The 53118-nt window shown below is 54.1% G+C and carries 50 protein-coding genes and 1 pseudogene (1 of these 51 running past the window's edge); 18 read left to right on the top strand and 33 right to left on the bottom strand.

What is annotated here, in order from left to right; all coding sequences use genetic code 11:
• The first annotated feature begins 111 nt into the window (after positions 1-111).
• Complete coding sequence (locus ACNKIB_RS06790; RefSeq protein WP_417909792.1) at positions 112-342, top strand: hypothetical protein; 231 nt, start codon at positions 112-114, stop codon at positions 340-342.
• Positions 343-464: 122 nt separating this feature from the next.
• On the opposite strand, the gene ACNKIB_RS06785 is transcribed toward ACNKIB_RS06790, so the two are convergent.
• Together ACNKIB_RS06785 and ACNKIB_RS06780 are read right to left on the bottom strand one after the other, a co-directional pair.
• Positions 465-1655 (bottom strand): type III PLP-dependent enzyme, encoded by a 1191-nt coding sequence (locus ACNKIB_RS06785; RefSeq protein WP_417909791.1) that lies wholly within the window; start codon positions 1653-1655, stop codon positions 465-467.
• A gap of 178 nt (positions 1656-1833) precedes the next feature.
• Positions 1834-4731: an EAL domain-containing protein gene (locus ACNKIB_RS06780; protein ID WP_417909790.1), complete on the bottom strand. Its 2898-nt coding sequence runs from the start codon at positions 4729-4731 to the stop codon at positions 1834-1836.
• 144 nt (positions 4732-4875) lie between these two features.
• On the opposite strand from ACNKIB_RS06780, the gene ACNKIB_RS06775 reads away from it, so the two are divergent.
• The gene (locus ACNKIB_RS06775; protein WP_417909789.1) at positions 4876-5025 is read left to right on the top strand and encodes a hypothetical protein; all 150 of its coding nucleotides are present in this window, start codon (positions 4876-4878) and stop codon (positions 5023-5025) included.
• A 282-nt stretch (positions 5026-5307) separates the two neighbouring features.
• Here the strand turns inward: ACNKIB_RS06775 and ACNKIB_RS06770 are convergent, their stop codons facing one another.
• Genes ACNKIB_RS06770 through ACNKIB_RS06750 form a run of 5 tightly spaced genes read right to left on the bottom strand, consistent with a single transcriptional unit; the run spans position 5308 to position 9193 of the window.
• Complete coding sequence (locus ACNKIB_RS06770) at positions 5308-5715, bottom strand: c(7)-type cytochrome triheme domain-containing protein (RefSeq protein ID WP_417909788.1); 408 nt, start codon at positions 5713-5715, stop codon at positions 5308-5310.
• Between the two features lie 10 nt (positions 5716-5725).
• Positions 5726-6520, bottom strand: coding sequence for a hypothetical protein (locus ACNKIB_RS06765; protein ID WP_417909787.1), 795 nt, complete (start codon positions 6518-6520; stop codon positions 5726-5728).
• 8 nt (positions 6521-6528) lie between these two features.
• Positions 6529-7791 carry an NrfD/PsrC family molybdoenzyme membrane anchor subunit gene (gene nrfD / locus ACNKIB_RS06760; RefSeq protein ID WP_417909786.1) on the bottom strand — a complete coding sequence of 421 codons (1263 nt, stop codon included), beginning with the start codon at positions 7789-7791 and terminating at the stop codon, positions 6529-6531.
• Positions 7792-7810: 19 nt separating this feature from the next.
• Positions 7811-8845, bottom strand: coding sequence for a 4Fe-4S dicluster domain-containing protein (locus tag ACNKIB_RS06755; protein WP_417909785.1), 1035 nt, complete (start codon positions 8843-8845; stop codon positions 7811-7813).
• A gap of 39 nt (positions 8846-8884) precedes the next feature.
• Positions 8885-9193 (bottom strand): hypothetical protein, encoded by a 309-nt coding sequence (locus tag ACNKIB_RS06750; protein WP_417909784.1) that lies wholly within the window; start codon positions 9191-9193, stop codon positions 8885-8887.
• Positions 9194-9565: 372 nt separating this feature from the next.
• On the opposite strand from ACNKIB_RS06750, the gene ACNKIB_RS06745 reads away from it, so the two are divergent.
• Positions 9566-9994, top strand: coding sequence for a hypothetical protein (locus ACNKIB_RS06745; RefSeq protein WP_417909783.1), 429 nt, complete (start codon positions 9566-9568; stop codon positions 9992-9994).
• On the opposite strand, the gene ACNKIB_RS06740 is transcribed toward ACNKIB_RS06745, so the two are convergent.
• The 5 genes from ACNKIB_RS06740 to pssA are packed head-to-tail and all read right to left on the bottom strand — an operon-like array spanning position 9887 to position 13027.
• The gene (locus ACNKIB_RS06740; RefSeq protein ID WP_417909782.1) at positions 9887-10738 is read right to left on the bottom strand and encodes a hypothetical protein; all 852 of its coding nucleotides are present in this window, start codon (positions 10736-10738) and stop codon (positions 9887-9889) included. The genes ACNKIB_RS06745 and ACNKIB_RS06740 overlap by 108 nt on opposite strands.
• Complete coding sequence (locus ACNKIB_RS06735) at positions 10738-11181, bottom strand: ubiquinol-cytochrome c reductase iron-sulfur subunit (RefSeq protein ID WP_417909781.1); 444 nt, start codon at positions 11179-11181, stop codon at positions 10738-10740. The genes ACNKIB_RS06740 and ACNKIB_RS06735 overlap by 1 nt, the downstream gene beginning before the upstream one ends.
• A complete protein-coding gene (coaD, locus tag ACNKIB_RS06730) occupies positions 11178-11681 on the bottom strand; it encodes a pantetheine-phosphate adenylyltransferase (protein ID WP_417909780.1) in 504 nt (167 codons plus the stop codon). The genes ACNKIB_RS06735 and coaD overlap by 4 nt, the downstream gene beginning before the upstream one ends.
• Complete coding sequence (rsmD, locus tag ACNKIB_RS06725) at positions 11678-12265, bottom strand: 16S rRNA (guanine(966)-N(2))-methyltransferase RsmD (RefSeq protein WP_417909779.1); 588 nt, start codon at positions 12263-12265, stop codon at positions 11678-11680. The genes coaD and rsmD overlap by 4 nt, the downstream gene beginning before the upstream one ends.
• A gap of 3 nt (positions 12266-12268) precedes the next feature.
• Positions 12269-13027: a CDP-diacylglycerol--serine O-phosphatidyltransferase gene (gene pssA / locus ACNKIB_RS06720; RefSeq protein WP_417909778.1), complete on the bottom strand. Its 759-nt coding sequence runs from the start codon at positions 13025-13027 to the stop codon at positions 12269-12271.
• A gap of 582 nt (positions 13028-13609) precedes the next feature.
• Here pssA and ACNKIB_RS06715 point away from each other — a divergent pair.
• Positions 13610-14065 (top strand): annotated as a pseudogene (locus ACNKIB_RS06715) (M23 family metallopeptidase); the annotation flags it as partial.
• A gap of 373 nt (positions 14066-14438) precedes the next feature.
• Here ACNKIB_RS06715 and tmk read toward each other — a convergent pair.
• The 5 genes from tmk to ACNKIB_RS06690 all read right to left on the bottom strand — a co-directional run bounded on the left by tmk (position 14439) and on the right by ACNKIB_RS06690 (position 18011).
• Positions 14439-15041 carry a dTMP kinase gene (gene tmk / locus ACNKIB_RS06710; RefSeq protein WP_417909777.1) on the bottom strand — a complete coding sequence of 201 codons (603 nt, stop codon included), beginning with the start codon at positions 15039-15041 and terminating at the stop codon, positions 14439-14441.
• Positions 15038-16027, bottom strand: coding sequence for a 4-hydroxythreonine-4-phosphate dehydrogenase PdxA (gene pdxA, locus ACNKIB_RS06705; protein WP_417909776.1), 990 nt, complete (start codon positions 16025-16027; stop codon positions 15038-15040). The genes tmk and pdxA overlap by 4 nt, the downstream gene beginning before the upstream one ends.
• A 27-nt stretch (positions 16028-16054) precedes the next feature.
• Positions 16055-16537: a YraN family protein gene (locus ACNKIB_RS06700; RefSeq protein ID WP_417909775.1), complete on the bottom strand. Its 483-nt coding sequence runs from the start codon at positions 16535-16537 to the stop codon at positions 16055-16057.
• Positions 16538-16990: 453 nt separating this feature from the next.
• Positions 16991-17695, bottom strand: a complete 705-nt coding sequence (gene pal, locus ACNKIB_RS06695) for a peptidoglycan-associated lipoprotein Pal (RefSeq protein ID WP_417909774.1) — start codon at positions 17693-17695, stop codon at positions 16991-16993.
• Positions 17696-17708: 13 nt separating this feature from the next.
• Positions 17709-18011, bottom strand: coding sequence for a hypothetical protein (locus ACNKIB_RS06690; RefSeq protein WP_417909773.1), 303 nt, complete (start codon positions 18009-18011; stop codon positions 17709-17711).
• A 5-nt stretch (positions 18012-18016) separates the two neighbouring features.
• Between ACNKIB_RS06690 and ACNKIB_RS06685 the strand changes: the two genes are divergently transcribed.
• The 7 genes from ACNKIB_RS06685 to ACNKIB_RS06655 all read left to right on the top strand — a co-directional run bounded on the left by ACNKIB_RS06685 (position 18017) and on the right by ACNKIB_RS06655 (position 27352).
• Positions 18017-20278 (top strand): AAA family ATPase, encoded by a 2262-nt coding sequence (locus ACNKIB_RS06685; protein WP_417909772.1) that lies wholly within the window; start codon positions 18017-18019, stop codon positions 20276-20278.
• A 145-nt stretch (positions 20279-20423) separates the two neighbouring features.
• Entirely contained in the window at positions 20424-23357 is a 2934-nt protein-coding gene (locus tag ACNKIB_RS06680; RefSeq protein WP_417909771.1) for an MASE3 domain-containing protein, read from the top strand.
• 71 nt (positions 23358-23428) lie between these two features.
• Positions 23429-23956, top strand: a complete 528-nt coding sequence (locus ACNKIB_RS06675; protein ID WP_417909770.1) for a hypothetical protein — start codon at positions 23429-23431, stop codon at positions 23954-23956.
• A 1-nt stretch (position 23957) separates the two neighbouring features.
• Positions 23958-24863, top strand: a complete 906-nt coding sequence (locus tag ACNKIB_RS06670) for a pYEATS domain-containing protein (RefSeq protein ID WP_417909769.1) — start codon at positions 23958-23960, stop codon at positions 24861-24863.
• 70 nt (positions 24864-24933) lie between these two features.
• Positions 24934-25539: a hypothetical protein gene (locus ACNKIB_RS06665; RefSeq protein ID WP_417909768.1), complete on the top strand. Its 606-nt coding sequence runs from the start codon at positions 24934-24936 to the stop codon at positions 25537-25539.
• Positions 25540-25579: 40 nt separating this feature from the next.
• On the top strand, positions 25580-25909 hold the full coding sequence (locus ACNKIB_RS06660; RefSeq protein ID WP_417909767.1) for a hypothetical protein: 330 nt from the start codon (positions 25580-25582) through the stop codon (positions 25907-25909).
• Between the two features lie 132 nt (positions 25910-26041).
• Positions 26042-27352 carry a UDP-glucose dehydrogenase family protein gene (locus ACNKIB_RS06655; protein WP_417909766.1) on the top strand — a complete coding sequence of 437 codons (1311 nt, stop codon included), beginning with the start codon at positions 26042-26044 and terminating at the stop codon, positions 27350-27352.
• A gap of 57 nt (positions 27353-27409) precedes the next feature.
• Here the strand turns inward: ACNKIB_RS06655 and ACNKIB_RS06650 are convergent, their stop codons facing one another.
• Entirely contained in the window at positions 27410-27655 is a 246-nt protein-coding gene (locus ACNKIB_RS06650; RefSeq protein ID WP_417909765.1) for a PxxKW family cysteine-rich protein, read from the bottom strand.
• Between the two features lie 167 nt (positions 27656-27822).
• Here ACNKIB_RS06650 and ACNKIB_RS06645 point away from each other — a divergent pair, with 167 nt between their 5' ends.
• On the top strand, positions 27823-29028 hold the full coding sequence (locus tag ACNKIB_RS06645; RefSeq protein WP_417909764.1) for a type II secretion system F family protein: 1206 nt from the start codon (positions 27823-27825) through the stop codon (positions 29026-29028).
• A 142-nt stretch (positions 29029-29170) separates the two neighbouring features.
• Positions 29171-29461: an integration host factor subunit alpha gene (locus tag ACNKIB_RS06640; protein ID WP_417909763.1), complete on the top strand. Its 291-nt coding sequence runs from the start codon at positions 29171-29173 to the stop codon at positions 29459-29461.
• A 145-nt stretch (positions 29462-29606) separates the two neighbouring features.
• Here the strand turns inward: ACNKIB_RS06640 and ACNKIB_RS06635 are convergent, their stop codons facing one another.
• From ACNKIB_RS06635 to ACNKIB_RS06625, 3 genes are all read right to left on the bottom strand, one after another.
• Positions 29607-29804, bottom strand: coding sequence for a hypothetical protein (locus ACNKIB_RS06635; RefSeq protein WP_417909762.1), 198 nt, complete (start codon positions 29802-29804; stop codon positions 29607-29609).
• A complete protein-coding gene (locus tag ACNKIB_RS06630; protein ID WP_417909761.1) occupies positions 29801-30166 on the bottom strand; it encodes a CZB domain-containing protein in 366 nt (121 codons plus the stop codon). The genes ACNKIB_RS06635 and ACNKIB_RS06630 overlap by 4 nt, the downstream gene beginning before the upstream one ends.
• A 279-nt stretch (positions 30167-30445) precedes the next feature.
• On the bottom strand, positions 30446-30874 hold the full coding sequence (locus tag ACNKIB_RS06625; RefSeq protein WP_417909760.1) for a hypothetical protein: 429 nt from the start codon (positions 30872-30874) through the stop codon (positions 30446-30448).
• Between the two features lie 36 nt (positions 30875-30910).
• On the opposite strand from ACNKIB_RS06625, the gene ACNKIB_RS06620 reads away from it, so the two are divergent.
• The 3 genes from ACNKIB_RS06620 to ACNKIB_RS06610 are packed head-to-tail and all read left to right on the top strand — an operon-like array spanning position 30911 to position 35081.
• Complete coding sequence (locus tag ACNKIB_RS06620) at positions 30911-34426, top strand: hypothetical protein (RefSeq protein ID WP_417909759.1); 3516 nt, start codon at positions 30911-30913, stop codon at positions 34424-34426.
• Between the two features lie 8 nt (positions 34427-34434).
• Positions 34435-34815 carry a fluoride efflux transporter CrcB gene (gene crcB / locus ACNKIB_RS06615; protein ID WP_417909758.1) on the top strand — a complete coding sequence of 127 codons (381 nt, stop codon included), beginning with the start codon at positions 34435-34437 and terminating at the stop codon, positions 34813-34815.
• Entirely contained in the window at positions 34812-35081 is a 270-nt protein-coding gene (locus ACNKIB_RS06610) for a hypothetical protein (protein WP_417909757.1), read from the top strand. The genes crcB and ACNKIB_RS06610 overlap by 4 nt, the downstream gene beginning before the upstream one ends.
• Here ACNKIB_RS06610 and ACNKIB_RS06605 read toward each other — a convergent pair.
• The 10 genes from ACNKIB_RS06605 to cysS all read right to left on the bottom strand — a co-directional run bounded on the left by ACNKIB_RS06605 (position 35062) and on the right by cysS (position 46577).
• Positions 35062-35508 carry a Smr/MutS family protein gene (locus ACNKIB_RS06605; protein WP_417909756.1) on the bottom strand — a complete coding sequence of 149 codons (447 nt, stop codon included), beginning with the start codon at positions 35506-35508 and terminating at the stop codon, positions 35062-35064. The genes ACNKIB_RS06610 and ACNKIB_RS06605 overlap by 20 nt on opposite strands.
• Positions 35505-37730: a RelA/SpoT family protein gene (locus ACNKIB_RS06600; protein ID WP_417909755.1), complete on the bottom strand. Its 2226-nt coding sequence runs from the start codon at positions 37728-37730 to the stop codon at positions 35505-35507. The genes ACNKIB_RS06605 and ACNKIB_RS06600 overlap by 4 nt, the downstream gene beginning before the upstream one ends.
• Positions 37731-37887: 157 nt before the next feature.
• Complete coding sequence (locus ACNKIB_RS06595) at positions 37888-39615, bottom strand: proline--tRNA ligase (RefSeq protein ID WP_417909754.1); 1728 nt, start codon at positions 39613-39615, stop codon at positions 37888-37890.
• Between the two features lie 609 nt (positions 39616-40224).
• Positions 40225-40407 carry a hypothetical protein gene (locus ACNKIB_RS06590; protein ID WP_417909753.1) on the bottom strand — a complete coding sequence of 61 codons (183 nt, stop codon included), beginning with the start codon at positions 40405-40407 and terminating at the stop codon, positions 40225-40227.
• Positions 40408-40435: 28 nt separating this feature from the next.
• Positions 40436-40573 carry a type II toxin-antitoxin system RelE family toxin gene (locus ACNKIB_RS06585; RefSeq protein ID WP_417909752.1) on the bottom strand — a complete coding sequence of 46 codons (138 nt, stop codon included), beginning with the start codon at positions 40571-40573 and terminating at the stop codon, positions 40436-40438.
• A gap of 112 nt (positions 40574-40685) precedes the next feature.
• On the bottom strand, positions 40686-40895 hold the full coding sequence (locus ACNKIB_RS06580; protein ID WP_417909751.1) for a hypothetical protein: 210 nt from the start codon (positions 40893-40895) through the stop codon (positions 40686-40688).
• 34 nt (positions 40896-40929) lie between these two features.
• Positions 40930-42963: a COR domain-containing protein gene (locus ACNKIB_RS06575; protein WP_417909750.1), complete on the bottom strand. Its 2034-nt coding sequence runs from the start codon at positions 42961-42963 to the stop codon at positions 40930-40932.
• A gap of 297 nt (positions 42964-43260) precedes the next feature.
• Positions 43261-43581: a DUF2442 domain-containing protein gene (locus tag ACNKIB_RS06570; protein WP_417909749.1), complete on the bottom strand. Its 321-nt coding sequence runs from the start codon at positions 43579-43581 to the stop codon at positions 43261-43263.
• Between the two features lie 717 nt (positions 43582-44298).
• Positions 44299-45123 carry an AmmeMemoRadiSam system protein B gene (gene amrB, locus ACNKIB_RS06565; protein ID WP_417909748.1) on the bottom strand — a complete coding sequence of 275 codons (825 nt, stop codon included), beginning with the start codon at positions 45121-45123 and terminating at the stop codon, positions 44299-44301.
• Entirely contained in the window at positions 45102-46577 is a 1476-nt protein-coding gene (cysS, locus tag ACNKIB_RS06560) for a cysteine--tRNA ligase (protein WP_417909747.1), read from the bottom strand. Before cysS ends, amrB begins: the two co-directional genes overlap by 22 nt.
• 78 nt (positions 46578-46655) lie before the next feature.
• On the opposite strand from cysS, the gene ACNKIB_RS06555 reads away from it, so the two are divergent.
• The gene (locus tag ACNKIB_RS06555; RefSeq protein WP_417909746.1) at positions 46656-48230 is read left to right on the top strand and encodes an AmpG family muropeptide MFS transporter; all 1575 of its coding nucleotides are present in this window, start codon (positions 46656-46658) and stop codon (positions 48228-48230) included.
• 435 nt (positions 48231-48665) lie between these two features.
• Here the strand turns inward: ACNKIB_RS06555 and ACNKIB_RS06550 are convergent, their stop codons facing one another.
• Together ACNKIB_RS06550 and ACNKIB_RS06545 are read right to left on the bottom strand one after the other, a co-directional pair.
• On the bottom strand, positions 48666-50186 hold the full coding sequence (locus tag ACNKIB_RS06550) for a diguanylate cyclase (protein WP_417909745.1): 1521 nt from the start codon (positions 50184-50186) through the stop codon (positions 48666-48668).
• A gap of 329 nt (positions 50187-50515) precedes the next feature.
• Positions 50516-52468, bottom strand: a complete 1953-nt coding sequence (locus tag ACNKIB_RS06545; protein ID WP_417909795.1) for an acyltransferase family protein — start codon at positions 52466-52468, stop codon at positions 50516-50518.
• Between the two features lie 78 nt (positions 52469-52546).
• Between ACNKIB_RS06545 and ACNKIB_RS06540 the strand changes: the two genes are divergently transcribed.
• Positions 52547-53118: the beginning of a Coenzyme F420 hydrogenase/dehydrogenase, beta subunit C-terminal domain gene (locus ACNKIB_RS06540; RefSeq protein WP_417909744.1), read on the top strand. It continues 742 nt past the right edge of the window; the window shows 572 of its 1314 coding nt (coding positions 1-572); the start codon lies at positions 52547-52549; the stop codon falls past the right edge of the window.

Genomic DNA, 53118 nt, shown 5'->3' with positions numbered 1-53118 from the left:
GGTACATCGAAGGCTTTTACAACCGCCAACGGCGGCATTCGGCGATCAGTTATCAGTCGCCGGACAACTACGAGCCGCTCTTCTTCAAAAGGGCTACTTAGGGAATAAAACGTGTCCGCTATTGCGAAGACAGGTCAACCTTCTCTTGCTCAACAACAAAGAGTTACTGCTTGGCAAAAGAAGGTTGTGGCTAAACAACAAAAGGTTGTTGCCGAGCTAACAAAGGTTGTTGTTTGGCAGCAACCTTCTGTTGCTCGACAAGAACTCTTTGTGGCTAAACAAGAACCTTCTCTTGCCGAGCCACAACCTTTTGCCAGCGAACTACGAACATTGCTTACCTGACAGAAAAAAGCTGCGGCTGAGAAGAAACTCTTCTGAATCTAGTGAAAAAGAGAAAAGGCGGGATGAAAACAGAGGACTGCTGCGCCGCAGCAAAAGGCGGCGCAGCAAAAACAGCTGAGAGATCAGAGTAAATCTGATGGCTCGTTGAAAACTACAATTTTTGCCTTGGGGAAGAAGTTGAATTCCGAGGCAGAAGCGGCAGTGTAGGCCCCCATCATCCGTCCAACCACCAAGTCACCGTTTTTCAGCTTGGGCAACATGATGTCCTCAGTGATCACATCAATGCTGTCGCAGGTTGGCCCGGCCAGCACCGAGGGATACAGCTCGCCTTGCATGTGCAGGGCTTCCACCGGATAGGCCGCATGGTCGTAGATCATGCCGCTAAAGGAGCCGTAGAGGCCGTCATCCAAGTAATACCAGGTTTTGCCGTCGCGCTCTGCCTGGCCCATGACTGAAGCCACGGCTGTAATCGCTGGCGCAACGATGAAACGGCCTGGTTCGGAGATTACATCTACGCTTTCCGGGAACTCAGCCAGTGCTTGGCGAATTGGCACGCAGAACTCCTCGATGGACAGAACTTCGTCGATGTAATGCACCGGGAAACCGCCGCCAATATCCAATGTGCTGAGTTTCGGCAGACCTAATTCCTGCACCCGCCGGAAGACTTCGCCGCAAGTTTGAATTGCCGTGACATACTTCTGCGGATCAGCGGTCTGGGAACCAACATGAAAGGACAAGCCTTTGATGCGAATGCCCAAGGTATGCGCCTGCTGGATTAACTCAACCGCCTTATCCGGGCTACAGCCGAATTTCTTCGACAGATCAGAATAGGCATCTGCGTTGCGGAAGCTGAGACGGATCAGCAGCTCGGCCTCATCGCGGTACTGGCTGAATTTTTCCAGCTCGTTGAGATTATCAATGACAAAGACCGTACAACCATACGCCAACGCATAGCGGATATCTGAATCCCGCTTGATTGGGTGGGTGTGGATGGTCTTTTCGCCGGGAACACCAGCCTTCCGTACTAAATCAACCTCGCCGTTGGTGGCCAGGTCAAAGTTTGCTCCTTCCTGGAGCAGGGTTTTCACCACTGCCGGATGGGGCAATGGCTTCAGAGCAAAGTGAGCGGCAGCTTCAGGCAACGCTTGCCTGAGAGCACGGTATTGACGGCGGATGATATCGCAGTCAAGAAGCATTACCGGCGTGCCGTGGAGGGCTGCCGCAGATTCTATCTGCTCGCGTTCAGACAGTTGATTGACAAATTCTGAGACGCGGACAGATGCGGCAGGTAGTTTGGGCAGAATAACAGACATAGGACACCCCCCTCAAGTTAAAGTTTACAAAAGAAGACAAAAACCTCAACTCTCTTGCTCCCGACAGTTGCTCTGTCATTGCTCGCTTCATGGGGCGATTCTGCACGGATTGGCTATCAGCAAGAAAAGGCGAACATAATAATTGAAAATGACGCGCTCCGCAAGACTGTAGAGGCCGTCAATACATATTTTTTTGTAGGGGTATTTTTTTTGCCGACAACTTTTTTTCATCCTGCTGATCTTGCGGCGGAAATTCATCAGGCTGCGAACTGCGAATTTTCTCAGCAAACTGCTCCGCTGCCAGCGGTTTACTGAAATAGTAGCCCTGCACTTCGTGGCACTTTTTCTCCCGGAGAAAATCGAGCTGCTCCTGGGTCTCCACCCCTTCGGCCACCACTTCCAAATTCAGGCTGCGAGCCATCTGGATAATCGACTCAACAATGGCCGCATCATCCGAATCTTTGGTGAGTTCCGCGATGAACGACTGGTCTATTTTGATCGTGTTGACCGGGAATTTCTTCAGATAGGCCAGCGAGGAATAGCCAGTGCCAAAATCATCAATGGCGATCCTGACCCCGAGCTGGCGGATGTCCTGTAGCAGTTCAACGGTCTGTTTGGGGTGTTCCATCACTGTGCTCTCGGTGATTTCTAGCTCCAGAAAAGCAGCTGGTAGTCCGGTTTCCTCAAGCGTGTCGTGGAGGAGGGTCAGCAGCTTCCGGTTCTGAAACTGCCGCGACGAAAGATTGACCGCTACTCGGTGTAGCCCCAGCCCCTGCTTTTCCCAGGCTTTGACTTGGCGGCAGGCAGTTTTCAAGCCCCATTCGCCCAGCGCGGTGATCAGGCCAGTCTCCTCGGCAATCGGGATAAACTCTGCTGGAGAAATCACGCCTTCTTGCGGATGCAACCAGCGGATCAAAGCCTCTGCGCCCACCATTTTTTCCTCATCTGCCAGGGAATATTTGGGCTGATAATAGAGGACAAACTCATTGTTGTCCAAAGCATGGCGGAGCTGCTTCTCCAAGGTGAGTCGCTGGACCAGCTGCTTGTTCATCTGCGAGCGGAATTGCTGAAAGCTGCCATGCTCTCGCTCCTTGGCAAAGTGCATGGCTGTGTCTGCATTTTTGATCAGCGTCTCTGCTGTCATCCCATCATCAGGATAAATGCTGATGCCGATGCTGGCGTTGATGAAGACTTCCTCGCCGTTCAGGTGGAAAGGTTGCTGAAGGAGGTGGAGCAGCCGCCGGGCTAGATGCTCCGCAGATTCCCGGAATTTGATCTCTGACAAAATCACGCTGAACTCATCGCCGCAGAGTCGGGCCACCACATCGCTTTTGCGCAGCCCGCTTTTGATCCGCTTGGCTGCTTGCATCAGCAACTCATCGCCCGCCTTATGGCCGAGTGAGTCATTGATATCTTTAAAGCGATCTATATCAATGCAGAACAGGGCCAAGGGGATATCGTGGCTCTGGCTGTTGATCATGGCCTGCTCAAGCCGTTCATGCAGCAGCGTCCGATTCGGGAGCTTGGTCAATGAATCGTAAAAGAGCAGATTTCTCAGTTTGCGCTCGGCATTCCTTTTTTCGCTGAGGTCGGTGAAAATACCCACATAGTTGACCGTGACATTGCTCCTATCCCGGATGGCATTGATGGTCAGCCACTTTTCAAAGACCTCGCCATTCTTGCGGCGATCCCAGACTTCCCCGGCCCAGGTACCAGTTTCCATGAGCTGCCGCCACATGGCCTCATAAAACGCCTTATCGTGGTGGCCAGATTTAGAAATCCGGGGATTCTGGCCGACAACCTCCTCCCGCGCATAGCCCATGATCTTGGTGTAGGCCTCATTGACATCCACGATAGTCGCCTCGGCATCGGTGATGACAATCGCCTCCTCGGTGTTGGCAATAATCTTTTCATCCAACCGCAGCTGCTGCTCCAGTTTTCTGTGCTCGGTGATGTCGGTTTGGATGCAACCGATGCAGCAGGCCTCCTCCAGGGTGTCAGCAAGAGGGAAGCAGGTGGTCAGAAAGGTTTTCGTGCCGTCTTGCAGGGAAATGCTTTCCTCGTATTCTGTCACTGTCTCGGCCCGCCCGCAGCAGGGCTGGAGCTTTTTGGTCAGAGGCGGCAGGATATCAGCGGCAGACTTGCCGATCACATCTTTCTTCTTGATCCCGAAGAGTTCTTCAAATCGGCGGTTGACCATCACAAAGCGTCCTGAGATATCTTTCAGGGTGACAGCGGATGGTGAATTTTCAATGAGGTCGGCGAGCTGCCTGCGGCTGTTTTCCAGCTCATCGCGACTGCTGCGTAGCTTCTGGATGTGCTCCTGGCTACGGCTGATAAAAAAGCAGAGAAGGAGGAATAAGGCAGCCAGGCGCAGAAGCTGCCAGAGCCACCAGGCTGCACTCCACTGGGCGGCAAAAGGAAAGAGCAAGGCTGCCGAGGCTAAGACGAAGCTCCAGCCGGTCAAGCGCAGTGCGTTCTGGGCAGAGCTGTTCTTCTGGCTGGAAAAATGCAGCCCAGCGATGAGGAAGCCGAAACCGCCGAGTACACTCATGAGCTGGGTGATAAAAAAGGTCTGCGCAAGCGGAATATGGTCAGGATACAGCAGAAAGCCACAGCCAGGCAGAACGCAACAGGCGGCAATGAGGCAAGGAAGCCAGTTAAAGGCCGGTCGCCGAACGAGGCGTTCGGGTAGGAGCGTCAGGGCAAAGAGTAGGCCGCCGATCAACGCGGCTAAACTAGAAAGCCAGCTCGCTGCTGCCTGCGGTGCACCTCCGGCATTGAAGCCGTCCAGCACTCCCATGCCGGTCAAGGCAGCGGCTATCCACAGGAACTGCGGCTCGCTCCCTTCAAGGTGCTTCCGCATCAGCATGATAAACAAAGCAGCGAGCAGAGCAGAGACTGCGCTCCAGCCCAAAATCAGAGCGGCCAGCGGTTCATGCGCGAAAGTCCAGGCCCCAGCCCAGCGGTCAGCCAGCACTGTCAGGCTCCTTGGCAGAACTGCGCCAATCAGCACTGCCGCACTGACCAGCAGCAGCCGATTTCTCTTTGGTATCTTATCTTTTTGCCTGCTCATAACCCACGTGTGACCTACAGCATGGCTCTTTCGATGCCGTACCAAAAGATACTTTCAGCTTTGTTCTGAGGTAGGAAAAATAGGCAGCCTCCGTTCAATATCTACTCTCTGGCAGCCTCTCTACTGGATGATGAATAGCAGAATTTGTCAGGGCTGTCAATTTTCAGTGAGTTACTCTTCCTTTCTTACTCGTTTACAAAGCAGTTCTACTCGGTAAAAGAGGAGTTCTACCGACTTGCAAAGGAGTTGTACTCGGCAGAAAAGGAGTCTGGCCGAGTACGAAAGGAGTTCTAGTAAGGCACAAAGGAGTCTTGCCGACCTGGAAAGAAGTTTGAGTCGGCCAAACTCCTTTGTTACTCACCAGGAAAGCAGTTTGGCCAAGCCGAACTCCTCTGCTGCCGAGTACAACTCCTATCCAAGTCGGCAGAACTCCTCATTGGCTTATTGGAACTTCGCTTCAACCTGATTGCCATTCATTGTAAATCCTTCTTGTTGGCTTATGCAGAAGATCTAAAAAAAGACGGAACCGTTTTGGTTCCGTCCTTACAATGCGAGACAGATCAGCAGAAGCTTGAATCAAGAGCTGCCGCTGTGTCCGGCCTCTTTTTTGTCATCAGTCTTCGGCGGCTTCATGCTGCTGCCGTGGCATTTGGCGCAACTGCCCTGATCAGTGACGGCAAAGGCGGTGACTCCATCGTGGCAGGCTCCGCAGTATTTGCCTTTTTCAAAGCTACTCATGTTGAAGTCGCCTTTGGCCTTGGCTGTGCCGTTAGCCTGCTGAAAGAGGCTGTTGTGGCAGTCAGCGCATTTGAATCCGGCCCTTTCCGCATGGAACTTGTGGCTGAACAGGGAGATGTCATAGGTTGGCACGACTGAGGGATCGGTCATCGCCGGAGCTTGCTGCTGTGCCTGCGCCGCCAGGGCAGACGTAGCAGCAAGTCCAAGAGACAGTACCCCTCTGAAAACCAAGCTCTTTGCTTTCATGCCGAGCTTATTACTCGTGCTTACTGCTGGTTTCACTGCTGCTCATGCCACGGGGCAGGGCCGGTGGCGGTTCAGGCTTAACCGGATTAAAGCGATGTTCTTGAACAGTGTGGGGATTGTGGCATTCTGTGCAAGTCCACCACCGCTTTTTCCCTCCCACTTTCCACTCGCCAGTACGCTTGCCGTGAAGACCCATCCGCCAGTTGCTGTAGGTATCGCCGTGACAGCTGCCACAGAGCTTATGGGATTCATCAAAGCTGACCTCTTTCTTTCGACGGTCAACAAGGGTGTCGCGATTGGCAGCATTATGGCAGTCGAAACACCAAATTGCTCCCCGGCCATGCTGTAGCTTGGTGGCATCGGCGATGATATCTTGGTGCATCTGGAGCTGGCGGGGATCATTCTGCGGGGCAGCAGCCTGATCTGCACTGGCATGACAACCGCTGCACGGCATGGGTGTTTTGAAGTGCTTCGTCCGGGGCCGGATGACTGCTTGGGCAAAGTCGCTATCCGTCTCATCGCCGAACTTCGGCATTTCACCCATAGGCACGGTGTCAGTGTAGGGATCACCGTACCAGAGGACAGCTCCGGTGGTCGGCGAGCACTTCACATTGGGATAACCGAACTTGGGAACTGCATTATCCACCTTTGGGAGATTGGTGGAGCCTTGGATGCTTTCGTAGCACTCAACTGATGCCGCGCCAGACTTGTCTTGTGCTGGTGCCGCATCAGGCTTGCCTTCTTCTGCCACAGCCAACCCGCCTGTTACTAAGACAAAAAGGCCGCAGAAAATTCCTGCTCTCATGTAGTTGCTCATTTCGCACCTCCACTTGCTTCCACTGTTTTGGTGTCTCGCACCTCACCGGTCAACACGCCAATCGCACCCTTGGTGAGCAAGGTCAGCATAATAAAGCCGACTGCCCAGATAAACAGGACGTTGAAGATTTCAATCAAGGTTGGATGATACACGGCATACTCACCCAAGGGGGTCGGACTGAAGGCCGGAAAGACCAATACTGCCGGTTTTTCGATCAGGACGATCAGGAAGACCACCAAGCAGATCACCGGCAACAAACTGTTGTAGCTCTTCCGTATTGTGGTATTGAGCAGCATGATGAACGGCAGCACGATCAGGGTCATGGTCATCTTAAACCACGGAACATAGGCATCGAGACCGTGGTGCCCCTCCATCATAAACTCCAAGGAAGCAGCATGATGGGTGGCTGGATAGAGTTCATTGAAAAACTCAGCGACAAACACCAAAATGATGATTCCCAGACTCCAGACAATGACCTGCGAAAAAAAGTCAATCACCGAGTCCGCAATTTGCAGCTTGCTGAACTTGCGGATCAGGAGGAACATGATGATGATCAAAGAGGATCCTGACGCGCCTGCCATGGACAAAAAGGCGAAGGGGAGGACAGCAGTATGCCATGAGAAAATTGCCGCGTTGCTGCTGAGGATGAAGGCGGTGACGATATGAATTAGCGGCCCCCACGCCACGGCCACATAGATCAGCGGGGTGTAGAATTTGGTGTTCATCGGCTGACCGATATAGCGCATGTAGAGCAGATAGGCCACCGCCACCAAGTTGATGGCGAGGTAGGTGTTCAGAACGATGATGTCATAGGTGAGCATCGAACTGGGAAAGTTGAAGATGCCTATCCCAGGAATTGCGTGCCAAGCCCGGTCTATCCGGCCCATGTGGTAGAAGATGAAGTTCAGGCCGATAATGACGAAGGTCAGAGCGATGATCTCGCCCAGCACGGCCAGCTCCTTCATATCTTTGCGCTTATAGATATACGCGGGAATCACCACCAGCACTGCCGCCGCCGCAATGTGGGCGGTGAAGATGAAGTTGGAGATGAACAGTTCCCACGTGATTTGGTCTGTAGCCCCGGTGACGATGAGGCCCTTGGTCATCTGCACGTAGGTGGTGATAAGGCCCACAAGGACAAAAAAGGAAAGAAAGAGCAGCCAGCCATAGTAGAGTTTTCCTCCTTTGATGGCATAACTGAAAAAATCACGGGCGAACGCTGTCGGCTTTTGCGAAGCTGAAGCTATTTGCTGTTTCATGGTCATTATCAATACCTCTCTAATCCATGTAATAGAAAAATTTTGGATAGGTGCTGAACTCTTCCTTGAACCGGAACACCTGCTTGGTAGCCAAAACCTTCCTCACCTCGCTTTCTGGATCGAGCAGGTTGCCAAATTTTCTTGCACCCACTGGACAGGCTTCCACACAGGCTGGATAGCGTCCCTCTCTCACCCTTTGTAAACAAAAGGTGCATTTTTCCATAACCCCACGCGGGCGAGGACGGTTCCCCAGATAATGGGTTTTGGGATTCATCTCCTCGCTCGGCAACACTGGTTCGCCCCAGTTGAAGCGGCGCGCCCAGTACGGACAGGCCAATTGGCACATCCGGCAGCCGATGCACCAGTTGTAGTCAATCACGACGATGCCGTTGGGATCTCGATACGTGGCCCGCACCGGACAGGCCTTGACACAGGCTGGTTTCTCGCATTGCTGGCACTGCACCGGAAAATAAAAGGCATTGTCTTCTGGAACCAGCTCTGGTTCATAGTAATGCTCGGTAGTGCCAGAAAGACCAACATGTTTTTCGGCATGGCCGCCAGATTGAATGCCGTGGTCTCCCAAGGGATTGCTGCTGGGATAGCCCTTATCCAAATCTTTCGAGTCAAAGGCGAGATTGCCTTTCTCCATCCGCAAGACCCGAATCCACTGGATGGCTGGATCGCGGGACTGATTGTTTTCTCTGACGCAGGCCTCAACGCAGCGACGGCAGCCAATACATTTGGAAATATTGAGTGCATAGCCAAACAGCACTCCATCCGGGGCAGGCGTGTTGGCCACTGTGACCTGCTTGCTAAACTGCTCACTATAGCGTTCTTCCAGGCGGGCAATGGCCTTTTGCTTCTGGGCATCACTCATCAACTCAAAGTGACCCTGCAAGGCTTCGGCTATGCTCACGGCCTTGGCAGTGGCTGCTGGAGCTGTCACGGTTGCAGCGGCGGCGGCAACACCCATCTTCTTCAGGAAATCACGGCGGGATTCTTTCACCTTCCCGTCGTCCTGTTCGTCAACCATCTCTCTTTTGTCTTCAGACATCGTGTATTGCCTCTGTTGAATATGGAGAAAGGAATATCCTCAAGACACCGTCTGGTGATGGTTGCGCAGGATATGGTCAAACATCTGTTGCTTCTCTTTCTCGGTCATGATGAGCAACTTTTTGTCAGCCATGATCTGCTGCTGCCGCAAATCCTCCTCGGTGGCGCGTGTACGGGCGTTCGCATCGCCGACTTTTCCGGCAGACTTTGTGATTGCTGCTCCGGTCAAACCGGCAGCCACCACAACACCCAGTGCAGCTGCTGCCCGCTGGAGAAAAACCCGCTTGCCGACAATCACCTCATCCTGCCCTTTGTGCGTACTCCCACTCACCATCTGCTTTTCAGCCATAACTGCCTCCTTATTTTGTACTTTATACTTTAAAATATGCTTATAATCTTTTCAGTTTCATCAGCCAAATGACCAGACATAGGCTGGTCAGTGTTCATAGACCCAGAGGCACCCGAATACCTACGGGGAAACATAATGTATTCTTACCAAGACCCTTCCGCCTCAAAAAACGACCGCTACTGATTACCTGCAAACCACGCTGATAGTCAAGGGAAAAAGTAGAGGCCTGCAATTTGGGGAGCTGACTGCATATCAGGCTCCAGCCGCATCGTTTTCTATGAGTCAGGGAAAGCGGGACTTTTTCAGGGCAACCAAAGCGGCGTTACCCTGTTAGTACCAATCAATTCTCTCTCGCTGGCCAAGCAGTTCGGCTTGGCAACAGAGGAGTTCTGCCGACTTGCAAAGGAGTGGTACTCGGCAGAAAAGGAGTTTGGCCGACTAGAACTCCTTTGCAAGTCGGCAAGACTCCTTTGCGGCTTAACAGGAAAGGAGTTTGAGTCGGCAAGACTCCTTTGCGGCTTAACAGGAAAGGAGTTTGAGTCGGCAAAACTCCTTTGCGACCGACTTGGCAAGCAGTTTGGCCAAGCCGAACTGCTTTGTTACTCGGCCAAACTCCTTGGCTGCCGGGTACAACTCCTTTCTTGCCGAGCCAAACTCCTTGGCAAACAAGCAGCACTCGTCCCTTACTTCTTTTTAATGCAAACAAAAACGGAGACAAGTCAGTATTACGCAGCCGACAATCCATGCTGTCATCATGATCAGGCAGTATCTTCGTGCTCTCCCTTGTGCAGGCAGGAATAACAGAGGGCCGACAAGGATTGTTGGCACAAAAACCCCGGCCCAGAAGGTCGGAAGGTAACGGAACAACTCCTGCATCCCGATAAAAAACCACGGCCCGGCGATATGAAGCAGGCCAAAGCGTTCCTGCTCTAAAGGTGCTTGCAAAAAAATGGCGGCAGCGAGAATGAGCAGGATTAAGGCCACATGGTTGCGCCAGAGTGCGCCGTAGCGTTTGAGATGCGGCCAGAGGCAAAAGCCGCCCAGTAGCATCAACCCGGTGATATGGTGCAGATAGATCTTCTGCACCCCTGCTGCCCCGACATCGACAAGCAGTTTGTTCAGTGGCTTACCGAACAGCGGGATCGAACGGAGAGTGTTTTCGGCAATGGCTCCAGCCGCATCGCCTGTGGCATCGTCCCGGAGGATGTAGCCGGTGAAGAGAAGGAGTAGGCTGACCGGTGCAGCCGCGCTTAGGCGCAACCAAGCAGAGCGGGTGAAGGGGACCTTGTTCTCCCAGATCACAATGATGAGATGGACGAGCAGGAGCAGGAAAAAGATCTGGCTAGAATAATAGTGCAGTGAACGCCAGAAGGAACCAAAAGGCACCACAAGCTGAATGGTCGCCGTGGCATAAAATGGTTCCGCTGGATTATACTGGAGACCGAGAACCAGACCCGACAACACCGAGATATAGAGACTGATCAGTGCCTGGCCGCCCCAGTGTACCAACAGCAACTTGTTCTTTATCTGGAGCGGCTCGTCCATTAAAGCGTCACCACGTAACCAATCACGACACCGCTGGCATCTTTCTGGACTTCCACCGGAAAAACCGCCAGATTTTTCTTGGCTGGCCCGGCTAATCTTTTACCTTGGGGCGTGAAGCGGCTTTGATGGCAGGGGCATTCAATAAGCTGCTTGTCTTCGAGGAAATTCACCCGGCAACCAAGGTGGGTGCAGGTACGTGAAATCGCCCAGGCCTTACTTCTGTCTGTCTCGGCAAAAAGAAAAAACTCCCGCTCGGCATGAACACCGCTTCTCGGCAGAGGCGCGGTAATTTTCACGTGCCTTGGTTTCGGTTTAATCGTGTAGCCAGTGAACTTCAGGAGGGGATGAATCAAGGCCATGCCAGATAACGCAGCTGCCCAGCGGATCAAACCAGTAACAAAGCGGCGGCGGTCTGGTTGCTGTTGTGAGGCAGGGCAATTCATCTTCCGAATTTTGCCTTGAGCGCGGCCTGCACATGAGCCGGAACCATGCCGCTGATATCGCCGCCGTGCCGGGCTGCATCCTTGATAATGGACGAACTAATGTAAATCCAGCGAAAGCCAGTCATGAGAAAAACCGTCTCTACCCGCCGCTCCAGCTTGCGATTCATCAGGGCGAGCTGAAGTTCGTAATCAAAGTCAGAAACTGCCCGCAGGCCGCGAATAATAGCGCAGGCATTTTTCCGCATTGCGTAATCAACAATCAGGCCACTGGCTGTATCCACCTCTACTTGATTGTTAGCGGCAAAACAGCTTTGAATCAGGTTAATCCGCTCCTCCAAGCTGAACAGAGGTGCTTTGGCTGGATTAAGAGCAATGGTAATAATCACCCGATCAAACAGGCGCAATGAGCGGGTGATGATATCAACATGCCCATTGGTGATGGGATCAAAGGTACCAGGATAAATAGCGATACGGGCAGTTGCGGAAGTATTTTCGTTCACTTGGTTCCTGTTGATTCCTGCTGATAGAACCAGAGACCGGTCTCACCATAGCACCGCTGATCAATCAATCTGAAGCTGCCAGACTGTTCCGGCAGTCCAGCGTTCTTGCGCTCTTCGGCGATCAACAAGCCCTCCGCATTGAGCAAAGCACCTTGTTCAACCGCTGCGACAGCCTGTTCAGCGAGCCGCCGCTCGTAGGGCGGATCAAGAAAGATCAGGTCAAAACGCATCTCAGACGGCAAGCGGTTTTTCAGGCGAGCAATGCCGTCAGGCCGGGCCAGGTCAAGCTGAAGAAGTGCCGCCTTGGCTCCGGTGATGCAGCGGTTCAGGTTATCCTGAATGAGTTGCAAAGCCAACTTGGACTGATCAACAAACACCGCTGCTGCCGCGCCCCGGCTCAGGGTCTCCAAGCCAAAAGCCCCAGTGCCTGCGTACAGGTCGAGCACCGTGCTGCCAGGGATTTTCGCCACAATGATGCTGAACAAGGCTTCCCGCACCCGGTCGCTTGTTGGGCGGATCAGCGTGCAGCCGGATTTTGGCCCGGCTATACTGCGGCCCCTGGCTGTGCCGCCGGTAATGCGCATGATTTAAACAGAGCCTGCCTCTGGCGGCTGTTGTTTCCGTCGCACCAGTGCATACAACTCCATGAGCGGCCCAGAGGCGGCATAGCAGAGGGCGATCACCAACAGGGTGACAGACGGCTCTGCGGCGATGACCGAAATGAATACAATGATTCCGACCGCCACCTGAAAACGTTTTTCCTTGGGAATCTTCACCTTTTTAAAGCTTAGGTAGCGGTGAGTTGAGATCATCAGGTAGGCCAGCAGATAGACCAACAGCAGGATAGAGAGATACCTCATCTTGGTCGGATCGGCGATCTCCTGATCGTGGCAGAACATCACGATGGTGGCAACGACTCCAGCAGCAGCAGGACAGGGCAGGCCAACAAAATCATGATGCTTTTGCTTTTCTGGCGGTGCCTCGGCAATGGTGTTGAAGCGGGCCAGGCGCAGAGCAGTGGCAGCGACATAGAGAAAAGCGGCCAGCCAGCCGTAGCGACCGTAGGGCTTCAAGGCCCAGAGATAGGCCAGCAAGCCTGGGGCCACGCCAAACGAGACCATATCGCAGAGGGAGTCAAGCTGCATCCCGAAGCCGGAGGTGGAACCGGTTAACCGGGCCACTCTGCCGTCCAGTCCATCGAATATCCCGGCGATAATGATCGCCACAGCTGCCGAATAAAATCTGCCGTTGATGGCAGCGACCATTGAGTAAAAGCCGCTAAACAGGCTGGTGCAGGTCAACAGGGAAGGTAGAAGAAAAAAACGGTTAGGCCGCAGCAGTTCCATGACGCGCCTCGCAGAAACTATGAGATGAAAGCAGTACCGGCCTGCCCGGTCTGCACCGGAAAGATATTATACCTGTGGAGTAAGGAGATGCAACAGAATTAAGGAAAATCCGTCTGATCAGACGAGAGGCTTTTACTTGTCCGCACGGCTCGCAGCCACGCTCAACCTGTCCTGATCTCGCTGGCCAAGGAGTTTGGCTTGGTACAAGAGGAGTTCTGCCGACTTGGAAAGGAGTTGTACTCGGCAGCAGAGGAGTCTGGCCGACTTACAAAGGAGTTTGGCCAAGCAGCAAAGGAGTTGTAGTCGGCAAAACTCCTTTGTTGCTCAACAGGAAAGCAGTTTGGCCAAGCCGAACTCCTTTGCTGCCAAGTAGCACTCCTTTCTTACCAAGCCAAACTCCTTGGCAAACGCGCAGGAATCTTCCCTGGCGTATTTGACTATGCGACAACGTGACCAATTCCCCTTTTTGTACCTTGAGCAAAATTATACTGCTCCATTCAAGCCGCATCCCGTATAATACCGTCTATAACTAGCGGTCTGGAGGAAGCCGTAACGGATAAGAAACTGGCGAAAACAATATATATGCGGAGAATGATAAAGGTTGTACTGCTGGCGGCGTTGTTGCCCTGTAGCTGTGTTTCAGCAGGCGAGCAGAGGACGACGGTTTCTGTGCAGGTGAAGGAAAGGAAAGAATTCTGCTGGCCGCTAGCTGAGTTCCGCTATTCCCTCAACCGGCCTACCGGCGGCTGGCTTGCGCAACGAGGGCGGAATTCCCATCATCTTGGCGTGGACATGTTCGCATCAGTCGGCCAGCCCGTGCGGGCAATAGCCGATGGCGTGGTGCATGACATCTCGGAAAGTGGCTGGGGGAGAGGTAATGTCGCTATCATGGTGAAACACCGGCTAGCAGATGGCCGCTGGTTCATTGCCTTGTATGGGCATGTCAGGAACATCTTCGGCTTGCGGAAAGGCAGCAGGGTGCAGAGCTGTGGCACCATTGGTCTCATTGGCCCGTACCGCTGCGGCTCGCATGTGCATCTGGGCATCATTGCGCCTGGCAGGCTGCCGCACGCCCCTTACGGCACGAGCAAGATGGACAACCACAACAACTTCATCAATCCAGTCCGCTTCCTTCAAACCGGACAGCCAGAGGAACCAGGTAAAGACGAGGAACCGCTCAAGGGCGAACAGACCGCCTCGGTTGCTGTACCGCCGCAGTGTGCAGGGCAGAATTTAGCGGAAGGGTCGGAAGAGGAGGACAAGCTTCTCCAAAACGTTCTCGATAGCGAAGAACCAGTGGCGAAAACTGGCAAGGCCAAGCAGCATCTTAAGCAAAAGAAAAACCGCCATCATACCAAGGCCGCCAAGGTCAGCAAGAAAAAGCACAAGAAGAGCAAGGCCGCGATTAAAGCTAAGGCAAAAAAAGGCCGCGCCAAGCATTCTGTATCTGCTTCTGCACGGAAGAAGCAGGCTGCGAAGCATCAATCCGGTAAATCCAAGGATCAGAAAAAGAAGCAAAAAGCGCGGAAGTCTTCTGCAAAGAAACGAGCTGCTCGAAAGCGTTAAGCTGCTCGCCCCGGCCTTTACAGATGCGCTCGGCAGATAACTCCGGTGGCATGGTCAGGAGAATGACCATGTCAGGCCGGGGCGCGAAACTGTTGCGGGCAAATATCTCTGCTGGTTCAAAGCCATTCGCCCCCTGATACGCCGCTGTGGAATAATAGTACCGATCTGTCAGGACAATCTTGCCTGCGGCGAGTGCCGGTTCGATCACTTCTTGCACATGCAACCGACGGTCTTGGATGAATAAGTCCAGTTCTTCTTCGGGCGAGCAATGTTCCCGGCTGACATACAGCTCGCGAATTCGGCGGCCATAAACACTGTCTGTAGGTTCGCGAGTCAGTACCACTTCACAACAGCCTTGCGCCCGGAGAAACTCAGCCAGCAGCTTGATCTGGGTTGTTTTGCCCGTGCCGTCTATGCCTTCAAAGGCGATCAACTGTCCTTGCTTCATCGTGTCCTGTTCCTTGCAATCTCTCTTGCCATTTGCCAAGCCGAATGCAAGCTGGAGGCATCAGCAATTCCCTTTCCAGCTATATCGTAGGCTGTGCCGTGATCTACAGAAGTGCGGACAATCGGCAAACCAAGGGTTACGTTCACCCCGTCCTTAAAATGAAGCAGCTTGAAGGGAATCAAGCCCTGATCGTGGTACATACAGACCACCGCATCAAATTCGCCGTTTACTGCTTTATGAAAAATCGTATCCGGTGGCCAAGGGCCGGTCACAACGGCATGTCCCTTGTATTGCCGTAAAGCAGGTTCAATCAGCTCAATCTCTTCTCTGCCAAACATCCCCTGCTCTCCGCTATGGGGATTTAAACCTGCCACGGCAATGCGCGGTTGCGCCAACGCGAAATCCTGACGCAGAGCATCGGCAGTCATGCTGATGCAATCCACGATTCCTTCAGCAGAAAGCAGCCCGCTAACCTTGGCCAGCGGCTCGTGAATCGTGACTAGCACAACCCGCAGCCGCGTACCAGCCATCATCATCCGATAGCGGCTGGTGTTGGTCAGTTCGGCCAACATTTCAGTATGACCAGGATAATGAATACCAGCTTCGTTGAGAGCTTTCTTAGAAATGGGGCAAGTAACGATGGCGGCAAAGTCGCCAGCCAGCGTGCCTTGCACTGCGTGGCGGATATACGCGGCCATAGCCAGCGAAGTGGCCTTGGTCGGCTTACCCCAGCCCAGTTGCTCTGCCGCCAGCTGCGATAGCTCTAGCGTTGGTACCGTACCTGGTTTGATTTCTCGGCCATGCTGCCAGGAAACAGGCGTACTCTTGCTGCCCAACAGCTTGGCAGTGCGGGCCAGCACGCCAAGATCACCGAGCACCACGGGCGCAGCAGCAGCTTCTTCGCTGGTCAAGTTGTCAAAGAGACGAAGAATAATTTCCGGGCCAACGCCAACTGGGCAGCCCATTGTGATGGCAGCAGGTTGCATGATTTGATTTCGGTTTAGCAGATATTTTCAATATAGTGAAGCCAACGATGCGCATTCAAAGGCATTGGTCAGCAGTTCCACCCTAAAAGCACCTTTTTCAGGCACAACCGCAGCCACGTCAAAGCGTGATGGCATATCCAAATGGTGTTCTGCCATATATTCCAGGGCAGCCGCAGTCAGCCGTTGTTGTTTGCGGCTATTCACTGCCTCAAAGGGACTGCCAAATTGCTGACTGCGCCGGGTTTTCACCTCAACAAAGACCAGACAGTCGCCATCGCGGGCGATAATGTCGATTTCGCCGCTGGGCAGACGGCAATTGCGCGCAAGAATGACATACCCCTGTGCTGCAAGAAAGCGAACCGCTGCTTCTTCGCCGTTCCGCCCGGTTCTGTTGCCGGAATCACGCTGCCGCATGGGATTGTTGAAGAAAGTTTCTTCTTGATTCAGGTGCGACCAGACGCAAGCCAAGCAATAAACGCCGCGTTTGCAGCTGGAAATGGCTCGCGGCACACTTGCAACGCCTCATAGTAAGCTGACAATGCCGCATGTAAAGCATTCCGTGAGGCACAGCACGCTTGAAACGCCACGTTGCACGTTTGCTGTGCCTCGCGGCAAGCGTGAAATGCCGCGCAGCATGTGTGCCGAAAGGCTCGGCAAGCGTGAAACGTCATGCGGCACGCTTGCTTTGCCTCATTGCACGCTGACAATGCCGCATGTAAAGCGTTCCGCGAGGCTCGGCAAGCGTGCAACGTGGCGTTTCAAGCGTGCTGTGCCTCATGTAAAGCGTGCAACGCCGCATGTTCAGCCGGAAATGAGGCGTTGCAAACAGCCTTCACCGCCCGGCCCTTTTCCGCATAAGCAAATCAAATTTCCGCAAAAAGAAAAACTGCCCAATCTGAAACAGACTGGGCAGCGGAAACAACGATTCTGTGAGCGGGGCTGACCGCAACAGAAGGATTGCTCTTATTCCAACACGAAATCAGAGCGGCGGTTCAACTCGTAGTCGCTTTCCTCCGTGCCAACAAAGAGCGGACGCTCTTCACCAAAGGACATGGTTCTAATTCTGCTTGCCTCAACACCCAGGTTGATCAGATATTTTTTGGCACTGGAAGCCCGGCGCTCGCCCAAGGCCAAGTTGTATTCCTTAGTGCCGCGCTCGTCACAGTTGCCCTCAACGATCACCCTTGCTCCGGCATTCTTCTTCAGATGATGGGCATTGGCCTCCATCTTTGCAGCCTGATTCTTGCGCACCGCAGATTGGTCAAAATCGTAATAAATGGATTTCATCTGTGGGGACGAACGGCCATTCTTACGTTTGTAATCAGCAGACTGATTGTCCTCTGCAAAGCCACCTGCCTTACCGTTTTGCTCGGTCGATACCAGCGGCTCAACAGACGGCGTTGCGCTCGGAGAGTTCTGAATGTCTGCAACAGTACCAGGGGAGACTGGCAGGCCGTCCAAGGCAGCAGAATAATCACCAGTTGCAGGAGTAGCTGCATCATCCGTTACTGCTGCGCCTGAATCAGCATCATAGGTGGTGTTGCTGCTGTCTGTTTTGGCTGATTTCTGCTGATTGTATGGCTCTACCGGCTTAGAGCTACAGCCGATCAGCGAAAAGGAAAAAGCCATACAAGCGCAGAGTAGAGCGCGGGTCATGAAGGTGTTCATAACAAAACCTCAGTCAATTTAATAAAATGGAAAAAGAGAAAAATAAACGGATGGGAACAATCGATATAGGGAATCCTTTATGATACTTTCTCCGGCCAGCAACGTCAAGAAGAAACATACTTTTCATGTCAGAGAACAGAGTTGACGCAGTCGCCTGTTTTTTCTTGCCAGCAGCCTGAATTTGCTGGTCCAGCCTCCAAGGGTTCGCTTTAGCTGTTGACAGAAGAATCTTTTCCACGCTAAATGGTGAGTCGGGCATGATGGCGGTTGTTTCGCTCCAGAGTTTGCCCAACGCTTTTCTTTTTTTGCTCATCATCAGCCATGACTGCCTACAGCCCCAAAATCCTCTTCCTTGGCTCCAACGTCAAAATCACCAATCTGCCAGTTAAGGAAGTTAGCCTACTCGAGGAAGGTAGTTTGCCCGCCTACGGTTATAATCCTGGCGATAACATTGTCTTGCTTGCGGGACCAGTAACGATTGAACGGGGAAGGCTGGAGCAGTGCCTTACCTGGCTGTCCTCCTATCTGGTGGGATCAGAACTGTCTCCCAAGATCAATACCTTGTCGTATGGCGCGGAAAGACAAGTTTATCAGATGTTCCGCAAGCGGCGGGGCAGCCAGGACAGCAAACAGGAAGGCTGGTTCATGGTCAAGCAGCTCCTCCCAGCAGAAGAGCGCGGCGCAGCTGCCCAGGTCTTCACCTTTAGTGCCCACGAATATGCCATTGCTGGTTCCAATACCGGGATGGTATTGATTGATGACTCTGGAATGCCGCCGCAGATCTGTGACGAAATGAGCGAACTCAATCCCGGCATGTGGTGTATCGCTCTGGGAATTTCCGTAGCCCATTGGCAGCATTGGGCCAGGTTGCTTGGTGGCCGCTTCACCCTATTCTGTCGTCTCTCTGACTTGGAGACCACCCGAATGGAGATGGATTCGTCAGTGAACTGGGAGACCATTGTTGCTATGTGTCTGCGTGCCCTGCGCACACCAGAAGTTGGCCTTTGGGACAGTGAGCGACATTGCTTTCTCTGTCGGGTCATCATTGAGATGTTTCCTCACGCTATCCTGTACGTCGGGCCAGATGCAATTTACTTCCGCTATCGCAAAGGCAGCCTACCAGAGAAAAGCTCCTCCCGCAAACGCGGCTCCGTGCCTTGCTATGACACGATGGTCACAGCCATGCTGACCTTGAAGGCCCTGCGTTCTAATGGCCTGGACTTCTCGCGGCAATCTTTTTACGATTTTTCCAAGCAAGTCCTCTGCAATTGGCGACGGCTCGATGAGCATGGCTATCATTTTGATGACGGGCTACGCCTACCAGTGCTTGATTGCTCTTCAGCCTGCCTGAGTGGCTTGCCCTGTTCCTGCTCAGATCGCCTAGAGATTGATCCGTCTTTTATTGTGCTGCCCTATTTTACCTCAGAATTTGAAGAAGCCTTGGAGTTGGCTGCCGGACAAGCCTGGGGAGAGAAAAAAAAGAAGGCCCTGCGCTCGATATTCCGGCATCAGTACGCCTATCCTTATCCCACGGAAGAGGAAGGCAGCCAGCAGCTCTGCTACGTTGATATCGTGATGTCTGTCCTGCATTGCCTGAAGGAGGAAGTAAACCGAGGCACCGGCTTTGACAATCTGCCCATCTTCAAACTCGGCCATCTCCGCACCACTGACCCAGCGGAAATCGACCCTGTAATCACCTTGCATCAAGTCATGGATTCCTATGTCTCTAAGGAGTCTGTGTTGCGGCCCCTTTGTATTGGCGTGTTCGGCCCGCCTGGTTCAGGCAAATCCTTTGCTGTCAAGCAGGTCGCTAGCGAGATCGCCCGGCACTACGAGAGTAGCCCTTTTGTCTTTTTTGAATTCAATCTAACCCAATTTGCTAGCCCGGAGGAGATCAATGCGGCCATTGATCCAATCCGAGCCTCAGTTGCCCAGGGTAAAGTACCGATTGCCTTTTGGGATGAATTTGACTGCCGTCATGATGGCCATGAGTTCGGCTATCTTCGGTACTTCCTACCTGCTATGCAGGATGGCGTGACTTATGTTCAGGGCATTCCCTATCATATTGGCCGGGCTATCTTTGTCTTTGCAGGCGGAGTCAAGGCAAACTGGGAAGGTATGGAACGGCTGCTTGCTCCTAAAAAGCCAAAGGATCTCCAGTTAGCCAAGACGTTGAAGATCCCTGACTTCATGAGTCGCCTGCGAGTGGTGCTGGATATTGACGGCATTGAAGTGCCAGAGTATCTGCTCAAGGATTCAGCCACTGAGGAGGAGTTGGAGGAACTGCGGCGAATTTTGCTCAAGCGGGCTTTCATCATTGCCCATCAGATGCAGACGCATTGGAAAAGTGCCGCCCGGAAAACCTCCGGCCTACTCCTCCGCCTGCTCCTGGCTGACTATAAGTTTGGTGCGCGCTCGATTGAGGCCGTGATTGAGGCGAGTCGGGCTGCTGACCGTCTTGTGTATGGTCTGCCAGAGTTGATTGCGCCCTCAGCCGCCCGTATTCATGCCGACTGGCGGGTTGATTTAGAACGCAAGATCGATCAGTTCCGCAAATCAAAAGGCCTGCGGGCGGTCTGGTAGGCGGAAAAAAGCCCCTTGTTTGCCAGCGGGAACTGTTGCGGTGTATCGATCAAATGTGGTATGAAGGCAGTCTGCCGTCCTGCGCCAACAATAAGGGAGGCAGTGACCGCTGCTGAAGCTGCGGCAGCTATTCCTGTTCAGGAACATGGAAGCCAGAGCGCACATTATCACCGGAAATCCGCTTTCCCTGCCCTGCGCCGCCTTGCTAACCGCTGCGCTGGGCCTGCATCTCATCAGCCTCTACAACTACCTCCTTTTTCACACCCTCACCGAAATCTTCAGCGCGACAGTTTCCTGCGCAATTTTCATCTTCGCTTGGAACACCAGGCAAATGCAGAGGAATCAGTGCTTCCTTTTTCTCGGCATCGCCTGTCTGTTCACCGGCGTAATCGACCTGCTCCACAGTCTGAGCTACAGAGGAATGAATATCTTTGCTCAGGCACTTACCGACAACATTTCCTACCAGCTTTGGATCGCTGCCCGGTACATGGAAAGCATCTCTTTGTTGGCCGCTTTGGTTTTCGTGCGCAGAACCTTCAGCCCGTACCGGACGGTTGTGGTATATTTAGTCGTCACCGTCCTCCTGCTCGTCGTTATTTTTATCTGGCCTGTCTTTCCTCTCTGCCATGATGAAAATGCCGGGCTGACCGCCTTTAAGAAGTACAGCGAGTATCTGATCTGCTTGCTTTTGGCTTGCTCTCTCCTGCTCCTTCAGAAGAACCGCGCGCGTTTTGACCGCGAAGTGCTCCGCCTGATGCAAGCGGCGATTCTGTTTGCCATCGCGGCTGAACTGTCATTCACTTTTTATGACGACAGTCGCGATCTGTTCGATTTTTTCGGCCACTGTTTTCGTATCTTTTCTTTCTATGCCATTTATCGGGCCGTGATTGAGACCGGGCTGACCCAGCCTTTCAGCACCCTGTTCCGAGAGCTGAATGCCCACAAGACTGAGCTGGAGCAAAAGGTGCAGGAGCGTACAGCCGCCCTTCAGGAAAGCCGAGACATTCTGGAAGCGGAGATGACCGAGCGGCTGCGGACAGAGAAAGAGCTGCTCTGGGAGCTGGCGGTTAATAGAACCTTAGCCCAAGTTGCCGATGCCCTGATTTCTCGTTCCCTGCCAATTAGAGAGATTGAGAATTTGGTAGGACGAGCAGCCAAGGAACTAACCGGCAGCGAATACGGCGCGGCCAAGGCAGCTCACCATGAAACCGCAGTGGAAGGCATGTATGCCGGAACACCCTGGGAAAACGTCCTCAACACCCGGCAGAGTTTTTACACTAACGCCATCTCCTCGCATGAGCGCATCACCTGTATCCCACCGGAACAGCTCCGGTACCGGAACTACCTGCACGTACCAGCACTGATTGACGGCAGGGCAGTAGGGCGGATTGCCCTGGCCAATAAGGAGGGTGATTTCAGTACAAATGACCTTGCTGCTGCCGAGCGTTTGGCCGCTGTCTTTGCCTTGGCTGTGCAGCGTAAGCACAGTGAAGAGTCTTTGAGTCGAAGTGAACACAAATACCGCAGCCTGTTCAACGACGCACCGGACATGATTCACATCGTCAGCCTAGAAAAAAAAATTATCGATGCGAACCCAGCCGAACTGCGTACCCTGGGCTGCACCAGCCGGGAGGAATTAGTCGGCACGCCGCTGCTGGAAATCGTTCATCCTGATTTCCGCCGAAGCACGGCCTCGATGCTTGAGCAGATACTTTCCTCTGGCCTCTGCATGAAAAACTACGAGACCGCTCTTATCGCCCGGAACGGCGGTCAGATTGATGTGGAGATTAGTGCCGTACCGCAATTGGAGAACGGCAAAGTGGTTTCCATCCGGGCGATAATGCGCAACATCACAGAGCGGAAACAGGAGGAGCAGGAACGGAAAAAATTAGAGACTCAACTCCGGCAATCACGGAAAATGGAGGCTATCGGTACCTTGGCCGGCGGCATTGCCCATGATTTCAATAATATTCTTGGACCAATTCTCGGCTATACCGAGATGGCCTTGGAATCTCTGCCGCCGGGCAGCAGCATCGCCCCTTGGTTGGAAGAGGTGCAACGGGCTGGCAGCCGGGCACGGGAGCTGGTTCGGCAGATTCTTGCTATCAGCCGTAAGAGCGAGCAGGAGGTACAGCCCCTACGCATCCAACCGATCATCAAGGAAACTCTCAAGTTACTGCGCTCCTCTCTTCCAACTACCATTGAGATCCGGCAGCATCTGGATCCGGCCTGCGGAGCTGTGCTGGCTGATCCCACCCGGATTCATCAGGTAGTGATGAACCTCTGCACTAATGCCTACTACGCAATGCGGGAAACCGGTGGCCTCTTAGAGGTTTTCCTGCGCCAGATTGAGCTGCATGTCGATGCCCGGCCCGGCAGGCTGCGGCTGCCCTCTGGCTCTTACCTCCAGCTCAAGGTACGGGATACTGGCTGCGGAATACCAGAGGACATTCTGGAAAAAATCTTTGAGCCGTACTTTACCACCAGAGCAAAGGGCGAAGGCACTGGGCTAGGGCTGGCTTTGGTACAAAGCATTGCCCTGGATTTCGGCGGCGAGATTACTGTGGCCAGCGAGCTGGGGCACGGCGCAGTCTTTGATGTCTATCTGCCGATTATCCGGGAGGCCAAGGAGAGCCAACTCGATAAAAAGGCTGCTGTGCTGCCAACTGGTAACGAGCGAATTCTGGCGGTTGATGATGATCTGAACGTGGCAGGGATGACCAAAAGCATTTTGGAAAGTCTTGGCTACCGAGTCACAACCCTAACCAGTAGCACCGAGGCCCTGGCCCTGTTCAACCAGCAGCCCCAGGCCTTTGATCTGGTCTTTACCGATATGACCATGCCGCAGATGACTGGAGCCGAACTGGCTCAACAGATGCTCTCTTGCCGTCCAGAACTGCCGATCATCCTCTGCACTGGCTTCAGTGCCCTGATTGACGAGGAAAAGGCGGAGAGCATCGGCATCCGCCGCCTGCTGATGAAGCCCTTCACGAAGGGAGAGTTAGCCAGCGTGGTGCGAGAGGTGCTGGATGGGAAAAAGGGGCAGGAGAGCAGCTGCGCCAGGCTTAGTCGTTGCTGACCTGCGTGAAACAAGGTAAAAAAGAGAGCAACCCTTGCCGCTCTGCTCTGTCAGAGCAAGGAGGAGCTGAAATGAACTGCATAGCTGGCCTGTCCGCTTTACTGCTTGTGCTAGCTGCTGCTGGGCCGTCACTGGCGTTGGGCAGCAAAACCGCTGCTGATTTGGCTGCCAAGGCTGAGGAAGGCGGCGAGATATTGGTTTCATACACCGCGCCCCTGCGCCGGATAGTGCTGACCCGCGATCTCCATCTTGCTGATACTGAAGAGATCGCCGAGTATGATAATCCGGTTGCAGCGGAACCGTCGAAAACAAAGACGGTAAAGAAAACCGCCCTGGTCTCAGAGCACGAAGCAGCAGAGCTGCTCCGTTTTATTCGTGAAAGCGGCTTTTTTAACTTAAAGGCAGCGTATGGGGGAAAGCCGGAGGAGCGCAACTATCCCACTATCATCCTTGTCTGGGATAAGGAAAAGAAGAAGCAGGTCGCCTATTACAGTCGCCCTGATGCTGAATCGCGTCCGACAGCTTTTGCTAAGACGGAACAGAAGATCATCGAATTTGCCCAGCACAAGGCAGTTGAACTCAAATCAGGAGGAAAATGAGATGAACGCGGCAAAAGTACTTTTAATGGCAGCCTCTCTACTGCTGCTCGTTGTCGGCACAGCAGCCGCAGACTGGTCAGCAGGGGAGCATGGTGGCAGACAGTCCGCAGAGCGTGAGGTCGAAGTAGGCGGCTGGCAGGTGGCTTATGGCAACAGGCTGACACAAGGGGATGTGGAGCGCGGCGAAGTACAGCCCGGAGTCTCCATTTTTGCCGCTCGAGCGACGCGGGAAATGGGGCTGTTGCATGAGTGGGCCAATGCGCTGGTGCAGCAAGCAGCAAACTTAGCCGCCGTCCGCGACGTTGGCCAGGAAGATCAGTTTCAGGCCATGCGTTTTACGGTGCGCACGGTGCGGGAGTTGATACGCGGCAGGCAGCCTGGCTCGCAGCAGATGGAGTTAAACTCTGTGACCATCAAAGCAGGTCTCCTAGAATACAGAGATCGACATGAAAGGGGAGCAGAGGTAATTTTCGTTCCCTACGTGGGGATGAAAGCCAAACTAGGCGGCAGCGTACCGTGGAGTAATGGCCCAGTTCAAGAGCCAGCCAATCCCTATTCGCCGCCAGTTATCCAGTCTCCGCATCAACACGGCGGACCAGACTGGCGCGGGCCGAGTTCTGCTGAAATCATGAACGCTTTCTCGTTGAAGAATATCTCTCGTAACATAGGCGGCGGAAGTTGGCAGTGGGTTGCCTACATCGATGGGCCTACAGACTTCCTGCGCCGGATCAGTTCGGTCACCTATCATCTCCATCCTTCGTTTAAGCCCAGTGTCCAGTATGGTGATAGCTCGAAACCCGGTCATCCACTGTCTGCCACGGGCTGGGGAGTTTTTAATCTCAAAGCTGAAGTTGCGCTCGATGATGGCACTCGTCGTACTTATGAGCATATTCTCCAGTTCAGATGATTTGCGTATAACCGGCCTGCTTCTTTTGGGTAGGCTGCTGAAACATCCATACAACTAAGGAGAGAACACAATGAAAGCGTCAAGAATCGTGTTAGCTGCGGTATCCCTGCTGCTGCTCGTGGCTGCGGCGCAGGACGTATTTGCCCAAAGGGTATGGCGGGCAAAGGAAGAAGTAGAGGCTGGTGGCTGGTATGTAGCTTATGGCAGAGAACTGACTGAGGATGAGGCGGAACGGGGTGCGGTAGAGTCCTGGGTATCTCTGCAACGCAGCGACATAGATACTCTTCGTACCTGGTCAGACTCCCTGCTCCGACAATCCATCGCATTGATGGTCAACAGCGTTGGCCCAGACGCAGCAGACAGATTTGGTCGGGACGAACAGCGTGAGGCGCGGCGTTTCGGGGTGGAAACGCTTAGAGATTTGCTTGGCAGCAGGACAGCAGGGGCACAGATTCTGGTATCAGGCTCTGTTGAATTCAAAGCCGGGGTAATTGAGTACCGAGAAAGAGGTTGGGATCACTATGACAGAAGGAGGCGGCAGGTGATGTTTATGCCATACTTCGCCCTGCGCCCAAAGTATAGCCACCGTCGTCATCGTGACCGTGATGATGGCTGGCGCGATCGGGATCGTGGTGATCATTGGGAGCATCGCGACCGTTGGGATCACCGTCCGTAATCAGCCAGGCTTGCTCTGCTGTCAAGCTGGATAGCAGGCAATGATCAACTTGACCGGCATCATTGATGACCGGTCAAGTTTTTTTATCTTCTTGCTGTTTCAGCATCTTCCGCACGCTGCGGAAGATCTCTGCAAAGAAGTAAGGGCAGAATCCGGCTCGTTTACCAAGGAGTTTGGCTTGGCAAGAAAGGAGTTCTACTCGGTAGCAGAGGAGTTCGGCTTGGCAAAACTGCTTTCTTGCCGACTTAGAAAGGAGTTTGGCCGATTAAAACTCCTTTCTAAGTCGGCAAGACTCCTTTGCGGCTTGGCCAAACTCCTCTGCTACCGAGTAGAACTCCTTTCTTGCCAAGCCGAACTGCTTTGCCAGTGAGCAGGAAAGGAATATTAACTCAGAGTTATGTGAAAAAATCGCTTTCAGCTGCAACTTGGAACGCAAATTTTCTTGTTGCTTTGTTGATTGATGCAAGAGGTCTATTATCCCAATCTTCACTAAGGAAAAAGCATGAAAATAGCAATAATTGGCACCGGCTATGTCGGTTTAGTCACCGGTACCTGTTTTGCCGAGTTCGGTCATGATGTAGTCTGCGTCGATAAAATCGAGGAAAAAATCACCCGCCTGCGGCAAGGGCAAATCCCGATTTACGAGCCAGGCCTTGATATCTTGGTTGCTAAAAATGTGGCGGAAGGGCGGCTGAGTTTCACCACCAAGCTGGAGGAAGCTGTCCCGGATACCGAAGCCGTATTCATCGCTGTAGGCACGCCCTCCTCTCGCAGAGGCGATGGCTATGCCGATCTGAGCTACATCTATGCCGCTGCCAAGGAAATCGCCCCTTGCCTGCGCGGTTACACAGTGGTTATCGACAAAAGCACCGTGCCTGTGGGCACTGCTCGGCAGGTAGCCCGGATTATCCGCGAGGCCAATCCGCAGGCGGACTTTGATGTGGCCTCTAATCCTGAGTTTTTGCGAGAAGGCGCAGCCATTGCCGACTTTATGCGCCCGGACAGAGTGGTGATCGGGGTTGATTCCGAACGCTCAGAACAGGTGCTGCGGGATATTTACAAACCGCTGTATCTACAGGAAACACCCATCGTCAGTACCAGCATCGAAACCGCCGAGCTGACCAAGTATGCCGCCAATGCCTTTCTCGCCGTGAAGATCAGCTTCATCAATGAGATCGCTTCCGTTTGCGAGGCAGTTGGCGCAGATGTCACAGCCTTAGCCAAGGGCATTGGCATGGACGGGAGAATCGGGAGCAAATTCCTTCATCCTGGCCCTGGCTACGGTGGCTCTTGCTTCCCTAAAGATACCTTGGCCCTGATGCGCTTGGTGCAGGAATACGGGGAGAATCTACGGATTGTGGAAGCCGCCGTGGATGTGAATTCTGCGCAGAAAGCCAGAATGGTCAAGAAAATACGCGATGCAGTGGGCGGTTCTGAGGCAAAGAAAACTATTGGCGTGCTCGGCCTAACCTTCAAGCCAGAAACCGACGACATGCGCGATGCGCCAGCCATCACCATTCTGCCTGCTCTGTTGGAAAAAGGGGCAACTATTCGCGCCCATGATCCGAAAGGAATGGATGAAGCGAAAAAATATTTGCCTGACGGCATTGAATATGTCGATAACGCCTACGCTGCCTGCGAAGGTGCAGATGCCGTAGTGCTAATGACTGAATGGAATCAGTACCGGGCGTTGGACATAGAGAAAATCAAACAGGATATGCGGACACCAGTCTTTATTGACCTACGCAACGTCTATGACCCTGCGGTAATGAGAGCGCATGGCTTCCAGTACGTCGGAGTGGGAAGGCAATAGCAGCGAACTGCAAACCACCAGGGGCAATTCATCAATGAATTGCCCCTCCGCAGGAGATTATTTCTTGCGGGAAGCGCGTTTAGCAGCTTTCAGGGGGTTGATCTTGACCGTGACCACCTTGATCTCTGGTTTAGCATGCGTGGCTAGGTTGCAAAAACCCAAACGCCATTTTGCCGACGGCTTGATGAACGTTCCGCAGTACTGGCTGCTGTTCTCCTCGACGATGCGGTCGCAGCCGCTGCACTTCTCAATGATCGGCTGAAAGCCGCCGGAACTGTATTTTCCTGCGTTACTGGTCTGCATTTTGCGAACCTCCTGAAAAAATATGATGTTTTCCTTGAATCGAAAAGGAATCTTGCATACAATAGAACTAATCGTGCGGAGCTGCCATTTTATAAATGGTATTGCGACGGCTGTCAACAGTTTATCCGGCCATTCCTGCTGAAAAAAATATCACTGGAGTCTAAACGATGCCTGTTTACGTCTGGAAAGGGAAGAACTCTCTCGGCAACAAAATCAAGGGCGAAATAGAAGCGGTCAACGAGGCAGGGGTGCTGGGGCAGCTCAAGCGCCTGCGCATTCAGAATCCAACGGTGAAAGAAAAACCCAAGGATATGTTCGCCAACGTGGCTTTTCTCCAGCCAAAAGTTACGGGTAAGGACATCGTCATCTTCACTCGGCAGATGTCCACCATGATTGATGCTGGTTTGCCCTTGGTACAGTGCCTGCAAATACTCTCCAAGCAGCAGGATAACCCGAGCTTCAAACGGGCGTTAACCGAGATTCTCAACGATGTTGAGACTGGTATGACCTTGGCCGACGGAATGCGCAAGCACCCAAAAGTCTTTGACTCTTTGTTTGCCAACATGATTGAGGCCGGAGAGGTGGGCGGTATCTTGGACACCATCCTGTCGCGGCTAGCGGCGTTCAAGGAAAAGTCCATGGCCCTGACAAAAAAAATTAAAGGGGCAATGACCTACCCGGTGATCTGCCTTGGCATCGCCGGCCTCATTCTTGCCGTCATCCTGATCTTCGTCATTCCGGTTTTTAAAGACATGTTTGCCAGCATGGGCGGGGCATTACCGAAACCAACCCAGCTCGTCGTTGACATGAGCGAGTTTGCCCAAGCAAACTTTCTTTACATCATCGGTGCTGCTTGGGTTTCAGGGTTTCTATTTAAAAAATATTACAACACGGAAAAAGGCAGGATACAGATTGACGCGCTCATGCTCCAAGCTCCGGTGGCAGGTCCACTAATCCGCAAGGTGGCTGTGGCCAAATTTACCCGTACCCTGAGCACAATGCTGGAGAGCGGTGTGCCAATCTTGGATGCGCTCCAAGTTGTGGCCAAGACCGCTGGCAACAAGATCATAGAGCAGGCGGTTTTCCATGTTGCATCCTCCATAGCTGAAGGCCGTCCTATTGCCGAGCCGCTGGAGGAGTCAGGCGTGTTTCCCAGCATGGTAGTCCAGATGATCAATGTCGGCGAGTCAGTCGGTGCCCTTGATGCTATGCTGTCGAAAATCGCTGATTTCTATGACGAGGAGGTGGATCAGGCTGTGGAGAACCTCACCGCCATGATTGAGCCGTTCATGATGGTTTTTCTTGGCGGAACCATCGGTGGCTTAGTTGTCGCCATGTATCTGCCCATCTTCACCATGGCTGACAACCTCTGATCGGACGGCAGAAGGCAGCGGATTTTTCGCTGCCATCTCTGCCGGTTCCTGTATTTTTGATAATGATTGACATTACCGGTGACTTTTCTTATAGTTATAGAAGGTTGAATATCAAGTGTAGATAAACAGCGAGGAATAGCAAATGACTCTGACAAAAGCGAATCTCATTCAAGCGGTCTATAAAAAACATCCCGGCCTGACCAAGACCCAGGCCGCCGAATCAGTGGAGACCTTCATCCTGTTAGTCAAAGAATCTCTGATCAAGGGCGAAGATCTGCTCCTCAGCGGCTTTGGCAAGTTCAATGTGAAGGACAAAAAACCTCGGCGCGGGCGCAATCCACAGACCGGCGACGAGCTAATTCTGGATGCCAGAAGGGTAGTCACCTTTAAACCCTCTGGGATACTCCGCAGCAAGATCAACAACAGCAAATAAGGATTCCACCGGGGTATATCCTACCCCGGTTTTTTCTGCTTGCGGCTTGGCGGAAAAAAATGGCTACCTTTGCGCTTTCGGGGTAGGTTACTGCTTGAGCGAATTTTCCAGCAGCAGGAGCAACTGATCCGCCGCAAACTGGCAGCTATTTTCCTTGGCTAAGATCCTGCTGTAAACTGCGCCGAGTTGTTTCCTCGTTGATTCTGCGGATTCTCTCGGCCAATTCTTCGCTCACTACCATCCGTCCTTCAAGGACGCAGCCTTTACGAGCCGGGACGCATTCGCCAGAAAGCCGCTTACAGCGGTCTGCGGCGATATCATAGTTTTGGCAATGAAAAGTCATTTCGCCTGGTTCTCCATGCGCTCCAGCATCTCTACGAGACGGTCGCATGTATCTTTGAAGGAAGCTAACGCCTGCTGCCCCTCCCCTCCCTGCCTTTGCTCCAGCGGCATGGCGACTAAGGCTTTGATGCCATCATGCACTTCCTTGTGCAGGGCCTCCATTGCCTTCACTTCAGGGATTCCAGCAAGATCATTAAGCCCTCTGCCATACAACCATTTACCGAAATCGCAGCGGGTATGATCCGGTACATCCGCGAGGGTCAGATTTTCCACGCCATAGAAAAAATCAGTCAACTTGGCTTTCCAACTTAAATGGGCGATAATCGCCGCCTGTAAATCCATTGCTACTAACATTTTACTCATGATCTTGTCTCCGAATTATTCTTGAGGCGCAACTGAACTCTTCAGTAGCTTACCGTGGTTCTCCTGCTAAAAAAGAAGCATTCTCACTAGACGGTAGCAGTATTCTGCGATTCGGTCAAGACCACGCCCAGCAGCAACTTCAGTGAGATGCTGGCAGAACTACCCTCTGTCGAGCTGCTTTACCCTGCCCTTCTCTTTAATCTTCTGCGAAGTCAACATGAAGGGGTGCGTGCCAGGTTGTAGCGGGTAGCGTACCAATTGCTCCTCTTGCGGTATGAGTTACCTGATATTCGGCAGCTTTCGCAGGTCGCGGAAGAGATGTGCAAATGGGTAAGGGAAGAGTACGGCTCGTTTCCCAAGGAGTTTGGCTCGGCCAGAAAGGAGTTGTACTCGGCAGCAGAGGAGTTCGGCTAGACAGAACTCCTTTCTTAGTCGGCCACAAAGGAGTTTTGCCGACCAAAACTCCTTTGCAAGTCGGCAAGACTCCTCTGCGGCTTGGCCAAACTCCTCTGCTGCCGAGTACAACTCCTTTCTGGCCAAGCCAAACTCCTTGGTTAGCGAGCAAGAAAGGAGTTGTACCGAGTGGTTATGCAGTACATGCTGCAAGGAAAGTAACAGGGAACACTCCTGATTTTCGGCAAGCGATAGAACAAGATTGACAAACAGCCGCTTTCGCGGCAAGCTCCCGGACAGAAGAAGTGCAGGCATTCTCTCATCGTGATATGAGGAGCAGACCAGGTGAAAATGAAGAAGCTGTTGATTGCGGCAGGAACCGGAATCGGTGTGCTAGTGGCAGCAGTGCTGCTCGCCCCGACGCTCCTGTCTTCAAATTGGGTGCGGAACATGGCGCTGACCCGGCTGAACAAGAGTATCCCCGGCAAACTGGCCGCAGAAAGCTGTACCATTGGTTGGCAGCAGGGTCTTGAGTGCGCCAAGGTACATTATGCAGACCCAAAGCAGGGTTTCCAGCTTGAGATCGCGGAACTGCGCAGCAGCCAGGCACTTTGGCCGCTCATTACCGCCCCAGAAGAGCTTGGCGAAATCACTCTCAACGAGCCAACGCTGCTGTTCACCCTGAAGCCGGAGCCGCCCGCAGCTGCGCCAGCAAGCCAAGCGAAGGTGGAACAGGGCGCAAGCGGCCCAGCTGCGCCTGGGCTTCAGGCAAAAAAGGCTGCACCGAAAGAGGCGGAAGACAGTTTCCTCGAAAAGATGCGGGGCAAGCTGACGATCCACAAAATGCTCGTTAAAGTCAGCCAAGCTGGGCAGTCGCCGCAGGTACTGCTCCGCAATGGCTCGCTCAAAGCAGAGACCGCCGCAGGTGAACTGAAATTTGACCTGCTGGCTGACACTGCTGAGGAGGGAACTGCGGCATTCTCTGGTTCAACCAAGCTGAACGAGCTGACCAAAGGCAGCCTGAAGGCCGCTGATTTCCAGCTCAAGCTGAATGAGGTGCAGACCAAGCCCTTCTTGGCTCTTAAGCCAGGGGAAAAAGGCCTGCCGCAGGGCAGTGGCAAGCTGTCAGCGGAGATCAGCCTCAAAGGTGGCCCAGACGGCGGCCTTGCCATCAGCGGCCCAATGTCGCTGATCGAGGTTGATCTCACGGGCGGCGCACTGGGTTTGGATCATCCCCGCTTTAGCCAGCTGACGCTTACGCTTGACATGCGCCAACAGGATAAGGGCTGGCAGTTTCCCAGCCTCAAACTGGTCTCTGACTTTGGCAACTTGAATTTTCAGTGTACTTACAGCGGCGACAACTTGCAAGGGAGCGGTAAGGGCCAGGTTGATCTTTCTCTCCTGCTGGCCCAATTCCCGCATCTGCTGAAAGTACGGGATGACTTGCGGCTTGACCGGGGTGAACTCAACCTCTCCGTCGAGCTGGTCAAGGAAGGCGGACGCTTGCAGGTAGCTGTAGATGCCGCCGCAGACAGTTTGGCTGGCCGCCAGAACAGCGAGTCCTTTTCCTGGGAGTATCCGCTCAGTCTGCATGTGGTTGGCAGCGTGGTAAACCAAGAACCAGAGGTGGAGAGCCTCGCCCTGACCGCGCCTTTTCTCAATCTAGAGGGAAAAGGCAACCTGAAGCAGTTCTCGCTGGCAGGTGAGGCTGATCTGGATCAAACCATGCGGGAGGTGAACCGGATTTTCCGCTCTGGCTGGGATGCAGGCGGCAAGTTGCAGCTCCAACTTCAGCTCGCGCACAGTGGCAATGACCGGTATCAGGCCGCAGCCGAGGTTGGGATTGCCGACTTCCGCCTTTCCCGCCAAGGCAAAGAGATCTTGCCTCCGCATAAAGCCAGCTTCAGCGGCAAGCTGAACGCACCTGGCAAGTTCCCAGAAAGTTCGCAAGAGGCAGCAGAGCTGACCTTTGACCTTGCTTCCTTAGCAGGCACGGTCAGCGGCTCCTTTGAGGGCATTTACCGCAAAAACGGCAAACTTTCCACAGGCTATCAAGTCCAGGTCAAGCTGCTGCTGGCGCAGTTGGTCGAGTTGCTGCACAAGTTCGAGGCCCTTGATCAGGAGACTTCGCTGGCTGGCACCCTTAATCTGCATACCTCTGGCTATACCGAGGACAGTCGAGTGGTGCTGCGCGAGTTGGACAGCCAGATCAAGGATTTCATTCTCTATCAACAGGGCAAGGTCTTCCGCGAACCGGAGTTGCACCTGCGGGCAGTTCCCACCGAGGCCACGCCAGCCGCCGATAAGGCGGTTCGGCCCCTGATTGAGGCAGACAGTCGCGCTGCTTTCTTCGCAGATGGCGGCGGCCACAGCCTGATTGATCCTGTAAGTCATCGGCTGATCCTGCGCGATCTGGAATTCACCTCCAGCTTTGCTGAAATCAAGCTCCAGCAGCTGGCCTTGGAGGACTGGCAGCACAAGCCCATGCCTGTGCTCAAGAATGTGCAGATCAGCGGCAAATCTGATCTGGCCAAGCTCACGGTTCTGCTCCAGCAGCTGGGCAAGCTCACCCCGGACAAGAAGCTGGGCGGCGCAGCAACCTTTACCATTGAGCTGGCTGGGCAACCTGACGGCAAGGGCAACAACGGTACTGTGGAGATTGACCTGGATCGCTTCATGTATGGCAAGGAAGGCAGCCTGCTCGCTGCCAGAGACAAGACCGAGTTCCGCAGCAAGCTGCACGGTGACTTGGCTGCTGGCGACATCTACTTCACCACCTTTGACCTGCTCTCACCGCCACTGGCTGTGCAGTCCAGCGGCAAGCTGGAACTCGCGGGTAAGAATCCCCATCTCACCTTAGAAGGTATGGCTACCCCGGATCTCGCCGATTTGGTGGCCGTGATCAACGGGATGTACCCCCTGGGCATTAGCGCGGAAGGGAAGCAGAAGGAGAAGTTCAGCCTCTACTATCCCTTAACCGCAACCAAGCAGCAGGTTGATCTCCGCTTTGCGGGCAAGGTTCATGCTGACACCTTTGCCAAGTCAGGCATAGAGATCAGCGATCTGTCCGCAGAGACCGCAATGCAGAAGGGGATCATGAATGCTGCCCTCAAGGGCAGTCTGAATGGCGGCAAGGTACAGTTCACGCCGACCATCGACTACACCCACAATCCGCCTCTGCTGACCTTAGCGGCCCCAGAGCAGATACTGGATCATGTTGGCTTGGCAGAGACCTTAGCCGACGGTTTGCTCAAGCATTTTCACCCCCTGCTGGGGGCGTTGGCCCGGCCAGCCGGAATCATTAGCGTCCGGGCAGAGCGACTGTCCCTGCCCGTGGGCGGCAAAGGGCTGGATCAGGCAGATTTCCAGCTGCGCTTTGACCTGGCCAGCGTGGTACTGGAGCCAGTGAGTGCTTTGGCAGGGATCCTGGACATGGCTGGGCTGGCTGGTCAACAGCTGCAGCTCAAGGAGAAATCGCTGACCTGTGAGGGCAAGAAGGGGCGCGTCTCCTGCTCGCCCATCAAGATCACCATCGCTGAATCGGAAATGGTGATGAGCGGCTCGGCAGGCTTTGACGGCAGCCTGGATTACGTGCTGGAAGTGCCTGTGACTAAGAATCTGGTGGGCAAGAAAGGCTACGAGCTGCTCAAGGGCGCAAGGCTGAAGGTGCCGATCAAAGGCACCAAAGAGAAGCCAGTCTATAACCCAGAAGCCCTGATGCGGGCTGCGTCTGACCTGGTAAGTCAGGCAGCAGGCCAGGCAGCCAAGCAGGTGCTCCAGGAGCAGGTGAAAAAGGTCGTACCCAAAGAACTGGAAAAGGTAGTGCCCAATCTGCCAGGCCTGATTGACGGCTTGTTTGGCAGATGAGAGCACCGTTGTTCCACCTGCTGCTGATTGGGCTGGGCGGTTTTGCCGGAGCTGTGCTGCGCTTTCTGGTCAGCTCGGCAGTGCAACATCGTTCTGGCTCGATTATCTACCCTTTTGGCACGTTAGCCGTGAACCTGATCGGCTGCCTGCTGATTGGCTTTCTCAGTGCCCTGGCGGATAACCGCGCCCTGCTGGCCACAGAGGTGCGCAGCTTCCTGATCACTGGCGTGCTCGGTGGCTTTACCACCTTTTCCAGCTTTGGTAATGAGACCCTGAACCTGATCCGGGCTGGTCGCGTGGAACTGGCTGCGCTGAATGCTGGCTCGCAAGTCCTGTTGGGCGTGGTGCTGGTCTGGGTGGGCAGAATAATGGCAGGGCTAGGGCGATGAGCGCAGTCGGCCTACAAAGAGATGATCACGCGATAGTCTTAGAGATCATCGCCGATCTTCTCTTTCGATCATCGCCGAAGATCCCTGGGATGTACGCCGATGATCTTGAGGATGTACGAGCGATAGTCCCCAAGATCATCGCCGATGGTCTGAGGGACTATCGCTCGATGGTCTTGAGGATGTACGGCGATCTTCTCTTTCGATCATCGCCGATGATCTGCTTCTCCCTCAGTCGATCTTGTCAACTTAGAGCATGGCTAGGGTGATGCCTGGATTAGCCCGGTTGAGGTCGTGGTGCCGCCGCAGGCTGGGAAAACGGTGCAGGAGTTGGCGGACCTGACTGTTGCGGCTGTGGAAATCCTCGCCGCAAACGATCTCGCTAATCCCACCCCGGTGCCGGAGATAGCTCAGGCGCGTGCGGACTTCCTGCCGGATAACGCCACCTGCGCCGCTGGAGCCGTAGCCGTGGATCAAGGTCAACACGCGCCGCTGCTCGACGCGGGCCTGGGTGAGTTCGCGGTCGAGACGGAGCAGGGCCTGCTCGACCGAGGGCATTCCCTGCTTGAGATTCACGATCTTATGCAGATCGAGCTGGCCTGGCAGAACAACTTCCAGCTCGGATTCACAGAAAGGACAGTGCCGCAGGCCCGGCTCTACTTCATTGCCGCAAACTCCGCAGCAAATCTCCCTCATGCCCTGCCGCCTCGACGCACCTCAAGCATATTCGGGAGCTGGCGCAGGTGCATTTGCACAACCTGCAGCTGTTGGAGATCAGTAACTTCGATCAGCACCCGGAACTCGGCAATGTTGTCCGGCCTGGTGCGGGAGTTCATCTCCAGGATGTTGGCATCATCACTAGAGATGGTTGAGCTGATGTCAGCCAGGAGATTGCGGCGGTCAGCAGCCTTGAGGAGCAGCTCGGCCCGGTGTCCGCCTTGGCTTGCACCTGACCATTGCACCTCCAGCAGCCGCTCTGGTTCAGCTGTGCCCAAGCTGGGGCATTTGGCCTTGTGGACAGCCACACCGCTGCCCATGGTGATATAGCCGATAATCTCGTCGCCCGGCACTGGCTGGCAGCACTGGCTGATCTTGATCAGCAGATCGTCAATGCCATCAACCTGCACTGCGCCGCGTCCACCAGCAGGCACCGGCTTGCTCGGCGCGCTGTCAGCGGTCTTCTCGCGCAGCTCGGCCTCTTGCCGTTTCACCTCTTCCTGCTTCACCTGCTCTTCTGGCAGCAGAGCGCGCTCTAACTGCTGGATGGTCACTTCGCCCGCGCCCACCTTGGTCAGCAGCTCATCGAGCGAGGCAGCTCGCAGCTTGGTCAGCAGTAGGCGCAGCTGGCCCCCTTTGACCAGCTTCTTCAGGCTGGTGTCATGGGCTTTCAGCTCGCGCTCGCAGATCTCTCGACCTAGCTCTAGGGCACGCTCCTTCTCCTCCTTGCGCAGCCACTGCCTGATCTTGGCCCTGGCCCGGCTGGTCTTGACCATGTGCAGCCAAGCCTGCTTGGGGTGCGGCTCCTTGCTGGTGATGATCTCGACAATATCGCCGTTCTGTAGCTCATACTTGAGCGGCACCAGCCTGCCATTGACCCGTGCGCCAGCGCAGCGGTCGCCGACCGAAGTATGAATGGCATAGGCAAAGTCAATCGGCGTAGCACTGCGCGGTAATTCCCGCACCTCACCGGTCGGCGTGAGAACGTAGATATCCGGGTCGTACAGCTCGCCCCGCACGGTATCAAGGAACTCAACCGGATCTTCAACCTCCTGCATCCCCTGCACCAGCTTCTTCAGCTCCTGGAAGAGCCGGGCATCGTTCCGATTGATCTTCTGCCCTTCCTTGTAGGCCCAGTGCGCGGCCACACCCTCTTGGGCTACGTCGTCCATCTCCTTGGTGCGGATCTGGATCTCCATGAAGTGGCCGCCAGGGCCAGCTACAGTAGTGTGCAGCGACTGGTAGTTATTCGACTTAGGCGCGGAGATGAAGTCCTTGATCCGGCCTGGCACTGGAGTCCAGCTGCCGTGGATGGTACCGAGAGCCTCGTAGCACTCCCGCACCGTGCTGACGATGATGCGGAAAGCCACCTTGTCATAGACCTGCTCGACAGGGATGTTCTGCACCACCAGCTTCTTGTAGATGGAGTAGAGGTGCTTGGGCCTGCCGATCACCCGCAGCGGCTGGATGCCGTTGGCCTTCAGCTTGTCACGCAGGATGGCAATGACCTCCTTGACGTAATTCTCCCGCTCACTGACCGTGCTTTCAATGTGATCGCTCAGGGCAGCGTGTTCTGCTGGGAACAGATACTGGAAGGCCAGATCCTCCAGCTGCCGCTTCAGCCAGTCAATACCGAGACGACTGGCCAAGGGCGCGTAGAGATCCATGGTCTCGCGGGCTACCTGCCGCCGCCGTTCCTCATCTGCTTCTTTGTTCAGATGGATCATGTCATGCAGCCGGTCAGCCAGCCGCACCAGCAGCACCCGGATATCTGACCCCATAGCCAGGAAGAGCCTGCGGATGTTCTCGGCCTGATGCGCCAGACTGGAGTCGTAGCGGACATTGTTAATCCGAGTTGCACCGCTGACGATGTTGGCCACTTCGTGCCCGAAGCGTTCCTCCAGCTCCCCTGGCGTGGCTACGCCATGCTTGAGGATGCCGTGCAGCAGGCCAGCAGTGATGGTCACTACATCCAGCTTCATCCAGGCGATGGTGTTGGCCACATCCAGGATATGCAGGATATATAAATCACCAGACAGATGCCGTTGCTCCTGATGCCGCTCGCAGGCAAAGGCGTAGGCCTGCTCCAGCAGGGTTAGGTCAGCATCCTGGAGATAGCTGCGAGCGGTCGAGAGCAGGCTTTTGAACTCAGGCATGGTGTGTGGTTGGCAACGTAGAGGCAGCTCTGCGTAGAGGTTCATCTGCGCCGTATGCCGAGGCGCATATGGAGCGTATGCCGAGGCGCATACGGAGCGTATGCCGAGGCGCATACGGAGCGTATGCCGAGGCGCATGTTATGCGTATGAGGAGGCTCATATCAGACTATTGCCCAAGCAGACCCGGCCAAAGAGCAGGCCCCTACACCGCTGCCCCTGCCAACTCCGCCCTGATCCTCGCGGCAATCTCGCCGGCAGCCTGCGCCAGCGGCAGCTCGACCACCTCACCGCTGCGGCGGCTGCGCAGCTCCACTTTACCGCTCTTCTCCAGCGACTTGCCCACCATGAGCCGATACGGTATGCCGAGCAGATCCGCATCCTTGAACTTAGAACCGGGCCGCTCGTCGCGGTCGTCGTAGAGCACTTCAATCCCAGCAGCTTCCAGCTCGTTATGGAGCTGCTCTGCCGCCGCAGTGATGGCCGCGTTCTTCAGGTCAAGGTTGAGCAGGATGACTTGAAAGGGGGCGAGCGGCAGCGGGAAGATGATGCCGTTCTCGTCATGGTTCTGCTCGATAGCCGCAGCCACCACGCGGCTCACGCCAATGCCGTAGCAGCCCATGATCATCACCTTCTCCTGGCCGTCTGTGTCTTGGAACACAGCGTTCATGGCTGCGGAATACTTGGTGCCGAGCTTGAAGATATGGCCGACCTCAATGCCCTCGGTGAGCCGCAGCGCGCCGCCGCAGAGCGGGCAGCGGTCTTCGGCTGTCACTTGGCGCAGGTCGCCGACCAAGGCCGGGGTGAAGTCGCGGCCTGGGTTGACCCCAGTCAGGTGGACGCCTTTCTCGTTCGCCCCGGCAGCGGCATTGACCATGAGCATCACTTCCTGATCAGCCACGAACTTGATCGGCAGGCCCACCGGCCCGATGTAGCCGACCGGCAGCTTGGTCTTCTGCCAGACCGTGTCGTCATCGGCCAGCTCCACGTCGGTCGCATCTAAGAGGTTCTTCAGCTTGACCGGCTGCACTTCGCGGTCGCCGCGCACCAGCACGGCCACCGGTTCGCCGTCGGCCAGATAGATCATGGTCTTGATCACCTGCTGGGTGTCCAATTCGAGGAAGGCCGCCACAGCGTCCACCTTCTTCATGCCTGGCGTGGCGACCTTGACACAGTCTTGCAGCGCAACCAAAGTGCGGTCTGCTGCTTGCGGCGGGGCAACCTTGGCCTTCTCCAGGTTGGCGGCATAGTCACAGCTCTGGCAGATGACCAGAGTATCCTCGCCGGTCTTGGCCAGCACCATGAACTCGTGCGAGAACGAGCCGCCAATGCTACCGGAGTCGGCCTCGACCGCCCGGAACTCCAGCCCGCAGCGTTTGAAGATGCGGATGTAGGCCTCGCGCATCTTGCGGTAACTCTCTTCTGCGCCTGCCTCGCTGCTGTCAAAGGAGTAGGCATCCTTCATCACGAACTCACGCCCGCGCATCAGGCCAAAGCGGGGCCTGATCTCGTCGCGGAACTTGGTCTGGATCTGGTACAGATTGACCGGCAGCTGACGGTAGGAGTGTACCTCGCGCCGGGCCACGTCGGTGACTACCTCCTCGTGCGTTGGCCCTAAGCAGCAGTCATGCTGGTGGCGGTCTTTGAAGCGAAGCAGCTCAGGGCCGTACTGCTTCCACCGGCCTGACTCCTGCCAGAGGTCAGCGGGCTGCACCATCGGCATAAGGATCTCCTGCGCGCCTGCTCGGTTCATCTCCTGGCGGACAATGTTCTCCACTTTGCGCAGCGCAGCCAGGCCCAGCGGCAGATAGGTGTAGAGGCCAGAGGTCAACTTACGGATAAAACCCGCCCGCAGCAGCAGTTGGTGGCTGATGACCTCAGCCTCGGCAGGCATCTCTTTGGCGGTGGTGATGAGCAGTTGCGAGTAGCGCATGATGTGTCCTTCAGCAGTTCTTTTCTTGTTGATGTTCCGGGCAGCTTGCCGTCTTCTCTGCGGCAGACGGGATAATACCAGATCAGCCCAACGAAGACCCGGTAAATTTCTCCTGTCAAGGCTTAGGGGCGATTCGCGGGGAGCTTGACGATGTGTACAGGCGAGAAGACGGGCCTGGCAGGATTATAACCGATGTTTTTCCTTATTGACAAAGACCAGTTGGCTTTTTAGGATGGGCAGTATTGAGAGAGCCTTTGGTATGGGCAAAAGATTTTTGGCTCATACGTCACGAAGAACAGAGGTGCGCAGGCGATGATCAATGAACAGGCTACCCATTAGGCACTCTGATGGGATCCCTCCAGTTTGGCGGCAGGGTTCCCTTGAGGATGATTCCCGTAACCGGTGGCTTCAGCTTCCAAGCATGGTGCCTCGTGCGGAGTCACTATGCTGACTCGTGTGGAGTGACCATGCTGATTCCCGCGTTACCAGCATGCTGACTCCGAATGTCACACAACCCCATCAACAACGCAGGTGCACAGGCGATGACGAATGAAGAGGGATACCACCAGTGCTGTCCTCGCAGTAATTTCTAGGAGACGCATAGCCATGTCAAAGAATCCGATCCTTGAGGAGATTTATGCTGCCCGCACTGCGCTGCTGGCGGCCTGCAACAATGACCTGCACACCTGCGTCGAAGAGGCCAGAAAACGCGCTCTGGCCTCTGGACACAAAATTGTCGCGCCGAGGCAGCAGACGAAGAGGTGTACTGCCCCGGCTGATGCTGACAGGCACCCTGCCATTTCATGTCTGCATCAGGTTGTCAGGGGAAGTATCTGTAGATTTCCTTCCTGTGCAGGCAGCGGACAAAGATCAGCCCATCCTCGGCAAGTTTCAGCCCTATCCTGTAGTCGCCGATGCGGACACGGTAGAACGTGTCATATCCTTTCAGCTTCTTCACTTGGCTGATCTCGCCTCTTTGCAGGCAAGCAGCAGCTCCTTGACCGCCTTCAGCAGTCTGCCGTCGCTGATCTGCTTCAGGTCTTTCACAAACTTGGCCTCAAATCGGACGTTCATTCTACCGCTCGATCAAGAAGTGAGAGAACTTCCTCCTCTGAGACGAACTCGTTCTTACAGCTCTCGGCAATGGCGTTGGCCAAGCCGACTTCCTCCAGAGCGTCCATGAAGATGTCCCGGATCAGGTCGCGCTTGGTGCGGAGCAGCTCGATCATCACTTCGGTGAGCAGCTCCTTGGTCTTGTCATCACTGATTGAAAGTTCCATGCGGGTTATGCTGGTTGAATGTCATGGGTGATTTTTATGCCCCTTGCCTCCCTTTCTGCTTCTGTCGGGCCAAGAGCTTTTCAAAGAAGCCCTTCAGGTTGAGCTTGATGCCGATGACAGGGATAGTCCATTCTGGTTCAATAGTCTCATTGAGTATCTCTACCCATGTTACCATATCCTGCGGAGTAGCTTTCTCTGCTACTCTTTCCAATTCTGCCTTGTCTTTCGGCTGCACCAAGCCAAGCAGCTCATGCACACTATATACCTCTGTTGAATCAGTGGGAATGTATTTATCCATGCCATTCTTTGCGTATTCCAGCAAGGTGGCGTAGTCTGCGGTAATCTCTTCATCATCAGGCATAGGCACCAGCTCCCTGATCTTGAGCTTCTCAAAGCTGCTGTTGATATCAGTGAGCAGATAACGGAGATAGTGCAGATACTCCCTGGGCTGTTCTCCCTTCACCCAGATATTGATGCGCCGCGCCTCCACATCCGCCTTGACCAAAGCCTGTGCCCCGCTGCATTTGTCCTCCAGCAGAACGCCCGTGCGCCAGCAGGTTTCCGCCTTGATATCCTTATGCACCTTGACCATGAAGCGGGGAAAGACCGACGGCGGCAGAAAGTCAGGATAATGCAGGGCGAAACCGAGAGAGTCTTCCTTTTTAAAGGCAAGCGGCGGCTCCGGCACAGGGAGCAGCTGCGGGATAAGCACCGCTTCCTTGCTGAGTTCATAGCACAGCTCGAACTTCTGCATCAGTTCCAGAATAAAAGCGTGGGTCTCCGGCGGGCAGCAGAGTTTGTCCTCGTCACCCTGCGGTAGGATTTCTCTCAAGGAGCGCACATCAAGGAAGCCCTTGCTGTCGGCCATCTTCTCGGCTGTGATGACCGTATAAACAGCATTCGTGACCCAGACTGGATTCAATACGCTCATGGCATCGAGCACCAAGCCCCGGAAATGCACGGCTGTTCCCAGATCGTGGAGGAAGTCAGCCAACACCTCTCGGCTTTCCTCGCCAGTAATGCCTGCTTCAGCGCAATAGCCCTTGTATTCATTCGTGCTGATGTAGGGCTTTTTCATCTGCTCCAGCTTCTGCTTGACTGCAAACCAGCTTTTCGGCCAAATGATGCTGATCATGTTCATCTTGGCCAGCTCTTCCAGCAGGGCTGCTTTAAAGTCAGCAACACCCTTGCTGGTCTTGCAGGAGATGGGAAAGAAGCCGCAGATGTTGGGATACTTTTCCCGCAGGAAAGGCCGGTTGACATCAAACGAGGGGTTGTTGTCGATCTTGTTGAGCACGATCAGCACGGGCGAGTTCCCGCCAAAGGTCTCCACATGCCGCAGCCAGTATTCCGCGCTGTCATCCTTGCGGCTATCGAGCACCAGCACATACAGACTGCGCTGGGAGAGGAAGAACTGATGCGTGGCGTGCTGCACCTCTTGGCCGCCAAAGTCCCAGATATTGATTCTGATCTTCCGCCCGCTGACTTCCTGTTCCCAGCCCCGGATGCTGATGCCGTGGGTAGTGTCTTCGTGCTCATCAAACGCCTCGCCACGCAGCCGCTTGACTAAGGAGGTCTTGCCTGCGGCTCCATCGCCAACTAAGATAATCTTCACCTCGTTGAGGGGGTGATCTTGTATCCCTACCGTTCCAGTTCCAGTTACCTCAAAAATCGGAAGAGATAGCTCGCCTGATATTTGTATAGTACTATGGAGAGCAGCGAAATATTCCCTAATTGCATCAATGCCTTTAATGGCTATCTCATACGGCGGGGAAGTGAGGGGGTTGCCGCTGAGGTAAACTATTTTCAGCTTCTGTAGATGGCAGATTTCTGGCGGAAGGGTCGATAGTTGGTTGCCTTTAAGATAAATCTTAACGAGGTTTGTTAGGTAGCCAATCTCAGACGGAAGGGAGGTCAGCAGGTTATAGCTAAGATCAATACTTTTAAGATTTGTTAACTGTCCGATATCGGATGGAAGGGAGTTTAGCTGTTTACCTTTGAGATCAAGATAAGTCGTCCCGCTCGCCTTAGCCTCTTCTATCACCTTCAGCAGTTCTTCATTTGTCATGATCTATGCACCTCGGTTATTCGTGGGAAAGGGGCAGGCATTGCGTCTGTCCGCAGGAAAGCTCCACTGGGTTGCACCAAATGAACCAGCATACCCATCCCGCCATTTTTTTCAACAGGATAATTGCCCTGCTCTTCATGCAGAACGGCTGGCAGGTTCTATAGGCGGGTGTCTTAATGTAGACAGGTGCAGCAGGGAAAAAACTGGTGGGTGACTACTAGGCACTCTAGTGGGTACCCATCAGACACGTTAGTGGGTACCCACTAGAATGCCTGATGGGATCCCACCAGTTTATTCTCAGGCGCAGGAGGAGGCCTGCGGCTCTGTCTCTAGGCTTGCATAGCCCCATTGCCTGAACTGCTCCTGCAAGGCCGCATCATCCTTGAAGGCAAGGTAGAAGAGATACTCCGGGGCTATATCCAGCTCATCATTCCAGACAACCGTGCTGCGGGCGACTTTGAAGCTGCTGAAGCTCGCCCGCTCTCGCAGCCGTGCGAAGACAGGCCGCCTGTCGCTGAAGACAAGCTGCTCCAAGTCAGCCGTGCCTGCCCGGCCATTGTTGAAGACCAGATGAACAGCGTAGTTGCCGACGTATTCCGCCTGTCGCACTTCCAGCATAATTCCCTTCCTATACCAATGGCTTGATCTTGCCGATGCCAAGGAACCGGCTTAACTCAGGCATGATGTTGACTCGTTCTGTTCAGTGATCACAGGCATCAGGGCGGACACGCAGGGCCGCCCGCACGGGAAGTATCCTCAAGGGAACCCTGCAATCAATCTGGTGCTTCACCAGATGAGCCAGCATACACATCCCGCCATTTTTTTCAACAGGATAATTGCCCTGCGCTTCATGCAGAACGACTGGCAGGTTCTATAGGCGGGTAGCTTAATGCAGGCAGGCAGAGCAGGAGGAAAACTGGTGGGTGACTACTAGGCACTCTAGTGGGTACCCATCAGACACGTTAGTGGGTACCCACTAGAATGCCTGATGGGTACCTACTAGATTCGCTGATAGGTACCCTCCACAATTCCACCTACCGTGCCTTCAGTCTGTTGGAGGATGGTGTCCGCCCTGTTCTCGTGCTTGCACTCATTCAGAACAAGGCATTGAAGATGCGACAACGTAGCCTAAGTGTGCGCAAGCAACCCGTGACAGAGGACAACGGCCTTGTTTAGCCTGGCATTCCTGTCTTTTTCTTTACTGCACGAGCCGGAGATGTCAATAACAATCGTTGCTTTCTTGAAGCAGGGCTAAGAAATGCCGCTGCGGAAGGAGAACACCTGGAAGAACATCAGGGGCTGCTGTTGGCGAAACGCAGAGAGCACGCCAGCTCTTCACCGCACCATGACCCCGGCATAGCCTACCACTTGCTCGGTGTTGCCAGTGACATAACCCGAATCAGCATAGCCGATCAGCTCTGTATGCTCTGCTCCCAGCTCTATGGCGGTCAGCAGGGCAATGGTCACAGGAATCACGCCGCACATGGAGATCCGTTGGGTCAACACCGTGCGATGTAATCCCACCGGATCAAGACTGAGAACATGACCCAAGGCCAGCTGATCTTTCTCTGAGGCCTCGAACCGGGGTTCGTCATGGGTCATGTTTGTGCTGGCAACCAACAGGACTGGTTCAGCACAATTCTTGACTACCTTAGCCAGTTCAGCCGCAGCCTGCCGACACTGCGGCATCAAGAGGCGAGAAACCGCAATAGGCACAATCCGCAGATTCTTTTGCAGAGATTGGAGAAAGGGCAGCTGTACCTCCAGGGAATGCTCACGCTGATGAGGAAGATTGTCCGTGGCAAAGAGCTTGGAACCATGCACAAGGGCCTCGGCCAAGTCCCGGGCCAGTGGCACTGGGCCAAGGGGCGTTGCCCAATCTTCGGAGCTGACTGCCAGCGACGCTCCAAGGGATTGATGGTTGGGGCCAAGGAGAATAACCGTCTCCGGGATATGCGCACGGGCGAACGTTGCGCCAGCTACTTGACCTGAATAGAGATAGCCCGCATGAGGGACAATGACCAGGTGCGCTGCTCCCTTTTGTTTCTTCTTTACAGAGGGAATAAGTCGGGCCACCTCCTTCCGCAGCTTGTCTGGCTCGGCCTCGTACAACTGCCCGGCAACTGCTGGCTGACGATTCAGCATAGACGTGCGCTCCATGTCGTTCCCTCCGGGCCATCCTGAAGTTCAATCTTGTGCGCCAGGAGGTTATCCCGCACCGCATCGCTGGCTGCCCAGTCTTTGCGCTCACGCGCCGCATTGCGCTGGGCAATCAGGGTAATAATTTCCTCTTCAGAGAGATCCGTAGCGGCCAGCATCTGGGCCTTCTTCTTCTGCATGTGCTGCACTGGGTCTTGCACCAGCAAGCCGAGCAGTCCGGCCAGCTCGCGCAGATCTACTCCGCCTTGGCGGACAAGGGCTACGTCCTCGGCATTGCCTGGCTGGGCGAGCAAGAGGCGGCTAGCCTTGTTCAGCAGCTTAACCACATCAAAGAGAACGCCAAGGGCCTGGGCGGTATTGAAGTCGTTGTCCATAGCAGCAGCAAACTGCTCGCGCAGAGAGGCGATGGCCTGCTTATCCTTGGCACTGAGGAGCGATGACCCTGTTGCGCTGGCTGCGGCAGGCAGTTCGGCGAGCTTGGCCAGACAGTCATATAGCCGATCCAGCCCGGCTTCGGCATCGCGCAGGGCGGTTTCGTTGTAATCAAGCGGGTTGCGGTACTGGGTAGAAAAGAGAAAGAGGCGCAGCACCTCGGCTGGCCACTGTTTGAGCACCTCGCGGATGGTGAGGAAATTGCCCAGCGACTTGGACATCTTCTCCTCCTTGACCGTAACAAAGCCGTGGTGCATCCAGAGATTGGCAAAGGGCTGGCAGTTTGCGCCAACAGACTGGGCTATCTCGTTTTCATGGTGCGGGAAGATTAAGTCCTGACCACCGCCATGAATATCGAAGTTTGCCCCCAGATATTTGCGGCTCATAGCCGAGCATTCGATGTGCCAACCAGGCCTACCCTCGCCCCAAGGGCTGGGCCATTTCGGTTCACCCGGCTTCGCGCCCTTCCAGAGGACAAAATCCATCGGGTCTTCCTTTTGCTCGTTGACATCGACCCGTGCGCCAGCCTGCATATCGTCAAACTTGCGGCCTGACAGCATTCCGTAGTCTGGAAAATTGCGCACTCGGTAATAGACATCACCGCCAGAGGGATAAGCAAGCCCGCGTTCAATCAGCTGCTCGATCAGGGCGATCATTTCAGGAATATGCTCAGTGGCCTTGGGTTCAATATCCGCCTGCACCACGCCCAGCGCATCCATGTCAGTGTAAAATTCAGTGATGAAACGTTCAGCCAGCTCCTGCGAATTCACCCCTTGCTCATTGGCCCGGTTGATGATCTTATCATCAATATCGGTAAAGTTGCGGACAAAGGTGACACGGAAGCCGCGCCAGCGTAAATAGCGCACCGCCATGTCAAAGACCAAGGCGGAACGGGCATGACCGATGTGGCACCAGTCATACGAGGTGATGCCGCAGACGTAGAGGCGGACATGGCCCTCCTCTAGCGGTTTCAACGGTTCCTTTTTTCTCGTCAGCGTGTTATATATTTTGACAGTTTTCATTATTCAGCGGCTCAAAAAGAGAATGGGTTGAATCGAATCGGCCCCAGCATAACACAGTCATCTGGAAGGGACAAGCACATGCGCAGAGAGAATGCGGCAGAAAAAAGCTGGCGTGAAACCATGCAGGCCTGGCTGCACCCCAGGGTGGTGACGATGCTTTTTTTCGGTTTTTCCGCAGGTATTCCCCTCCTGCTGATCTTTTCTACCCTCTCGCTCTGGCTGCGCGAGGCTGGAATCGACCGCTCCACTGTCACCTATTTTAGTTGGGCCGCTTTAGGGTATTCCTTCAAATTTGTCTGGGCACCGCTGATCGATACCTTGCCCCTGCCGTTCTTGACGAGAAAATTAGGGAGAAGGCGAGGCTGGCTGCTCTTGGCTCAGACAGCGGTGATTTTTTCCATCTGTCTCATGGCAATGACGGATCCGGTCGCAAGCAAGCAGAGCTTGACGGTTATGGCTTTGGCCGCTGTACTGCTCGGCTTTTCTTCAGCCACACAGGATATAGTAATTGATGCGTACCGGATTGAATGCGCGGCACAGGAGATGCAGGCTTTGCTCTCCTCGGCTTATATTGCCGGATATCGGCTTGGGATGCTGGTTGCCGGGGCCGGGGCTTTGTATATCGCCGCTTGGTTTGGCACTGGTATGAAAGCGTACAACTACGCCGCCTGGCAGGGCAGCTATCTGATCATGGCGAGCGTCATGCTGACCGGAGTTATCACCACTCTCCTCATCCCAGAACCCGCAGTGAACAAGGCTAATTCCAGTTATCCGGCCAGTTATTATCTGCGTTTTCTCCTGCTCTTTATCTGCACGGTTGGGGTCTTTGCCTGCGTCTTCTTTCTGAGCAGTGGCGTGGTATTGACGCTTGACGGGCTGTTCAAGGGCTTCTTCAGTACCGCTCTTGGCGAAGAGCTTGCTCCCTTTTCCTCTTTACTGGCGGAAACAGGTCGCCTGTTACTGGCCAGCTGCGCCGCCTTAACCGCTGCCGTCTTACTTATCCGCTGGAATTTGGCAGACAGTAGCATGGTCAGTCAGACCTATTTCAACCCAGTGCTGGATTTTTTCAACCGCTACGGCCTACGTACTGCTTTACTGCTCCTGACCTTGATCGGCTTCTACCGCATCTCGGATATCATCCTGGGCGTGATCTCCAATCTCTTTTATCAGGACCTTGGCTTTTCCAAAGAGGTCATTGCCAGCGTCACCAAGACCTTTGGTTTCTTCATGACCCTGCTGGGCGGCTTTCTCGGCGGCACCTTGACTGTCCGTTACGGCGTGATGCGCATCCTTTTTCTCGGTGCGCTCCTCTCCAGCCTCACCAACCTGCTTTTCCTACTGCTCTCCGCAGTTGGGGCCAACGTGCCGCTGCTCTCTGCGGTCATTGCGGCGGACAACCTAAGCGCAGGCATCGCCTCTGCCGCCTTTGTTGCCTTCCTTGCTGGGCTGACCAGCATTTCTTTCACCGCTATGCAGTACGCCATCTTCAGCTCGCTGATGACGCTCTTGCCCAAACTGCTCGGCGGCTATTCTGGCACAATGGTCACAGCCTGGGGCTATGAACGATTTTTCCTCGCAACTGCCCTGATGGGCTTACCGGTCTTGGTACTCATCTGGCTGGCTGAAAGGCGGCTAAATGTGCAGAAGAGTTGAGTCCAAGTTATCGCCAACAGATTGCAGCGGAGAGTGAACAGTTTTCTTCTGTGGCGGTATTTGTCGTTTAACAAGTAGGAATCACTCCTTTCTTGCTCACTTAGAAAGGAGTTTGGCTCGGCAACAGAGGAGTTCTGCCGACTTGGAAAGGAATCTTGCTCGGCAGAAAAGGAGTCTGGCCGAGTACCAAAGGAGTTTAGCCAAGCCGCAGAGGAGTTTTGCCGACTAAAACTCCTTTGCAAGTCGGCCAAACTCCTCTGTGGCTTAACAGGCAAGGAGTTTGGCCAGGCCGAACTGCTTGCCTGCCGAGTACAACTCCTTTCTTATCGAGCCAAACTCGTTGGCAAACGAGCACTACTCTTCCCTGGAGGAGTTCCACAACCTGCGCAAGATGCCCAAGAGCACGTGACATCAACCTGCCTTCTTTTTGTTGCCTTATGCAGGAGGGATAATTATTTTGCGGGGCGGTATGGCTGCCTTGGCTGGCTCAACCCGGTTGCGACCATTGTTTTTGGCGATATACAGATTGCGGTCTGCGGCCTCAAACAGGCTGTCATACTCGGCCAAACCAGAGGTACAGGCCAGCCCAAGAGTGACTGTGACCATTGGCACGATGTCAGAGCTGATATGAGGGATGCCAAGATTCATGATCGCCCGTCGCGCCCCTTCGGCGATGTCCACTGCTGAATGCATATCTGTGCGCGGCAAGACGATGACAAATTCTTCGCCGCCGTAACGGGCTACACAGTCGCTGCTGCGCCTGGCTTGTAGCTTGAGGGTCTCTGCGATCTTCTTCAGACATTCATCGCCTGCTTTGTGGCCGTAGGTATCGTTGTATCGTTTGAAATAATCGACATCGCAGATGATCAGCGACAGGGGAATGTCCCGGCTCTGCTCGGCCCGCCGCAGTTCGCTCTCCAACAGTTCGTCAAAATAGCGGCGGTTATAAAGGCCGGTTAGCTCATCGATTGCCGCGCACTGTTCCGCTACATGCAGCCGGTTCTCACGGTTGAGTATCCAGATCAGCCCACATTCAATCAGCACAAAACCGAGAATCGCCAATAAAATATTGATGGAAAAATTGACAGCAGAGTTGGCAAACTGATCAGAGACATCCTCCCAGATCAGCATAAAACCAGCTGGAGCTACCAGAAACTCCTCACTGATCTCTCCGTCCTGCGAGTCAGGTAAGGGGAAATAATAGACAGAATAGTACTTTGATTCGGTGTAAACCATAGATATCTTATCAATCTTGTAGTCACTTCTGACAAACACCTTGGGGAGTATTTTGAGCATTTCTTCTAAAGAACTATACGCCTCAACATAGTGATTGGCTTCTGGGTGCTGCTCAAAATACTCTTTTGTCTGGCTGTTCCACATCCTGTTTCTCACATAATCCTTGTTGAGCAGCACAGCAGCTTCCACTCGGAACAACTTGGCATACAGTGGCACAATTTCTTTAAAAGAGGTGCTGATCTCCATCGCGCCAACATAGACCTTCTCCTTGGTAGCCGGATCCACCGCCCAGAGCGGTGAAACCCCGCGCAGCCAGGTGTAGTTCTGCATGGTATCAGAAAGCAAATGCGGTTTGTTTTCCATGGTACCAAACTGATAGGTCTTGCGGCGGAGATTACTCTCTGGCAAAGTCTGGCTCTCTTCCCCCTTGCCGCTGGTTGCCATTTTGTTGTCTTTGGTAAACAGAAAAGCCTGGCCCAGCTCGCTGTTGCCGCTGATCAGGGTGGACATCTGGAGCATACTGCTATACACCATTTTCAAGTTGAGCTTGAACTCCTCCTCGTGCCGCTTTGCCTGCTGGAGCAGAGAGGCATACAGGGTTTCCCGGAGAGAAATGAAGTTGACAGACAGGAAGATTGCATTGACAACGAGGATGATTAAGCTGAGACATATAATCAGCTTTTTGTTTTTTCGTACCGTCCTGCTGACAGAAAAACGCATAGTTAGCGTGTCCTGCTGATGGCGGCAGTGCAGTGCTGCCCAATGCATAATACGCAAGATAATTTTACTCCGGTCACGATAAAATTGACGGTAGTCCCTAAGGCGTAGTAGCGGTTAGAGTTGGAGCTATATTTTCATTGTAATGATAAGTAACATTCGATGGTAGTTAAATTTATAAGTGATGCTTAAATTTTAGAAAGTACCCCAGGCTATGCCGGGGGTACTTGACTGCGAAACAGCAGGTCTAATACTCCGCTCTTTCGGGCAGGTTAGTTTATTGCGATAGATTCAGCGGGATTAAGCCGAGAGAACATCTCTGCTGCCAGAGATTACTCAACGGCCTCGGTCTGCATAATCCTGAGCAATTCTCGCCCGAACTGTTCTGCTGCCTTGATAGAACCGTCGATGGAGAGGTGGCCGCCATCCGAATACCAGATTTTGTTGTTTTTGTAATCCAGGGCGGCACAGGAGTTCTGATGACAGAAAACATCAAATGGATCGAAGAACCAAACATTTGGTTCCGCCTCGGCAAATTCCCGTAGCCGTTGGTTGACCGCCAGCCCGATACCTTGCGATTTCGGAAATACCATCGTCTCCAGGCAGTTGTTTGGCAGAAAACTGGGCCGATTCAGGCAGGAGATGATGCCGTTCCGATTGCCACTGCCAGGCGGATTGCCAAGGAGGATCAACTGCCGGTTTACGCCGATCTTCGCTCTAATTTTCTGTAAATTTTCAATCAGAAAATCCTCATAGGCTTTATGGTTGGCAAATTTGAGTTGCTTCCCTGTAACATCGCAGGTACCTTCAATATACCATTCCCAGGCCAGCGATAAAATGACCGGTTTGCGGTTGCCTTCTGCCAGCTTGAAGAACCGCTGGTTTTGTGCGGTGCAGGTATCGTCCGGCTTGCCTTTGTAGAAGAACGTGATGTCTGGCCCGATGATGCAGGCGTAGTCAGTTGCTGTTTTTGCCGTGATGCCGTGCCGCTGAAAGAGTTGATCTAGTCCAACGGCATATTGGAGGACAAAGCTGTCGCCAGTTATGATCACATCGTATTCCTTTTTTTTCGTCCCGATGAGACCGGTAAAGGAATACCCCTTGCCACCGTATTGATCAATATGAAACTTCCCGACGTTCTTCACTTGCGCAAATTTGCCGCTGATTCGTTCAGGAAATCCAGCTTGCTGCACCACTGCGGCTCCAGCAGTTAACAGCAAGACCGCTATCAAGCCGCAAAACATGAAAAAGATTTTCTGCGAAACAATGCGGCCTTTGCGGAATGGCTGTTCAACGAATTTCCACGACAGCCCGGCCAGTAGGAAGCAGGCCAAGAGTAAGCCTAGCCGGTCGTTCTGTGTGAGTTCGGAATAATGCCAGTATTTGTAGAAAATCAGCAGCGGCCAATGAATGAGATACAGCGAATAGGAAATCAGGCCAATGCCTGCGGAAACCGGATTGCGGAGCAGCCAGCCAAGCAGGCGTGCTTGGCCGCTGTAGATGATCAGCGCGGCCCCCAAGCTGGGAAGCAAAGCATGGAGGCCGGGAAAGGGAGTCTGTTTACTGAAGGTGAAGATACTCCAGCCGATGCAGAGGAACCCAACAGCGAGCAGCGGCTCCAACAGCAGCTTATTTTTGGGCTGAAAGGGAAGCAGCCAGACCAAGACCGCACCGCAGGCAAATTCGGCGAGCCGGAAGGGGGTGAGGAAAAAGGCCCCCGAAGGATCGATCTTCAGCCAGCGTTCTGCCCAATACCCAGAAACCACGCTGCTGATCAGCAGAAAGAGCAGCAGCCATTTTTTGCCCAGCTTGGACAGGACGAGCAGCAATGCCGGCCAAACAAAATAAAATTGCTCCTCCACAGCCAGCGACCAGGTGTGCAGCAGGGGTTTGAACTCGACAGAGGTGTCAAAATAGCCAGCTTCTTTCCAGAAAAGAATATTAGACACGGAGAGCAGGCTGGCGAGCAGTGACTTGCCGAACTGTGCGTGATGCTCCGGGGTGAAGAGTAGATGGCTGAAGAGCAAACTTAGGAGCAGGGTTGCATACAGGGCTGGGAATAGGCGTTTTATGCGCCTGGCATAGAAGCGGGCAAAAGAAAATGAGCCGCTGGCAATGTCTGCCATAATGTTCTGGGTGATCAAAAAGCCGGAGATGACAAAAAAGATGTCCACTCCGGTGAAACCGCCAGAGAACAGGGCAAAGTCAAAATGATACAAGAGAACAGCGAGAACTGCTGCTGCCCGTAGGCCGTCAATGTCAGCCCGGTACTGCCGCTGGAGCATCAATTATGCCTCAAAGTCATGAATCTATTTGCTGGGTTTCCAGGAGCCTGCCCAGCACTCCTTACAGAAGGTCAGGTTATGAAGAAGAGTTTCCACCTACTGCACGCTGCTGTCATCAGCCAGGGACTCTGCGCCCGCTGCGGTCTCTGCGTCGGAGTCTGTCCGGCAAATGCGCTGGGTTTTGACGAGCACAGTTTTCCTGTACTGACAGGCCCCTGCCAAACCTGCGGCTTGTGCGTTGCCTGCTGTCCAGGGGCAGAGGTAGATCTGCCTGCCCTTACCCAGGAACTGCATGGCAGGCCCTATGACTACAGCAATCTGCAAGGCCCTCTTGAAAGCACCTTCGTTGGTCATGCAGCAGACCATGAGATCCGCCATGCTGGGGCCAGCGGCGGCGTAGTCACCGCCCTGCTCCTCTTCCTGCTCTCAACAGGACAGATCAATGGTGCGGTCATCGTGGATGCCGACCCAGAAAAGCCGTATCTATTTAGAGGCAAGCTGGCCTGCACCGTTAAAGAGATCAGCAGTGCTGCCCAGTCCAAATACTGCCTAGTCCCATCTATGGAGGCCTTGCGGGAAGTCCGCGCCAGCAAGGGGAGATTTGTCGTAGTAGCCCGCCCTTGCCAGGTGCAGGGACTGCGAAAACTGGC

Origin of the sequence: Candidatus Electronema sp. PJ (genome assembly GCF_048287395.1) — a bacterium.
Taxonomy (GTDB): Bacteria; Desulfobacterota; Desulfobulbia; order Desulfobulbales; family Desulfobulbaceae; genus Electronema.
Note: the sequence above shows the minus strand (reverse complement) of the source record. Positions and strands in the feature narration are given on the sequence as shown.

Coding starts and splice junctions, on each gene's coding strand:
- ACNKIB_RS06785 (WP_417909791.1), bottom strand. CDS start 1,655: ATGTCTGTTATTCTGCCCAAACTACCTGCCGCATCTGTCCGCGTCTCA.
- ACNKIB_RS06780 (WP_417909790.1), bottom strand. CDS start 4,731: ATGAGCAGGCAAAAAGATAAGATACCAAAGAGAAATCGGCTGCTGCTG.
- ACNKIB_RS06770 (WP_417909788.1), bottom strand. CDS start 5,715: ATGAAAGCAAAGAGCTTGGTTTTCAGAGGGGTACTGTCTCTTGGACTT.
- ACNKIB_RS06765 (WP_417909787.1), bottom strand. CDS start 6,520: ATGAGAGCAGGAATTTTCTGCGGCCTTTTTGTCTTAGTAACAGGCGGG.
- nrfD (WP_417909786.1), bottom strand. CDS start 7,791: ATGAAACAGCAAATAGCTTCAGCTTCGCAAAAGCCGACAGCGTTCGCC.
- ACNKIB_RS06755 (WP_417909785.1), bottom strand. CDS start 8,845: ATGTCTGAAGACAAAAGAGAGATGGTTGACGAACAGGACGACGGGAAG.
- ACNKIB_RS06750 (WP_417909784.1), bottom strand. CDS start 9,193: ATGGCTGAAAAGCAGATGGTGAGTGGGAGTACGCACAAAGGGCAGGAT.
- ACNKIB_RS06740 (WP_417909782.1), bottom strand. CDS start 10,738: ATGGACGAGCCGCTCCAGATAAAGAACAAGTTGCTGTTGGTACACTGG.
- ACNKIB_RS06735 (WP_417909781.1), bottom strand. CDS start 11,181: ATGAATTGCCCTGCCTCACAACAGCAACCAGACCGCCGCCGCTTTGTT.
- rsmD (WP_417909779.1), bottom strand. CDS start 12,265: ATGCGCATTACCGGCGGCACAGCCAGGGGCCGCAGTATAGCCGGGCCA.
- pssA (WP_417909778.1), bottom strand. CDS start 13,027: ATGGAACTGCTGCGGCCTAACCGTTTTTTTCTTCTACCTTCCCTGTTG.
- tmk (WP_417909777.1), bottom strand. CDS start 15,041: ATGAAGCAAGGACAGTTGATCGCCTTTGAAGGCATAGACGGCACGGGC.
- pdxA (WP_417909776.1), bottom strand. CDS start 16,027: ATGCAACCTGCTGCCATCACAATGGGCTGCCCAGTTGGCGTTGGCCCG.
- pal (WP_417909774.1), bottom strand. CDS start 17,695: ATGAACACCTTCATGACCCGCGCTCTACTCTGCGCTTGTATGGCTTTT.
- ACNKIB_RS06690 (WP_417909773.1), bottom strand. CDS start 18,011: ATGATGAGCAAAAAAAGAAAAGCGTTGGGCAAACTCTGGAGCGAAACA.
- ACNKIB_RS06685 (WP_417909772.1), top strand. CDS start 18,017: ATGACTGCCTACAGCCCCAAAATCCTCTTCCTTGGCTCCAACGTCAAA.
- ACNKIB_RS06680 (WP_417909771.1), top strand. CDS start 20,424: ATGGAAGCCAGAGCGCACATTATCACCGGAAATCCGCTTTCCCTGCCC.
- ACNKIB_RS06675 (WP_417909770.1), top strand. CDS start 23,429: ATGAACTGCATAGCTGGCCTGTCCGCTTTACTGCTTGTGCTAGCTGCT.
- ACNKIB_RS06670 (WP_417909769.1), top strand. CDS start 23,958: ATGAACGCGGCAAAAGTACTTTTAATGGCAGCCTCTCTACTGCTGCTC.
- ACNKIB_RS06665 (WP_417909768.1), top strand. CDS start 24,934: ATGAAAGCGTCAAGAATCGTGTTAGCTGCGGTATCCCTGCTGCTGCTC.
- ACNKIB_RS06660 (WP_417909767.1), top strand. CDS start 25,580: ATGATCAACTTGACCGGCATCATTGATGACCGGTCAAGTTTTTTTATC.
- ACNKIB_RS06655 (WP_417909766.1), top strand. CDS start 26,042: ATGAAAATAGCAATAATTGGCACCGGCTATGTCGGTTTAGTCACCGGT.
- ACNKIB_RS06650 (WP_417909765.1), bottom strand. CDS start 27,655: ATGCAGACCAGTAACGCAGGAAAATACAGTTCCGGCGGCTTTCAGCCG.
- ACNKIB_RS06645 (WP_417909764.1), top strand. CDS start 27,823: ATGCCTGTTTACGTCTGGAAAGGGAAGAACTCTCTCGGCAACAAAATC.
- ACNKIB_RS06640 (WP_417909763.1), top strand. CDS start 29,171: ATGACTCTGACAAAAGCGAATCTCATTCAAGCGGTCTATAAAAAACAT.
- ACNKIB_RS06635 (WP_417909762.1), bottom strand. CDS start 29,804: ATGACTTTTCATTGCCAAAACTATGATATCGCCGCAGACCGCTGTAAG.
- ACNKIB_RS06630 (WP_417909761.1), bottom strand. CDS start 30,166: ATGAGTAAAATGTTAGTAGCAATGGATTTACAGGCGGCGATTATCGCC.
- ACNKIB_RS06625 (WP_417909760.1), bottom strand. CDS start 30,874: ATGCCTGCACTTCTTCTGTCCGGGAGCTTGCCGCGAAAGCGGCTGTTT.
- ACNKIB_RS06620 (WP_417909759.1), top strand. CDS start 30,911: ATGAAGAAGCTGTTGATTGCGGCAGGAACCGGAATCGGTGTGCTAGTG.
- ACNKIB_RS06610 (WP_417909757.1), top strand. CDS start 34,812: ATGAGCGCAGTCGGCCTACAAAGAGATGATCACGCGATAGTCTTAGAG.
- ACNKIB_RS06605 (WP_417909756.1), bottom strand. CDS start 35,508: ATGAGGGAGATTTGCTGCGGAGTTTGCGGCAATGAAGTAGAGCCGGGC.
- ACNKIB_RS06600 (WP_417909755.1), bottom strand. CDS start 37,730: ATGAACCTCTACGCAGAGCTGCCTCTACGTTGCCAACCACACACCATG.
- ACNKIB_RS06595 (WP_417909754.1), bottom strand. CDS start 39,615: ATGCGCTACTCGCAACTGCTCATCACCACCGCCAAAGAGATGCCTGCC.
- ACNKIB_RS06580 (WP_417909751.1), bottom strand. CDS start 40,895: ATGGAACTTTCAATCAGTGATGACAAGACCAAGGAGCTGCTCACCGAA.
- ACNKIB_RS06575 (WP_417909750.1), bottom strand. CDS start 42,963: ATGACAAATGAAGAACTGCTGAAGGTGATAGAAGAGGCTAAGGCGAGC.
- ACNKIB_RS06570 (WP_417909749.1), bottom strand. CDS start 43,581: ATGCTGGAAGTGCGACAGGCGGAATACGTCGGCAACTACGCTGTTCAT.
- amrB (WP_417909748.1), bottom strand. CDS start 45,123: ATGGAGCGCACGTCTATGCTGAATCGTCAGCCAGCAGTTGCCGGGCAG.
- cysS (WP_417909747.1), bottom strand. CDS start 46,577: ATGAAAACTGTCAAAATATATAACACGCTGACGAGAAAAAAGGAACCG.
- ACNKIB_RS06555 (WP_417909746.1), top strand. CDS start 46,656: ATGCGCAGAGAGAATGCGGCAGAAAAAAGCTGGCGTGAAACCATGCAG.
- ACNKIB_RS06550 (WP_417909745.1), bottom strand. CDS start 50,186: ATGCGTTTTTCTGTCAGCAGGACGGTACGAAAAAACAAAAAGCTGATT.
- ACNKIB_RS06545 (WP_417909795.1), bottom strand. CDS start 52,468: ATGCTCCAGCGGCAGTACCGGGCTGACATTGACGGCCTACGGGCAGCA.